This window comes from Nonomuraea antri, from assembly GCF_013283785.1.
Taxonomy (GTDB): domain Bacteria; phylum Actinomycetota; class Actinomycetes; order Streptosporangiales; family Streptosporangiaceae; genus Nonomuraea; species Nonomuraea antri.
On the sequence record NZ_JABCPZ010000052.1, the window covers coordinates 1 to 52,525 of the forward strand.

Annotated in this window: 35 protein-coding genes; 10 read left to right on the forward strand and 25 right to left on the reverse strand. The window is 65.6% G+C overall.

What is annotated here, in order from left to right; all coding sequences use genetic code 11:
- Positions 1-124: 124 nt before the first annotated feature.
- From HII36_RS19045 to HII36_RS19075, 7 genes are all read right to left on the reverse strand, one after another.
- The gene (locus HII36_RS19045) at positions 125-5,176 is read right to left on the reverse strand and encodes a hypothetical protein (RefSeq protein WP_173524557.1); all 5,052 of its coding nucleotides are present in this window, start codon (positions 5,174-5,176) and stop codon (positions 125-127) included.
- Entirely contained in the window at positions 5,173-8,100 is a 2,928-nt protein-coding gene (locus tag HII36_RS19050) for a DEAD/DEAH box helicase (protein WP_328807783.1), read from the reverse strand. The genes HII36_RS19045 and HII36_RS19050 overlap by 4 nt, the downstream gene beginning before the upstream one ends.
- 248 nt (positions 8,101-8,348) lie before the next feature.
- Positions 8,349-9,515: a serine/threonine-protein kinase gene (locus tag HII36_RS19055; protein WP_173524558.1), complete on the reverse strand. Its 1,167-nt coding sequence runs from the start codon at positions 9,513-9,515 to the stop codon at positions 8,349-8,351.
- Positions 9,516-9,842: 327 nt separating this feature from the next.
- Positions 9,843-11,882, reverse strand: a complete 2,040-nt coding sequence (locus HII36_RS19060) for a serine/threonine protein kinase (protein WP_173524559.1) — start codon at positions 11,880-11,882, stop codon at positions 9,843-9,845.
- Positions 11,879-13,549, reverse strand: coding sequence for a serine/threonine protein kinase (locus HII36_RS19065; protein WP_173524560.1), 1,671 nt, complete (start codon positions 13,547-13,549; stop codon positions 11,879-11,881). The genes HII36_RS19060 and HII36_RS19065 overlap by 4 nt, the downstream gene beginning before the upstream one ends.
- Positions 13,550-13,794: 245 nt before the next feature.
- Complete coding sequence (locus HII36_RS19070) at positions 13,795-14,922, reverse strand: hypothetical protein (protein ID WP_173524561.1); 1,128 nt, start codon at positions 14,920-14,922, stop codon at positions 13,795-13,797.
- Positions 14,923-15,431: 509 nt separating this feature from the next.
- Complete coding sequence (locus HII36_RS19075; protein WP_173524562.1) at positions 15,432-19,016, reverse strand: tetratricopeptide repeat protein; 3,585 nt, start codon at positions 19,014-19,016, stop codon at positions 15,432-15,434.
- A 1,014-nt stretch (positions 19,017-20,030) separates the two neighbouring features.
- Here HII36_RS19075 and HII36_RS19080 point away from each other — a divergent pair.
- The gene (locus HII36_RS19080; protein ID WP_328807784.1) at positions 20,031-21,770 is read left to right on the forward strand and encodes a serine/threonine-protein kinase; all 1,740 of its coding nucleotides are present in this window, start codon (positions 20,031-20,033) and stop codon (positions 21,768-21,770) included.
- Between the two features lie 51 nt (positions 21,771-21,821).
- On the opposite strand, the gene HII36_RS19085 is transcribed toward HII36_RS19080, so the two are convergent.
- The 11 genes from HII36_RS19085 to HII36_RS19135 all read right to left on the reverse strand — a co-directional run bounded on the left by HII36_RS19085 (position 21,822) and on the right by HII36_RS19135 (position 32,620).
- Entirely contained in the window at positions 21,822-22,424 is a 603-nt protein-coding gene (locus HII36_RS19085) for a YdcF family protein (RefSeq protein WP_173524564.1), read from the reverse strand.
- Entirely contained in the window at positions 22,421-23,806 is a 1,386-nt protein-coding gene (locus HII36_RS19090) for a helix-turn-helix domain-containing protein (protein WP_173524565.1), read from the reverse strand. The genes HII36_RS19085 and HII36_RS19090 overlap by 4 nt, the downstream gene beginning before the upstream one ends.
- A gap of 1,192 nt (positions 23,807-24,998) precedes the next feature.
- Entirely contained in the window at positions 24,999-25,826 is an 828-nt protein-coding gene (locus HII36_RS19095; protein WP_217369689.1) for a phosphotransferase family protein, read from the reverse strand.
- A gap of 110 nt (positions 25,827-25,936) precedes the next feature.
- Complete coding sequence (locus HII36_RS19100) at positions 25,937-27,496, reverse strand: glycosyltransferase family 4 protein (protein ID WP_173524566.1); 1,560 nt, start codon at positions 27,494-27,496, stop codon at positions 25,937-25,939.
- Complete coding sequence (locus HII36_RS19105) at positions 27,493-28,542, reverse strand: Gfo/Idh/MocA family protein (RefSeq protein WP_173524567.1); 1,050 nt, start codon at positions 28,540-28,542, stop codon at positions 27,493-27,495. The genes HII36_RS19100 and HII36_RS19105 overlap by 4 nt, the downstream gene beginning before the upstream one ends.
- A 25-nt stretch (positions 28,543-28,567) precedes the next feature.
- Positions 28,568-29,620 carry an NAD-dependent epimerase/dehydratase family protein gene (locus tag HII36_RS19110; protein ID WP_217369690.1) on the reverse strand — a complete coding sequence of 351 codons (1,053 nt, stop codon included), beginning with the start codon at positions 29,618-29,620 and terminating at the stop codon, positions 28,568-28,570.
- A 13-nt stretch (positions 29,621-29,633) separates the two neighbouring features.
- Positions 29,634-30,533 (reverse strand): class I SAM-dependent methyltransferase, encoded by a 900-nt coding sequence (locus HII36_RS19115; protein ID WP_173524568.1) that lies wholly within the window; start codon positions 30,531-30,533, stop codon positions 29,634-29,636.
- An 11-nt stretch (positions 30,534-30,544) separates the two neighbouring features.
- The gene (locus HII36_RS19120) at positions 30,545-31,003 is read right to left on the reverse strand and encodes a cytidine/deoxycytidylate deaminase family protein (protein ID WP_173524569.1); all 459 of its coding nucleotides are present in this window, start codon (positions 31,001-31,003) and stop codon (positions 30,545-30,547) included.
- Entirely contained in the window at positions 31,000-31,533 is a 534-nt protein-coding gene (locus HII36_RS19125) for a dCTP deaminase (RefSeq protein WP_217369691.1), read from the reverse strand. The genes HII36_RS19120 and HII36_RS19125 overlap by 4 nt, the downstream gene beginning before the upstream one ends.
- A 2-nt stretch (positions 31,534-31,535) precedes the next feature.
- The gene (locus HII36_RS19130) at positions 31,536-32,072 is read right to left on the reverse strand and encodes a dCTP deaminase (RefSeq protein ID WP_173524571.1); all 537 of its coding nucleotides are present in this window, start codon (positions 32,070-32,072) and stop codon (positions 31,536-31,538) included.
- Positions 32,069-32,620 carry an AAA family ATPase gene (locus tag HII36_RS19135; RefSeq protein WP_173524572.1) on the reverse strand — a complete coding sequence of 184 codons (552 nt, stop codon included), beginning with the start codon at positions 32,618-32,620 and terminating at the stop codon, positions 32,069-32,071. Before HII36_RS19135 ends, HII36_RS19130 begins: the two co-directional genes overlap by 4 nt.
- A gap of 326 nt (positions 32,621-32,946) precedes the next feature.
- On the opposite strand from HII36_RS19135, the gene HII36_RS19140 reads away from it, so the two are divergent.
- From HII36_RS19140 to HII36_RS19150, 3 genes are all read left to right on the forward strand, one after another.
- Entirely contained in the window at positions 32,947-34,248 is a 1,302-nt protein-coding gene (locus tag HII36_RS19140; protein ID WP_173524573.1) for a transcriptional regulator, read from the forward strand.
- A gap of 237 nt (positions 34,249-34,485) precedes the next feature.
- The gene (locus HII36_RS59210; protein WP_407940812.1) at positions 34,486-34,767 is read left to right on the forward strand and encodes an SSI family serine proteinase inhibitor; all 282 of its coding nucleotides are present in this window, start codon (positions 34,486-34,488) and stop codon (positions 34,765-34,767) included.
- Between the two features lie 854 nt (positions 34,768-35,621).
- Complete coding sequence (locus HII36_RS19150; RefSeq protein WP_173524575.1) at positions 35,622-36,656, forward strand: AfsR/SARP family transcriptional regulator; 1,035 nt, start codon at positions 35,622-35,624, stop codon at positions 36,654-36,656.
- Between the two features lie 33 nt (positions 36,657-36,689).
- Here the strand turns inward: HII36_RS19150 and HII36_RS19155 are convergent, their stop codons facing one another.
- On the reverse strand, positions 36,690-37,082 hold the full coding sequence (locus HII36_RS19155) for a hypothetical protein (RefSeq protein ID WP_173524576.1): 393 nt from the start codon (positions 37,080-37,082) through the stop codon (positions 36,690-36,692).
- A gap of 242 nt (positions 37,083-37,324) precedes the next feature.
- Here HII36_RS19155 and HII36_RS19160 point away from each other — a divergent pair, with 242 nt between their 5' ends.
- The 6 genes from HII36_RS19160 (at position 37,325) to HII36_RS58680 (ending at position 44,139) form a co-directional block, all read left to right on the forward strand.
- Positions 37,325-38,161 carry an ATP-binding protein gene (locus HII36_RS19160; protein ID WP_173524577.1) on the forward strand — a complete coding sequence of 279 codons (837 nt, stop codon included), beginning with the start codon at positions 37,325-37,327 and terminating at the stop codon, positions 38,159-38,161.
- A 1,792-nt stretch (positions 38,162-39,953) separates the two neighbouring features.
- Positions 39,954-41,069 (forward strand): hypothetical protein, encoded by a 1,116-nt coding sequence (locus tag HII36_RS19165; protein ID WP_173524578.1) that lies wholly within the window; start codon positions 39,954-39,956, stop codon positions 41,067-41,069.
- A 150-nt stretch (positions 41,070-41,219) separates the two neighbouring features.
- A complete protein-coding gene (locus tag HII36_RS19170) occupies positions 41,220-42,224 on the forward strand; it encodes a DUF932 domain-containing protein (protein ID WP_173524579.1) in 1,005 nt (334 codons plus the stop codon).
- Between the two features lie 82 nt (positions 42,225-42,306).
- A complete protein-coding gene (locus tag HII36_RS19175; RefSeq protein ID WP_173524580.1) occupies positions 42,307-42,705 on the forward strand; it encodes a hypothetical protein in 399 nt (132 codons plus the stop codon).
- A gap of 22 nt (positions 42,706-42,727) precedes the next feature.
- Positions 42,728-43,261, forward strand: a complete 534-nt coding sequence (locus tag HII36_RS19180) for a hypothetical protein (protein WP_173524581.1) — start codon at positions 42,728-42,730, stop codon at positions 43,259-43,261.
- The gene (locus tag HII36_RS58680; RefSeq protein ID WP_173524582.1) at positions 43,258-44,139 is read left to right on the forward strand and encodes a ParB N-terminal domain-containing protein; all 882 of its coding nucleotides are present in this window, start codon (positions 43,258-43,260) and stop codon (positions 44,137-44,139) included. Before HII36_RS19180 ends, HII36_RS58680 begins: the two co-directional genes overlap by 4 nt.
- Positions 44,140-44,246: 107 nt before the next feature.
- Here HII36_RS58680 and HII36_RS58685 read toward each other — a convergent pair whose 3' ends face one another.
- The 6 genes from HII36_RS58685 to HII36_RS19215 all read right to left on the reverse strand — a co-directional run bounded on the left by HII36_RS58685 (position 44,247) and on the right by HII36_RS19215 (position 52,457).
- On the reverse strand, positions 44,247-45,191 hold the full coding sequence (locus tag HII36_RS58685; RefSeq protein WP_173524583.1) for a restriction system modified-DNA reader domain-containing protein: 945 nt from the start codon (positions 45,189-45,191) through the stop codon (positions 44,247-44,249).
- Positions 45,192-45,304: 113 nt separating this feature from the next.
- The gene (locus HII36_RS56675) at positions 45,305-46,258 is read right to left on the reverse strand and encodes a C40 family peptidase (protein ID WP_328807785.1); all 954 of its coding nucleotides are present in this window, start codon (positions 46,256-46,258) and stop codon (positions 45,305-45,307) included.
- Positions 46,259-46,297: 39 nt separating this feature from the next.
- Positions 46,298-47,176: a replication-relaxation family protein gene (locus HII36_RS19200; protein ID WP_173524584.1), complete on the reverse strand. Its 879-nt coding sequence runs from the start codon at positions 47,174-47,176 to the stop codon at positions 46,298-46,300.
- 33 nt (positions 47,177-47,209) lie between these two features.
- Positions 47,210-49,699, reverse strand: coding sequence for a type IV secretory system conjugative DNA transfer family protein (locus HII36_RS19205; RefSeq protein WP_173524585.1), 2,490 nt, complete (start codon positions 49,697-49,699; stop codon positions 47,210-47,212).
- On the reverse strand, positions 49,696-51,510 hold the full coding sequence (locus HII36_RS19210) for a VirB4 family type IV secretion system protein (protein WP_173524586.1): 1,815 nt from the start codon (positions 51,508-51,510) through the stop codon (positions 49,696-49,698). Before HII36_RS19210 ends, HII36_RS19205 begins: the two co-directional genes overlap by 4 nt.
- A complete protein-coding gene (locus tag HII36_RS19215) occupies positions 51,507-52,457 on the reverse strand; it encodes a PrgI family protein (protein WP_173524587.1) in 951 nt (316 codons plus the stop codon). The genes HII36_RS19210 and HII36_RS19215 overlap by 4 nt, the downstream gene beginning before the upstream one ends.
- Positions 52,458-52,525 lie beyond the last annotated feature (68 nt).

Genomic DNA, 52,525 nt, shown 5'->3' on the forward strand with positions numbered 1-52,525 from the left:
CTGGTGGTGACGGTGTTGATTGTGGTGATCCACCCGTCTACCAGGGGTTCTTTGCGTCTTCAGGCGAACGCCGGACTCGCGATCATGCTGTGATCAGCAGATGCCCGCCGAGGATGAAAACAGCTCAGTGGCGAGCCCATGGTTCGTGACTGCTCCAAGCATGATCGTAGAGATCCTCCCAGAGGTTGGCATGGGCGGTGGTGAGGCAGTTCAGACGCAGGATGCGGAGAAGAAGAGCAGGGGCGAGAGGATGAGCGAGTTGTGGAACTGGCATTGAGTGCGCTCCTGCAACCCGAAGATCGTCTCGGCCAGTTGTGCGCAGGAAATAGTCCAGCGGAAGTGACGCCCAGAAACCAGCCAATAGCGCGGTCTCTCTTGGAGTAGGCATTGTCAAGCTATGGACACTGTCAACATGAGTTGGACCCGGAGGGATAATTGCTGCAAACAGGGCGCGCTCAGTGTCAGGGGCAATCTTTCGCCGCCAGGCCAAGCGGTAAAACTCTGTGTACGGTCTCGTTGCTATTCTGGCAAAGGACTCCTCCATTTTTTCGCTTGTGATCTCCTTCTCTGGACAGTTTAGCTGTTCTGCCAATATCGACCGAATTGCGGAGATCTTCTGCGGTGAGGTGCGCAGCTCCTCTAGTCGTACCCGATCCAGCCATCGATCTTGTGCGGCACGATACGTAGCTTCGTCTGCCGCGGGACGATACTCGGATTCAGGTACAGCATTCGATGGGATTTCCTCATGATTGAGTCCGCGCACTTCGCCAGCACCTTGGCTAGGCTGCTTGAAAAGTGGATTTGCCACCCCGAGTTGCGGACCCTTGAGAATGACTTCATCCCATGAATCAGCCTGGTAGTCCTTACGGCTCTCTCGGTTCCTGTTGTAGTCGATGAGCGGAGCGTCTTTGTCTGGGCCATATTTAGACTTCTTTGCGCCACTCTCGTCGTAGCCACGACTGATTGGTGGATCGATTGCACCAAGTCGTATTGAGTACGCTGCTAGTGCGTCGATCGCGGGGTCTTCCGCCGTGCTTACCGGTGTGAGTAAGGGAGCTTGCTCTACCGGCACATCCTGTTCGCCTGACATCTGCTGCCACCGGGCCAAGGTGTGCGGTGTGACATGGATGATGCGCTGCTTGTGCGGGCGTTCGTCCCAGGTGCCCTGGAACTTGACACCGGGTGCGTCGCCGCTGCCATCGTGGGCGGCCGATAGGCGTAGTGAGTCAATGGAGAAGATCCAAGACAGATGGCTGAAGGAGATCTCGCCGCTCCCCCCGTAGATATGGACACCGAAGTGGCTGGATCGACCGACAGGGGGCGGGAAGAAGCGGTTGCCGGCGTTGACGAAGTCCGCATGCACGCGGAGCCGTCGATACGCTGCTTCTCTGAGGGCGGCCTCCTTTTCGCCGTTGAAGTGTGTGTCCGGGTGGATGAGCCCGACGCTCCCATGGGGTGCGGTATGATCCCACGTCTGGCACATGAAGGCACGATAGAGGTCTGGTTGGCTGCCTGCGATGAGTGGATACACGTGGGGAGCCGATAGATAGTCGGCGTTGGTGATAGTCGACGTCATCTCAGCCAACAAGTAGGAAGCCACTTCAGGCTTCGCGAGCTCGGCGTTGCGCCGCCGTTTTTTCTCTGCAGCCGATGGCTTTTCGGTGAGCATGAACCATGGCTCGTACTCGGCGAGGACTGAGTCCTCCTTCCACTCTGGCCTCACCCAGGGCGGGTTTCCCACCTGGAGGTCGAAGCCGCCGTTACGTGCGAAGACGAGGGCGAACTCCAGCTCCCAATGTAGGAAGCCCTGCTCTTCCGCGATGTCACGCACCGTCCGGAGCCATGGGAATCGGTCCTCCGGGTTCCCAAGGTCCATTCCCATGAAGTGGGGAAGTGCCTCTTCGAACTCCTTCAGTTCATCGAGGCTCTTGGAGGTGTCGAGGAGGGTGCCTTCCGGCACATCGGAAGTGCCCAGCATGGCTTCCAGGAACTCAAGCCAGTCGTCTAGGCCCTTGAGCGGCACTATCCGTCGTCTTGGCGGCGCCTTCGGTCTCATCGCTTTCTTCGTCGCCGTCGATCCAACCTTTTTCAACTCCACAACCGCGTCGGCATCCGCGGTGGATTCCAGATCCCAGATGGTAGATTGTTCAGGCCCCACTGCGAATAGGGCCATCGCCTCAACGAATTGCGGTGGGGGCGTCGGCGCCGGAATGGTCTGTGGCTCGGGAGTCTCCTCGACGTGTACTTTCTCCCCTGCTAAGGACATCCCACCGAGCGCATCGCGAAGAGCCTCCGCGTCACCTACCACTGTGCCTACCGCGTACTCGCTGTCGGTCCCGTCCAGCAGACCGGTTTTGTGGACTGGCCAGAACCACAGGGCACACCAGGCGTCCATGACCGTCTTTAGACGCCAGTACGGGGTGTCGACGGCGTTGAAGAGATCCTCCAGGACCTTTTCCTTTGGAACCACCTGGCTGGGGTACTGAAGGAACGCGTACTCGGGATCCGCAGGATTAGCCTGCCATACATCAATCCGGCGCGCGATTTCCTTCTCGGAGAGTTCCATGCGCTTGACGACAGCCGACCAGAGGAATTCGACCCGCCGGGCAGCGTCCCGAAACCGTGTGAACTGTGAGCGCGCTTCCTGCTTTGGCTGCTTGGTCTTGGCGTCAAGCTTGGGACTGCCGTCCTTGTTGAGGTGTGCAGTGCTGCGCTGGGGGCGATGGAGGATCCCCTTCTTCCAGGCGGCAAGTTGCTCCACGCCTTTCTTGGCGAATTCCTTTGCCTCCGTCGAGCCTGCGACCGCCGCCCACCCGGGGCTTGGCAGCAGAAACTGGTGCACGGCATTGTCTGGCACTTGCTGTGACTCGCCACCCTTGAGGAGGGGGAGTGGGGTTGGTGCGAGGGTGCCCTTGGACTTCAGCCAAGCCTTCTCGTTGCTCGCAACGTCGTCTCCCTCATAAACGGCGCGGCGCGCACCGATGAGCGAGTTGCCGCGGCGCAGGTGCAGACCAAACCAAGGAGCGCGCATGCCAGGGTGCATGGTGTTGAGCCACAGCGAAATCTCGGCCAACTCGACACCAGTTGCGTTGAGGTCGACGCCATAGGCGTTGTGCAAGGCGATGTACGCTTTGACCTTCTGCTTTTCAATGATTGCGTCGGTCGTCGAGATGGTGATGCCAAGCTCCTCCTGACGGCGACGCAGATACTCGTCAGCAACCTGATTGATGGCTTCGTTAAGGAATGCGCCGGAACCGAGCGCCGGTTCGCAGATCTTGTACTTCAGCAGCTCGGAAGCTCGTGTCCTGATAACGTCGCCGTTCTCGTCTCGCTCCTGGTCCAGGCGGTTCTTGAGGGTGAGCTCTACCGTGACCTTGGTCAGCGATTCGGGGGTGTAGTACGAGGCAGAGATTTGTCGGTCGCGGCCAGCAAGCCGGTAGACGAAGGAGTCCTTGTCGTACTTCCTAGGGCCGCGCAAGCCCTTGCGGGCGTCCTCTTCGCCGTAGTGGACGAGGGTCTTGTCGGGGTACTGGTCCTGGTGGTGCGATGGGATGAGCCAGGAACCCTTATCAGGGTCACCGCCCTTGGCCACCTCGCACAGCTCTTGGTCAGCGATGATGCCGGTATAGGACATCAACCCCTCGTAGACAGCGCCCAGCTGATTGATGCCAAGGTTCCGGTAGGAGACAAAGCCGCCGCGTTCGCCGCGCTTGCCCTTCTTCATGGTGAGCAGGCGCAGCACCTCGTGGAGGGCTTCATTGCGCAAGCGCAGGTCGAGCCAGCGCGGTTCGTTGTCCTCGTCGGAGTGCGGGTCCAGGAGGCTGGTGCCGATCAGCCGGATGGCGGTCGGCTCGAAGAGTTCGCTGCGGAGCGGTTCGAAACGCAGGCCGCGGTCGTCGCTGCGGCGGGCGGCCTTGGCCTGGCGGGTCTCCTCGTCATCACCGGGCTGATTGTCGTCGGGCTCCGAGCCGTACGGGCGGTGACCGAAGTTGACCTTGTTGAACAGGACATCGAGGGACGCGTATAGGTGGAAGCCGGTCTTGGCCTGCTCTTCGACTAGTACCTCATCACGCGCCACTAGCTCCCGCAGGCGGGCCATGGAGTAGCCAGCTTCGTACGATCCATCGTCGGCGGGGAGGATGCCCAGTTCGGGACGAGCTTCCGCGTACAGCAGGAACAGGATGCGGTACAGGTAGCGCAGCGCTTCGCGGGTGAGTTCCTTGGCGAAGGGAATCTTGGGGCTTTCGAGGTCGGCGGGGGTGACGTTGTTTCCCGGCTCTGCCATCCGCCGCAGGACTTCGTTGGCGATGATCTCAACTGAGCGCTGCAGGCCATAGCGCAGTTCGCCGGAGACGCCGACCGCGTTGTCGCCGGAGGCCTTGAGCAGGGCATCGATCCCGCGGCTTTGGTCGTTCTCGCCAGGGCGCAGCATGTCGAGGCTGAACAGGGCGGCAATGGTGGAAAGCTCGCCGAGTTGGCTGCGGTCGTTGCGTTCCAGCGCGCCGTCGAGGTTGACGGCGAGATAACGGCCTTCGTTCCAGGCATGACGGTCGGCGAGCAGGATCACTCCGCCGCACAGCAGCAGGATGAATCGCGGGTGCGGACCGCCTTCTTTCCCGAGCTCGCTCTGGAACAGCCACGAGGTCAGAGCCGCACCAGATGTGTACGAGTCGCCGGCGGAGACGTGCAGGGGTGACAGCAGGCGCCCGGCGCCGTCAGCGTCGAGGGCGGCATCGTTGTCAGCGGACCAGCCGCAGTCAAGGGCGATGATTCCGTGACCGTGATAGGCGGCGGTGAGGGTGTGCTTGCGGCCGGCACGGTGAACGGTGAGCTCGGTCGGGGAGGTTTCGTATCCGAGGGCTTGCAGGACCGTTTGGTGCCACTCGGCCAGCCGCTTTGACCACTCAGGGTTGTTGTAGGTGGCGGCGCGGGTTTCGTCTTCGGCGTCGGCCTCGCTGGCTTCGGCGAAGTAGCTTCGGAGCTTCTCTGTGAGATAGGGGGTGCGCAAGGTGCGCAGCAGCTCTCGCGGAGTCTTGTACGGGTAGTTCTTGTCGCCTTCGCGCGCTGCCCAGGTGGCGAACAAGCCCTTCTTCAGGTCGGCGCCGAGCTGCTCGGCGAAGTAGTGCGCGGAGAAGTACTCGCCGCGGTTGGTGAAGGAGTCGAAGTCGGTGCTCATCGTGCGGCGTCTCCTTCAGCGACGGTGTGGGGTTCGAGGACGGCGATCAGGCGCAGCATCGGTTCGCCTGCCGTCTCCAGTGACTTGACCAGCTTCAGCCTTCGTTCGGCGGTCTGGTCGAGTTCCGATTTCTTCGGGCGGTTGCTGGCGAATAGCGCCTCTTGCCGCCACTGGGAAACCCGCTTGCGGTAGGGGGCGAGTGTGTCGGCGATCTGCCGGTCGTATGTGTCTTTGAGGGAGATGAGATACCGCTGCGCGGCATCGATCGCCTCGGGCACAAGCGCATTGAGGCCGGGCAAATCTCGGGGCGTGGCGCGGCCGGGCATGTTCGGGCCGACGCCGTAGCGTTGCAGTACGTCGGCGGTCAGCGTCTCCACGATGGCGGCATCAGGAAGGTGGGAGACGGCCATCCATTCGACGATGGTGGGCTTGCCCAGCGCGTTGGAGTAGATGCCCTGCACGAGGTAGGTCGGGCTATCCACGTTGGCGGCGAGCACGGGGGCTTGGTGCCGGCCGATCTCGACTAGGACCTTGTCGGTGAGCCAGTCCAGGACGGGGTGCACGTCGGTGACATAGGAAACGTTCGGCCATTGGGAAGCGGTGGTTTCACGTGCCGCCTTCAAACGTTTGCCGGCCAGTTCCTTGGAAAAGGTGATGCGCACCCGCCCGGGGATGTCGGGCTTGCGGGGCATGATCTGCTGCTCGTCAAGGTAGGACTTGGGGAGCGCCTTGAGCCGATACAGCAGGTCCGATGGTGGCTGGAAGGCGATGGTTCCGTCGTCGTCGCGTCGTAGCTTCAGCACGTCCTCGGGATTGGGACGGAAGACCTGTCGTAGCGCCTCCTCGAAGTAGTCCTCGGTGGACCGGAAGAGCTTGGGCACCACGGCACGGGGCACTTCAGGATGTTCGTGAGTTGCGCCCACCTGGCCCAGCAGCCCTGCCAGGAAGGCCGTCCCGCCTTGCCTGGACTCCTTGATGGACTGCTCGACCGTACGGCCCGCGATCAGGTCCAAGGTGAGGCGGGTCTCTTCCTCCTTGGCCCGATATAGCCCGGTGACCGCCTCGGCAGATCCCTCGATCTTGTGAGCCTCCTCCTCTCGCTTGAGAAGCTTTTCGCCCACGAGACGGTCATCCAGAGTGCGCGGCTGCTCGGTCTCCTCGTCCGTGCGCCATGGGATGTCACTCGTGAGGATCAGCGCACGGAACTCAGGCGGCTGCTCCTGCCCGTAGCGGTCGATACGGCCATTGCGCTGCTCAATTCGGATCAGCGACCAGGGCAGGTCATAGTGCATCAGCAGGTGACACTGCTGATGCAGGTTGACGCCCTCGGAGGCGACGTCGCCGGTGAACAGAATCCGTACGGGATCGTCGCGGAGCCCGAACTTCTCGACTATGGCCTGCTGCTCCTGATCGGTGGACAGCTCGCCGTGCATGACCAGTACCGCTCCACCGAATGCCAGCCAGGGCTTCTTCTCGTCAGGGCTGGCGGTCCGGGGGAACCCCAGGGCGGCGGGTACGGTCTCAGCCAGCCACTTCGAGGTGGGGATGCTCTCCGAGAACACCACCACACGGGTGTCGGACCCCGGCCCGATCCCCATGCGGCGCAGTTCCTCCACCAGTGCTGCCAGCTTCGCCGAATCGTGGTCTTCGATTTGCTCGGCCAGGTGCTGCAACTCAACCAGTGCGGTCCGCTCTGCCTTTCGTGCCGCTTCGCGTGTCGCGTCGTACCGTAGTTGCCGCTTCTCACCGCTCGGTTTCATGCCGGGCGGGGAATCGAGGGTCCCAATGCGGGTCTTGATCGTCTCGAGCAGAGCCTTGTGTGAGGACAGGAACGACTTCAATAACCGGTACGGAACGAGTCGACTCTCGCTCACCGATGGGGTCAGCACATCAGCGGGTATCCAGCGCGTGGCCAGTTGCTCGAAGACCGCCTTCTCCTTCTCGGTGGCCGCCGCATAGATGGGCTTCGACGGACCACGATCAGCCCAGGCTCCATGGAGCGATTCCCGAACCTCGGAGGAGGTCTTCGTACGACGGATGTAGAGATGGCTGAGGTTTTCAACTTCGTACTGGCGTGGATCCGCGATGGCCGCCTCGTCCAGCATCCTGATCAGTTCTGCGAACGAGGGCGCGTCGCCGTTGTGCGGGGTTGCCGAAGCCAGCACGAGCGCGTCCGTCTTGCGTGCCAGCAGGCGGGCCAGCGCGTTGTTTTTCGTGCCCCGGTTGACGAGGTTGTGGGACTCGTCGATGACCACGACGTCCCACTCGGTGTGCTCCAAGTGGTGCGCGTACACGTCCCCCTTCAGCGTGTCCATGGAAATGATCACGCGCTTGAAATACGCGAACGGATTGCGCCCTGCGGGGATCTCCTGCTGCACCCGTTGAATACCGGTGGAGTCCAGGCGTACCAGTGGGATCCCGAACCTGGTCCACAGCTCACGCTGGAACTGCTCCAGCACATGCTGCGGAGTCACCACTAAGATTCGCTCGCCACGTCCCCGTCGGATTAGCTCCGCCAGGAGTACCCCGATCTCCAGGGTCTTGCCGAGGCCCACCACGTCGGCGATCAGGATGCGCGGCTGCGGGTTCTTCATCGAGAGCGCCAACTCCGCCGGCCGCAGCTGGTGCACCTGGTGGTCCATCAGGAAGTTGTCCGTCAGCGCCAGCCCGTGCTCGGTCTGTGGGAGGAACGTCTTCCTGATGATCGCTTCGAGGAAGAGCCGCGACCGGCGGTGATTCGGCGAGTCGTCAGGCACCAGCTTGGTCTCGCGAGGATCAAGCTCCTGGATGGCATCCAGTCGGTCGTAGAAGACCGCGTCCATGCCACGGACGAACGGTGAGATCCCCGAGACTTCGACCATCCACCCGTCGTGATCAGTGCCGGTGCATTGACGCACCAGCCACAATTCGTCACGAATCTGCACTTGAGTCCCCGGAGCGTATCCGCCCGTGGCAGGCAGCTTCGTCTCCGACGAGATTCCGTCAGGCTCTTTGGCATCTCCTGCCGCGCTCCGCCTGTCTACGGTTCCCGCCTCAATGCTCAACGCCTGCTCCGAATCCTTACCCACAGGGTCACGACACGCCGCTCGATGTCACCTGGCGTACGGACCGCTCCAAGCCCGTTTAATGCACTTTGTCTGTCAAATGCCCTATTTGGAACTACCGACGGCCGTTATAGTGCGGCATCCACGGCGTACTCCGCCCGCAATTCGCTCGCCACCCGCTTTGAGGCTGGTAGACGCCTATTTGTTGAGCCGGGTCTCGCGTTCGCTTTCGTGGAGACGGACGGCTCCGTGGTCTTAGGCGTCTGTTCGCTCTGCGCCACTTTTACCGCTTCCGGCTCATCAGCCTCAGTGGCTAGGCGAAGGCCATCGAGGGGCGAGCCGGGACCGGATCCAAAGGTCTTGCCCGGGTTGTCGAGGAGTTTCTCGAAAGATGGAGACAACGGCTCTCGCGCCGCGTCGGGCACTTCGCCGGCTGTCGTACGCGCGATGAGGGCGAGCCGTGCATCGGCTGGTCTCAATCCGGCTGACTTCAGCAACGCCTGGCATTCGGCGGCCACGGTGGCGAGCGGAGGTCGATGCTCTGGGGCATGGGCCAGCATGGAGGAAATCAACGGTTTGAGATCCTCTGGCACATCGTTCAGGTTGGGCCGGATGTCGGGATTCGTCACCTGCATGGCGATCGCTTCCCAGGCCGCGCCGTCATACGGATAGTGGCGGGTTGCCGCGTACAGCAGGACAGTGCCGAGCGCGTACACATCCGCTGCGGCCGTTACCTTCGGGTTGCCGCCCGCCTGCTCCGCCGGCATGCAGCGCACCGTTCCGATGATCATGCCGCTGTGTGACAGGGACTCGTGTGCGGCGTCCATGAAGGCGCTGAGGCCGAAGTCAATGATCATGGGACCCTCTTTGCCCATGATGATGTTCTGGGGTTTGAGGTCCCGATGCAGCAGCCCAGCGGCATGCACTGCGGCCAGTCCTTCGGTGAGCAGCACGCCAAGGCTGGCCACCAGCGGCGAGGGGAGGACACCGTCCTGGTTAACGCATGCCAGGAGCGTGCGCCCGGCCACGTACTCCATGGCCAGCCACGGTCTATCGGCGAACGGTTCGGCGTCCAGGAAGCGCGCCACCCTGTTCGTGCCGATCACGGTACGTGCGATCAGGGCTTCCTTCTCGAAGCGTGCCCTCGTGTGGGGATCGAGCTTGTCGCTACGGATGAGCTTCACTGCCACCGGATCGCCGCCGGGAGTGTACGCGAGGTAGACCTCTCCCATGCCTCCCGAGCCCAGTTCCTTGGCTACGGTGTATCGACCGATCCGCTCAGGTCTCCCCGTCATTCGCGACTCCGTGCTCCTCCTATGCCTGCGCGATCATGATGCGGGCAACCCGGCAAGCTTAACGGCTTTGATAGAAAGTTCATAGACTTCAGATCCTTCTAGGCTGAGCACCATTGACCATGAGCATGCTGTTCATGGGGGGTGGTGTAGGCATCTCATATATCGCGCTTCTCGTCGCTCAGCGTTACACCACTCAACGGTTTGAGTGACGCTCCTATTTGTCTGGTTTGATGATTTCCGTGCTGGTCTGCGCGTTATCTTTGCGCGTGATGTCATACAGGCCGGGAGCTCGATTTGGATGTGGCGCAGATTCTCCGAACAGGTGCTCTAAATCTTGCCTGCCGTGCGGGCCTTCAGGTCGTATTCGCGGGCGATGGAGTACCACATCTTGACGAAGGCCTTCTTGTGGCGGGTCGCCTCGTTGGAGTGGGCCAGGGCTGACCTGTAGGACGGTTCGGAGTTGTTGGTCTCCTGGCAGCCGGCATGGATATACCAGCGTGCCCACAGGGCGTAGTGGACACTGGCCGTGTACGAGGCGTTGAGTGCCTCGTAGAGGCGTAGGCGAAGCTCTTCGCCGTTCGGCAGCGCGTCGACCTCAAGGGGAGAGCCGCCAGCTGGGGCGACGAGCATGGATTCTGTTTGGCGTTCGTCGCTCGCTTCTTGCAGGGATTGGAACGACGCGTCGGCTTTCTTGCAGCTGGAGATCCGGTTGACGGAGGTACTGACCTTCTTACGAGTCTTCTCGCTCGCGTCCAGCAACTCGTCGATGGCCAGGGCCTGCCGGTACCCGGGTGAGTCCTCCACGGTGTCGGCTGGAGTATCTGGTGGGGCGAAGGAGCCGATGGCCGCGTCCACGTCTTTCTTGGGCACGTTGAACGCCCTGATCAGGTGGTCGGCGTCGGGGAAGTAGGCGACGAAGACAGTGAATTCCGGTTGGTGCGCGCACGTGACGCGGAAGCTCCGGTACTCATACTTGTATGCCGCGTTCTGCCGCAGCTCACGTTCGTCCATGCCCGCATACGCGCCTTCCTCGGCGGGGCAGAACCAGCGAACGACGAGGTTGGTGTCATCGAGGCTGAAGTGCTCGTCTGGTTCGACTCCGTAGGAGATGCGGATCCCGCCGGACTCGCAGCCCTTGGAGTCGGCGGGGAACGCACAGGTCTCGCCGCCGGATGCGCCAAACTCGTTGGTGGTCTTCCAGTCACTGGGGAGGCGAAAGGCGTAACCTTCTCCGGTTTGCGCCAGTTTCTCGGTGACGGATCGTTCGGGCGTCAGTGCGGCGGTAGCGGGTGTGACGGCGACCGTAGGACTGACGCTGGAGAACGGGGCGGCTTCGGGTAAAGATCCGTTTCGTACGCCGACCGGTGTTTGGGCCGCGCTTACCACTATGGCGCCGCCTGCGATCACCAAGGCCAGGACGACGCTGACGACGGCGGGCACAAGGAGGCGGCGGGTGTGAGGTGGTGCAGGCACAACCCACTGAGGCTCCACTGGGTTAGGCATGATCCAGGTGCGTTCTAGGAGACGGGTGACCTCCTCTGTGACGATGTCCTTGTCTGTGCCTGTTTTGGTTAGTTCACGCAGAATGGCGGCGACTTGCGGGCGTTCATCGGGGTTCTTGCTGAGTGCCTGTGTGACCAGGCCGCGTAAGAACTTGGGAAGGCCCTGAAGGTGGGCGGGGTCCTCGGAGAGGACTCGAAAGGCCAGTACCTCCGGCCGTCCGGTGCCGTAGGGGAGGCGACCGGTGGCGGCATGCAGGACGAGCAGCCCCCAGCCGTAGACATCGGTGGCCGGGCCGAGCCGTTCGCCTCGGAATTCGTCGGGACTAATCCAGCCTGGAGAGCCGACCACCACACCGGTGCGGGTGACACTGGTCTCATCCAACGCCCGCGCGATGCCCATGTCGATCAACTGAGGGCCGGTCGGGGACAGGATGACGTTAGAGGGCTTCAGATCCCGATGCACCACGTTGACGGCGTGCAGTGCACGCAACGCCTCGGCCAGTCCCGCGGCCAGCCCCATGAGCTCCTGCTCAGGCAGTGACCCAGTGTCGGCGATGTGCTGTGCCAAGGTGGGGCCAGGCACGTATTCGGTGGCCGCCCAGGGCTGAGCGGCATGCGGGTCGGTGGCCAGTAGTCGGGCCGTGAAGGCGCCGTCCACCCGGTCGAGCATGGCGATCTCGCGAGCGAACCGGGCGCGGAACTCCGGATCTTGCGCGAGTTCACGGTGGATCAGTTTGACGGCGACGCGCCGTCCCCGTTCGTCGAGGGCGCCGTACACCGTCCCCATACCGCCGGCGCCCAGCCGATACACGAGGCGGTAGGGGCCGATGGCCTGCGGGTCGTCAGCTCGGAGAGGCTCGATCATGACTTGCCAGGAAAGGTGAAGGAGCGCAGGATGCCCTCGACCTGCGCGCGGCGCTGGGCAGAGAGTTTGTCGATGACGATGGTCAGACCAGTTACCGGCAGATGCAGGTACTCCGTTTCCACTCTGGTGCCGTCCCTGCAGTAGCTACGTGCCTTGCGATGGTGGGCCCGGAGGCTGCCGATGTTATGCAGCCCGTTGGCGAGCATCTTGCCCTTCCGGCTCAGGCCGACGTCGCCGCACGGCGGCTCCCCATCGGAGGCTCGGTTGAGCTCGTCCGGATCGGCCCACTCGCGGGGATCGAAGCTTCCATCGGGCTGCTCCCAGGGCAGGATGGACATTCCGAACTGGTGGCAGTACCAGTAGTCGGCTTTCTCCTTGTCTCGCGGACGGAGGCACATGTTGTCGGGGTTGACCGTGGGATCGGGGAAGTACAGCCACTCGGCGGGCAGGACGAAGGAGAAGCCGGTCGTCATCGTGACACGTCTCCCCTTCTGCGTGCGTTTGGGCTGTGACGCGCTGGGCGTAGTCGCCGGCTGCTCAGAGGGCGCGGCTGAAGGCGTGGCTGGCGCGGCCGCTGGGGCCGTCGCAATGGTAGTGGCCCGAACAGGGGCGTTTGGGGGCGAGGGCTGGAGAAGTTTCGGTGCGACGATCGCGGTCCCGACGGCGACTGCTGTCAGGCAGAGACCCGCGATCAGCAACGGCGCGACACGGAGCCGACGGGCCGACGACGTCCATGGTTCATCGTCGCTGGGCATGAGCCAGGTCCGCTCCAGGAGCCAAGTGACCTCCTCCGCCAGCCCGGTCTCCTTACCGTTCGTCTCGATCAGCGCGCACAGGATGGCCTCAGGCCGGGGGCGTTCGCCTGCCATCTTGGCCACCGCTTGCGTGACCAGACCTCGCAGCGGCTCAGAAAGTTCGGCGAGGCCGGCCGGATCCTCGGACAAGATGCGATGAGCCAGTACCTCAGGTCGTCCGTTGCCGTAAGGCAAGCGACCGGTCGCGGCGTGCAGAATGAGTACCCCCCAGCCGTGAACATCGGCGGCCGGTCCGATCTCTTCCCCCCGATACTCTTCCGGGCTGATCCAGCCGGCCGAACCGATGACCATGCCGGTGCGGGTGATGCTGGTCTCGCCCAGCGCGCGGGCGATGCCCATGTCGACGAGCTTGGGGCCGGCCGGCGACAGGATGACATTGGAGGGCTTCAGGTCTCGATGCACGACGTTCACCGCATGCAGGACACGTAATGCTTCGGCCAGCCCGGCGGCCAGTCCGAGCAGGTCATCTCCTGCCAGTGGACCGTTGTCCGCCAGGCGCTGGGCCAGCGTCGGGCCCGGCGCATATTCGGTGGCGAGCCATGGCCGGGTCGCGTCCGCATCCGCTGCCAGTACCCGTACTGTGCAGCGCCCGTTCACTCTGCGCAGCAGGGTGATCTCGCGCGCGAATCGGCTACGGAAATCTGGGTCATGCGCCAATTCCCGATGGACCACCTTGACCGCAGCGCGCTGTCCCGAAGGGTCGACGCCTGCGTAGACCACGCCCATGCCACCGGCGCCGAGACGATGGGCCAGTCGATATGGGCCGATCCGACGAGGATCATCGGGCTTCAGCGGATCGCCGGGCGGGCTCATCTGACTCTGGAACGTTCCCGCTCTCTTCTGTGCAGGCATGAAAACCCCTGAAGTCTGGCCCTGATACAAGCACCCCGATGATTTGCGATCGTCCTTGTTGGCACGGGAAACATCTAGGTTGGCGTGAAATTAGCAGATCATGTTCGTTTGTTGCGAGACCTGACCGGCGCTGAAGATTTGAGCATCGCGAGTGTGGCTGCCCTCGGCCATGCCTTACGCGACACGGGCATCCGCCCTCAACGACCAACCAGCAGGTCGTGACGGAGGTGAGGGCGCTCGTGGTGCTACAGCAGGCGCTCGCGCTCGCTGGCTGCTGCTTCCCGGACTTCCGCGAAGAACGATGCGGTGCGGCGCTTCTGCCATTCCTCATCCTCGAGGTCTTCCGCCTGGTCGAGTTCGGCCGCGTACTCGACGTAGAGCAGCCAGCAACCACGGATCCCGCTGAGAAGGTCCTCCAGAAGGTCGAGGGCTGGACGGGCGGGGGCCAGCGGTGTGATTCGCAGGCCGAGATCGTCCAGGCTCGACTCGGGCTGGCCCTCACACCGGTCGCCGAGCAGCCGCTCAGCGGCAGCAAGGCGCTGCTGGAGAGCTGCGATGTGCGGAATCTCGCCTTCCGCGACCCGTAGAGCATCACGGATCAAGGACATCACCGCCTGACGAGGTGAGGCGCCCTCGGCCATCAACTCCAGCACGAGGGTGGGTGTTTCGTGGGGGAGCGCCTCGATGTTGTCGGCTTCGACCACGATCTGCGTGGCGGGTAGCCCGGCGTACTCGGCGGTGATGGTGGCGGCTGCGCCCAGCCAGTGTGCGGCGGCGACGGCGGCCGCGGCTGGGTCGATCTCGGTGAAGAGCGCTTCTGAGCCGAAGGGGTGCTCGTGCAGCATGTTGTTGGCTTGGGCAACCTGGACTGGTGAGGCGTCTTCGCGGGTGAGGGCAACCGCCTGGCGGGAGCGCTCGGAAAGGTTGCCAAGCTCGGCCTGCTCGATGGCGGCCAGTTCAGCGGAGACGTCGAGGGCGACGGCCGTGGTCAACCCCGAAGCGTTGAGCGTATGCAGGGTGCGACCGACCTGATGGGCGGCTTCTTCGACCCGGATGAAGGACTGGATCATGTAGCCGTCGGAGGGCAGATTGGGGCTAGTCAACGCCGTGAGGACGTTGGTGAAGGCGTCGCGTTCTTCCTGCCGGCGCGAGCCTTCGGAATTGGGCTTGTGGCTGTCGGCGGCGCTGGCCGGATGGGTGTAGCAGCGCCAGCAGGCTTCGGAGAGCTGGGTCAGCGCCTTGGCGAGATGCAGGGGATCATGGCTGGAGATCCAGGTAGGGAAATCGGCCACGTCCACCGCGGTGTCCCCCGACCCGGTGCTCCAGGAGGCGATCAGGGTGTTACGACGCTGATCGACGGCGTACCGGGTCAAGAGGGCTCCTATCGGATGAGGGAGAGCGCTGGACACGCTCAGCATGCAGCAGCAGGGTCGCGCGCACGGATGTGTCAGAGACCTGAGCTTGGACCGCAAGGACGTCTGAGAAACCTGGGGGATTGACCACCTGCGGCAGGCCCTGCGCGAGGATGAGGAGATCTGCAACGAACATCCGGCCCATCAGGGATGGCCCGGAGACGGCTCCCACTATGCGCCACCCACGGGTCGATCATAGATCCAACCAGGATCGTTGACCTGAACGTTGGCTGACGAGACCGGCTCGGCGGATTCTTCCGCATGAGTACTCACATGCGGCTTGAACTGCATGGATCTGATTTCGTGGCAACGCCACGCCGTTGATCTTTGCTGGAGAGTGGGACTGATTTGCCCCAATTCCAGCGGCGGTCCATGTCTTGTATTCCTTGATACCGAGGTTGCACCTGGTCCCGGACTAGCGTTCACATTCCTTCAAGTCCTGCTCGTGTAGCCAAGTGCTCGCTGAGTCTTCATTTGACACGCTCCGGAGAAGCAGGGGCGCTCGACGGGTCACCCCCACGTAGAACTTCGTGTGACGGCTCGATGTCTTGGCTGATCCAGCTAGTGAAGGTTCTGCCCGTGAGTACCTCGAAGGCATGGTCGACAGCCTGGGTCCGCGCCCGATGCGCTGCTGACAGGAAAGCGACAACGGAACGGAGAAGACCGTGCGCATGAGCTGGTAGGCATTGCCTCAGGTCTAGCGCTTCGACGAGAGGAATCACTGCTTCCTCATGCCGGCGTGCGCAGCTCAACGTCTGCCCGTGGACCGTAAGCGCGTGAGCAAAGCCGAGCAGATGAGCGTCGCGATCAAGCTGCAGCAGTTCTCTGTGAAGCTGGACTCCTTCCGTAGCAGAAGTCACCGCATCGCCCGCCCGCCCATTGTTCACCAGCAGGGTTGCGTTTCGAATCAGCGCGATTGCCAGGCCAGGCAGGTGGACATTGCGGTTGTGCTTCACGAGTTCCCGATGTCGGAGGAGAACCTGTCCGGAGAGATCGACAGATTCGGCCCACTTTCCGATCTCTGCCAGCACGAAGGTCCGCTGGTGCAGCGACTCCAATAGTTCTGGCATGTGCGCATCGGGGTTGCGATCAGCGAGTTTGCGTCGTATCCGGATAGCTTCGTCGTTGAGTACAAGGGCCTCACCCCAGCGCCCTACCTGTCCTCGGAGGACTGCGTGGCCGTGCAGCGACTTCGCCAGATCGGGCAGGTAAGCGTCTCGTATGACCTTGACCAGTTCTCGGCGGGCGCGGAGGGCCTCTGCAGAAGCCTTCATCGCCCCGGCCACGCTGCCCAGCGTCCTGAGTAGAGCGGCATGGTTGGCCAGAGAATCGGCGAGATCGGATAGGTGCGCATCGCGGTGCAGGGTGGTTAACTCCCGGCGAAGCCGGAGAGCCTCCTCGGAGGGCTCGACCGCTTCGGCTGGCCTCCCTACTTCCATTAATCGGAGGGCATGATTGTTCAACGAGGTAGCCAGACGCGGCAGGAACGCATCCCGGTACGATTCAGTCAGTTCGCGGTATAGCCGTAGGGTCTCCTCCGAGATGGGCACCGCCTCAGACGGTTTTCCGATCCGAGCCAGCCGGGCAGCATACGTCCCGAGGGAAGCAGCCAGCTCAGGCGCATGAGCTTCGAAATCGACTGAGGCCATCTCCCGGTATAGCTGAACGGCCTCAGCTGAGGCGAATACCGCCTTCTCGAGCCGCCCCACGTCTGCGAGCGTGGTGGCGTGGTTCGACAAGGATCCGGCCAAGGCGCGGAGGTGCGCGTCACGGTTTGCCTCCGCCAGCTCACGCCGTAGGTCGACGGCTCGCTCGGAGACATCAATCGCCTCGTCCCTCAGTCCTACCTTCTGCAAGCGAACGGCATGGTTGGCCAGCGCCAAGGCCAGATCCGGCAAATGAGCGTCGCGGTTATCGTCGGCCATCTCCTGATAGAGACAAAGGGCTTCGTCGGAGAATTCGACGGCTTCGGCTCGCCGGCCTATGTCCGCCAGTCGGCTGGCATGATTGGAGAGGGCTCTGGCCAGATCCGGCCTGTGGCTGTCGCGGTTTCGGGAGACCAAATGCCGGGCAACCTGAAGGGCCTCGGTGGAGATCTCGATAGCGTCGGCTCGCTGGCCTATGTCCGCTAGGCGGTTGGCGTGATTGGTCAGAGCCAAGGCTAGGAGGGAGAGGTGGGTGTCTTGGGTTGGTTGAGCCACCTCCCGAAGAAGTTCGACTGCCTGCCCGGAGATGAGTAGAGCATCCGTCCGCCGACCTACCTCCGCCAGCCGTACGGCGTGGTTGTTCAGAGATCCGACTAAGAACGGCAGATGGGCATCCCGGTCAACTCGCACCAGATCACCGCACAGGTCGACAGCCTGCTGGCTCACTTCTAGCGCGGCTTGATACTGGCCGGCGTTGCCGAGACGGAAAGCATGTTCAAGGAGAACGGCGGCCTTATGGGCGGGCTCGGCGGCGCCTTCCATGCGATGAGGAAGCAAACGGCTAGAGAGCGCGGCCAGGCCCGGGTCCAGATCGAAGTGGCGTTCAGAGGGCAGCTTGGCTTCGACTGCTTTCAGTACTTCGACGTCGATGTGCGGCAAGTCGGCCAGGCGTATCAGGGCGCTACGCCCGGCGTGCAGCATCAAGTCGGGATGTGCGGTGAGAAGGGGAGCGAGTTGGTTGGTGGTCACATGGGGCCACCGGTGGGCCGCGTCGATCAGGACGGTCAGGACTGAGCGAGTCCACGGAGGTGGGTCCTGCTGGCCGCCGGTAGCCGCTACGAGGGGGAGCAGTGCAGTTTCCGACCAGGCATCTACCGCGCTGTTGTCGGTGCTGAAAGTCGGATTGCCGGGGGTGAATAGGGCGACGAAGTCCTCGCCGAGCCGATCGGGGTAAAGCGGTTCTAGGACGGCTGCTGCGTCCATGGACGGATAATTACGCTGATGATCGGCGAGGATCCGGCTGACGTTCTCGGGAAGAACGGCGATCCCGGTTCGTTCGAGCACCGCGCTTGCGTCGGCGTAGCGCAAAGGCCCGGCCAAAGTCGCCACCCATGCAACCCGTGCCATCACCTCCGGCGGCGTAGAAAGCCGGTCCTCCGAGCGGCCGTGCCACTGCTGCCAATGCGCGCGTTCACGCTTCAGCAGGTAAGCCGATATCCGCTGCGGATCTGTCGGTGCATCTTGATCGTGTTGACGGGCATCGACGGCGGCAAGTGCAGCCATCTGCACGGTTAGCACTTGGTCGAATCGCTGGTCATCGAGTCCATCTGGCGGGCCGATACTTTGACAGTCGGCGACACTCAACAAGGCAGAAAATCGGTCGCGGGCCGAATTGAACAGTTCGAGGCGGTCTACTTCGCCGCCCAGCGGGAGCAGGGGTATGTCTTCGGCCGGCACGTCGAGCTCGGCATCCAGCCAATGGTGAAGTCCTTGCCACCACCCTCCAGTCGAGCGCGCCAGCAGGAGCACACGCACCGGCAGAGCCGCAGGCAACTGCATGGCCATCGTGTGTAGATCGCTGAGCAGAGCCTGCAGGTCCCTGAACGCCCACTGGTCCGCATAGTCCACCAGAACCAGTACTCCTGCAACGGTGGTCAGCAGCCTCAGCCGGAATGGGGAGGTAGCAGACGGCAGTGGCTGCTGCGCTTGCCACACCTGCCACGCTCGCTCCGCGCTGGCGTGCTCGCGGGCCAGCTGATTGGCCAGCCGCGTTTTGCCCTGCCCGCCCGATCCGTGTACGAGTCGCACTGACACCAGCACGCTCGGGTCGCTTAACCAATCGGCCAGCTCTTGCAGCAGCCCCGCGCGACCAACGAACGGCACCACCTCATAGCGAGCCATGAGCAGTCGAGAAGGGTGCGCTCGCGCCTGCTCCGGCCCGGGCCAGCTCCGCGCCGCGGGGAAAGTCTTCATCCGGTACGCGGGTCGGCTCAGGTTGATGGTCACGTTGCCGCCTACATCGCGGACCTGTACTACCTCTCCGAGCACCACGCTGTGGTTCACCATCTGGCCCATGTCTCGCTGGTCTTGCGCCCAGAGCCTCCCGGCAAGCGGGTCAATGCCGGTCATCCGTCGATCTCAACGTCGCCGCCAACTTCGCTGACCTGTACTACGCGGTCGCCGACCTGGGAGTGGGCCACTGACTGCGCGCTCTCCGGTGGCGAAGGCACGGCCTCTGATACTGCGGCAACTGGGCTTACTGAAGCGGGCTCCGATGTGGATAGGTGAGGTACGGAGGGCGAAGGCGCTCCCAGACGTAGGTTGCCTTGAACCCCTTTGACCTGAGTAACGTCCGAACCAACGGTGGAGTCGGTGACCAACTGATCCACGAGCGATGCCGGTCGAGGCGCTTGCGGTTTGAGGGTCAGAACGTGGGTGACCCAAACGCAAGCTGCTGACAAGGCGATCGCGATTGGCGCCCACCACCAGGTCCACTCGCCGTCATTGAGGATCTGATTCCCGGCTACCGCACCCCCTACTGGCAGCACCACTGACGCTGCCAGTAACAGTGGCCTACGCACCGGGGTCCCTGTTCGTGCCATGGAGCAACTATGAACGAAAAGCTACTCACAGGCCCAACTAACGCAGCGCACAGCTGAGCTTCCCCGAGATCTCGGAACACTGGACTGCGTACGCGCGGAGCCGGTTGCCAGACTGCTGGGCTCCGTGGTCTGCTGACCGCAGCCGAGTTGGTCAACGGCAAGATCTTGCCGAGGCCCAGTGAAACCTTCGCCGGGATCTCCTTCTCGTGCGGTGGCTGGGCCTTGTCGCGCGGCTGTCATCTGTGGGCGAAGTCGGCGGAGATGAGCTCGGCAGTCCCGTTGGCGTGTTCCTGGGCGTCCGCGGCTCGGGGACGTTCCTCGATCATTCAAATTCACAATTATCTCTGCTCGCGCCCTTTTGTTTCCCTCTCGACATCATCAGCTGAGTGGGATAGAACCACCTCTGTACTTTCCGCATCATGGCCGGTATCCGCCATGCTTCGCCCTCGAACGGAGACCGGTGGCCTCTCACGTCCAGCCCACCCCAGCGCTGCTTCCGCTCACGGGGGAAGACCCACACCAGATCGGCCCCTATCGTCTCGTGGGCCGCCTTGGGGTTGGCGGAATGGGAATCGTGTTCGCCGGGGTCGACTCCCGTGGAATTCGTACTGCAGTCAAATTAGTACATCCATCGCTCTCTTCTGACACGGAGTTCCGGACAAGATTCGCGCGGGAGATTTCGGTTTTGCGTCGAGTCGGAGGAGCGTGCGTTGCACGAATTCTCGCCTCGGATGCGAGCGCCGCGCAACCGTGGCTGGCTGCCGAGTACGTGCCCGGTCCGACGTTGGAGAGTCGCGTCAGGTCATACGGCCCCCTTCAGGGTGACGAACTGTACGGCTTAGCCGCCGGCCTGGCCGAGGCACTAGTCGCTGTGCACGCCCAGGGAGTCGTTCATCGTGATGTCAAACCTTCGAATGTGATTCTTTCGCCGACAGGCCCGAAGCTGGTCGACTTCGGGATCGCCCGTGCGCTCGATGCGACTGTCATGACTCGGACGGGAACTTTCGTCGGCTCGCCCGGCTGGGTAAGCCCCGAGGAGTACTCCGATGTTCCGGCGGGACCGGCTGCCGACGTTTACGGCTGGGGGCTGCTTGTTGTTTACGCGGCAACGGGGCTTCCGCCTTATGGCGTCGCCCGACCGGAAGTCCTTGCGCTCAAGGTTCTCCGCGATGATGTGAACACTTCGGCGGTACAGGGTCTGCTGCGTGGAATTGTCGACAGGGCGCTGGCGAAATCTCCCCCTCGGCGGCCATCCGCTCAGGAGGTGATGAGCGCAGTGGCCGCGGCATGGCGGAGCCAGCACGGAGAAGCGCCGACCCCACAAGCCGACGCAGCTGCCGATATCACTGCCCGGCTGGACAGAACGTGGGTGATGAACGCGTGGGATACGCCTTGGCCGACCGACCATGGCCCTGCTATCGCAGGCCGCAGCCGTAGGAAGATCATCGCGGCCATTGCCGTGACCGCTGTCGTAGGAGCCGGAACTGCGGTCGCGCTCAACCTTGTCCCCGCAAGGACTGATCCGTCCGTTCACGGGCTGAACCCGGTCACCACACCCACACATGCAGCGATGTCGGCGAAAGCGGCCGCGAGCCCGACTGCCGATCAGAGCGCAACTCCGCGGCCCGCTTCCTCACCCGCACAAGCACCACCGGCCACGAGCGCAGAGCTTGCCGCGGCTCTCGACTTGGCGCTTGCCAATACCCCCGCGGCAGCGTTCACGTTCGAAGGCGGGTTCACCCAGAGCAGTTCGGGCAGCAGGACGAGCGGGCGACTTCTCAATCACGAGAGTCAGGATGACTTCGACATGAGGGTCCGGCCCTACGACAGCCCTGAGGCACGCTACATCGTCTTGCGCAGTTCGTCCCTCTACCGGAACAAACCCCACGCCAACGCTGAAGATCTGCTGACGGTACAGCCGAGCGACCTCAATTGGTACCCCCTCATGGTCGCGGCTACGGCCGGACCGTCGATCGTTCGGGAAGTGGTCGCGCACGGTACGCGTATGAAGCGGAAGGGCCGTACCTACACCGGAACTCTCGCCGTTGAGAACACCAATGGGCTCCTGCGCTCTCTCTTTAGCTCATGGCTGGGCGGCGATGTCGCCGATGTGAGTCCCGATTCGTATATTACGTACAAGCTGACCATTGATCGTAATGATCGACCGATGAAGTTCAGTGTCGCATGGTCCGTGCCCGTGGGAAACGGTGGGATTTACAAGTCGGAATTCACCACTCTGTATCGGGACTGGACCTCGAGGGGAGCAATATCTAGGCCTTAAGGAATTCGGTCGTCCTGCGCTTGGGGCTAGAGCTGAGGCGAAGGCCGTTCCTCAATGCCAGGTTCCTTGAATGAGGCGTGCATCCTGGAAGCTGCCATCGGCGACGCGGCGTGAGACCTCCTCCCATTCGCGGATCACTCGCCGCTTGCCATCGGGGATGGTCGGCCAGTCTTCGCGAGTCACGGGCTTCCCGGCGTAGAGGGGGTCCCAGGTGATGGCGTGGAATGCCCCGATCTCCGGTACGAGGGTCTTCAGTACGTGGATCGTGCGGCGGTGGTACCACTTGCCCACGGCAGTGATGGTCAAGCCGGCTTTCAGGGCTTCGTGGAGGAACGGCAAGGAGAACTCGACGTTCTGCCAGGTGTTGGCAGACCGATCCTCGCACCGGATCGCGTCGTCGGGAACGCCTCGCTCGAGGAGGAGGCGGCGGAAGGTGCTTCCTTCGACGATGCCGTTGTGACGGTTGACGCCACCAGTGGCGATGATCAGCGGGGCGAGCCCACGGTGGTATTGCTCGGCTGCGATGTCTACGGGCGGGACCTGGTTGGTGCCGAAGAGGATGAGCGCGGTCGGCTGGTCCTGCGGTGGAGGGGCTGCGATGTCGACGAATGCGGTGATGGTGGCGATGTGGTCGGGGCTGAGATCGTCGGTCATCCATGGTCCTCAACGACGACGGGTCCGGGCAGTTGCGTGCGAGGCTCTCGCACAGCGGCGAGGGCTTGCAGGTAGCGCGTGTGATAGTCCGCTGCTTGGCGGGCGTGTGCGAAGTGCTGTGTGAGTGCCTGGTCGAGCTTGCCTGCGAGCACCATGGTCGGCCATGCGGGACGGGTTCCGGCCAGGGCGGCGTGGGCGGCGGCGGTCGATTCGTCCAGGTGTCCGAGCGCGGCCTGGGCGAGGGCGAGGATGAGCAGGGAGCGGGCGTAGCCGGACGGGTGTTCACCGCGGTGGCGTGCTTCTGGCTGGTAGACAGATTGGATGACGCGCTTGGTCGCGGTCACCGCTTCGCGGTGATGGCCGAGGAACAGCAGGGATGTGGCGGTGTAGGGCGGGTCTTCGGCCAAGGCGATCGAGAAGGCGCCGACCTCGGGGGTCCGCGGGGGAAGCGTTGCGATGGCCTGGCCTGCTTCACGTCGGGCGGCGGCCATGCCGGTGGCGTCGCCGGCCGTCGCTGCCGCACGCATCTCTTGTGAGGCCAGCTTGGCGTGGATGACGGTCCCTCGGGGTGCGCTCTGCCGGCCTTTCGCGGCGAGCACGGCTGACTGGCGTGGCTGCCCCTGGTACCAGGCGATCATGGCCTTGGTGAGGGCGGCCCACGCAGCCAGTTCGGGTTGTCCTGCTTCTTGGCCGCGGTGCTCGGCGTCGCAGCACCAGACGCGGGCGGCTGCGTGCTCGCCCAGGTCGCAGGCCGCTACGGACAGCAGGTGGGAGAGCCAGCCGTTCGCGATGACGAGCTCTGTGCGCAGCGGTGCGGAGCCGGCGGTGTCGAGGATGGCGCTGGCGTAGGTCCTGACCGTGAGGAGTTCGTCATAGACGTCCGCCGGAGGCTGGGAGCAGATCGTCAGCGCGTAATGGTCGATCAGTTCGCCGAGGCTGTCCACCACACTGCTGAGACGGTCATTGCCGATCACGTTGAGCGCTTGGACGACGCGGTGGTTCGCGTGCTGGTTCAAGGCGGGCATGGCGGCGGCCGCTGTGAGGCCATGTCTCAGGAGGGTCCGGCGTAGCACGTCGCTCACCTGCTCTGCGTCGTCTCTCGACGAGCCAGTGTAGGGAGCGGGAGGGAGCTTCTTCCTGTCCGGCGCGTTCTTCAGCGTCGTCACGTCCACGTGGAGGACGTCCGCCAGCGCGGGGAGCCATGAGGTCGGCCTGACGCGGCCTTGTTCCCATCGGCCGATCTCGTGCCGGGTGAGGGTGAATGTGCCGGTGATGGCGCACAACCCGTCCGCGACCTGCTGCTGCGTCATTCCGGCGGACTTGCGCAGGTGTTTGAGCAGGTCCGGAAGTGGGAGGTTCAGAGCTTCCACCTGGTGGTCCATTCCGGTCGGCGTGTGGGCATGGTGTGGGCACGCATCGTGTGCCCCTCCATCGTCTCCTCAGCCGGGGGGATGCTGCACAAGGATCGCCACGGCGAGCCCGAGCATCGGGTTCCGGGCAACGGAGACACCGCACCTATTGGACTAATTGAGGTACACGCCGATGAACGCCGTCACCGTTTCGCCGGGTAACGCCCTCGCCTCTATGGAGGGCATGTCATCGCTGATCGATGTTGGACGAGCCACCGTCCGGGACGTGTCGGGATTTCGTCTCGTCGAGAAGCAGTCTCCTCGAGGCCATATGCATCGCGTGGCAGTGACTTGCTCTGGTATGGCCCGTTCGTCCATGCGCAGCGCTGCCGCGCGATACGCGGTCGGCCCGGTGTCCGCTCCCCGCCGAACCGCATCAATGGGCGCAGGCCGGGCGCACCTGCTCGCGTTCGGCCTGCGCCCGCTGATGGCTGACGACTTCTTCCAAGGCAGTCCCCGGCGGGTTCGGGTGAGACGCGGCTTCTCATGGGCTGTTCTGCCCTCTACGCATTCGCCGACTGAGATCGCCCCGCCCTGAAGTTCAACCATCCGCATGCTGGCTCGCCGCTTCTGACCACCCTTTGCAAGGCCCGGGCGCCTTGCATCTCGCGCAAAGGTCATGCCGATGGATTCCGGGATCGTTCTCGCGCTCCTACAGGTCACCAAGATCCAAACAGGGTTCGTCCGCGGGTCGACGGGCGTCGCTTGCGGACCCGTTCCAGCTCCCCGCACGGTCTCCCGCCAGCAACCGCAGTGGGAAGGAGTCACCGATGACGAAAACCCGCCGCAGCTCGCGGCCGGCTGAGCTCGCGTCGATGTTCGAGTGGGAACCGCATGAGGGGTGGCGCGGGAGCGGCAGAGTGAGAGTCGTCGCCACCTCTTGCTGCGGGGTGTATGAGTTGGCGTCGCAAGGCGGGGAGTACTTCGTGCTGCGCCAGGACGGTAGGGGCGGCTACGAGGAGACCGGCCGGGGCCGCCACAGCCAGGCGGCAGCCGTCTACCGGAGCATGGTGCAGGAACATCGCCGAACCCATCATCCAGGGGAAACGCCAGAGTATGACCCCCTTGTGGACCACTAAGGCGTGGCCACGTGAACGAGAGGGTCAAGCTCAACGAGGTCCCTCGCCTTCCACGGCAGGCATAGGGCGATCAGGTGGATGGGACGCTATGCATCAAGGAGCGCGAGGACGCGGTCGGCCTGTCGCTGGAGTGCACCAGGTGGGTTGCGGGAGGCGAAGGGGCCGTCCGGGCCGAGCATGAGAAACCATCCGAGTGCGAGCAGCCGGCGGAAGTCGCGTACACGGATGGCTTCGAGCGGTGCCAGGCCAAGGAGGGCCAGGAGGTTGTCACTGTCGAAGTGGCCATCGATGTGGGAGATGTGCTCCGCTACTTCGGCCAGCTCGAAGGCGCGATCACTGCTTCCCGAGTCCTCCCAGTCGATGATGCGGACCTGGTCTGTGGCCGCATCCCAGAGGTAATTGGCGAGGTTCCCGTCCGCCAAACCGAGAACCGGGGGGAGCGGGTTGGTGATGAGTTCGTCGGGAGCGGTCGTGGCCAGCCACGCAGTTCCGCGGGCGAAGGCTTCCGACACGCGAGGGTCCTTGCCGAGGTCGGGCTTCTTGTCGGCCCACATGCGGACCTTGGCCACCGCGGCGGCGGGATGCCACGCGGCGGCCGGGAGCGCTTCGACGGCGTGGAAGGGGATGGCTTGGTGCAGGCGGGTCAGGGCGGTTGCCATCGCGGCGAGGTGCTCGGTCTTGGCACGCCGGCCCCGGAGCGGGACGCCGGGCAGGCGGCTCATCACGATGGTGGGTGGATCGGCCGTGAGGGCGGCCTGAACCGGTGTGGGGGCGAGGCCGGGGGCGTGTTCGGCCAGCAGCGTCAGTGCCGCCCACTCGCGTTCGGGCTCACGCCTGTCCCACGATCGGTATCGCTTGATGACGGTGTCGTCGCGCATGTCGATGTGGTGCGTGGTGGACTGCCCGACGCTCACACGATCGCCCCTTCTGCCGGCGTCTGTTTCATCCTGCCTGGTCGACCGGCGGGAATGGGGTCGAGGTTAGCGCAGGTCATGACCGGCGTCGCACGGGTTGGAACAACGGGTCATCGGTCTCGATGTGCCTCTTGGTACACGTCCTCGTAGCGGTCGGCGACCCGGGACCAGGCATATCGCTGACGGACGAGCTGGAGGGCGTTGGCCGCCCTGCGGGTGCGCTCGTCGCGGTGGGTGAGTGCGGTGAGGAGAGTCTGGGCGAGATCCTGGACGTCGTCCGGCTTGACCAGCCACCCGTTCGCCTGGGGTCCCTGGGCAGTGATCAGAGTCGCCGGTCCACCGGCCGCAGCGGCGATGGGGGCAACCCCGCAGGCGGCTGCTTCGATGTAGACCATGCCGAAGCTTTCGTTGACCGCGGGCGCTGCCATGAGGTCGGCGCAGTTGAGGCCGGTGGGGAGCTCGTCGTGCCCGCGCCAGCCGAGCAGGTAGACGTGCCGGTCCAAGCCGAGCCTGCGCACCGTGTCGTAGGGATGTTCGCCTTCGGCCTCGCCGGGGTACCCGCCCCACAGCAGCAGGGCAGGAGCTGGAGAGGTCTCCTTGATCACTGCGGCAAACGCTTCAAGCAGCAGAGGCAGCCGTTTGACCTGCTGGTAGCGGCCGACCCAGAGCACAAGAGGCCGCAGCCGGCCTTCGGTGGTGAGCAGGCTGCCGAGGTCTTCGTCGGTGTAGCGGATGCTGCCTGGCGGCTGTCCCGGTGTCCACCCTTGCGGATCTTCGACGAGCCAGTGGCGTAGCAGCGCCAGGCGTTGTCCCTCGGTGAGGTGCTGTGGGACGAAGCGGGTGATGTCCACGCCGTTCGGGATGACGGTGATGTCGTCGGCGGGAATGTCGAGAAGCCGGCTCGCCTCGCTGCGGTCGCTGGCGGAGACCACGACGAGACGGCCCGTCTGACGGGCATAGGCCTGCATGCACGCGGCCCAGACGTCGGCGTATGCCCAATGCCGCCAGTCCACTGCGTGAATCTTCGCGCCGAGTTCGGGATCGGCTGATGCGGGGAGCAGGACGGCGAGGGCGTCGTGGCGGGCAGTCGGGTCGGGGTGGCGGCAGGCCTGAGCCAGCGTGGCGAGCGGCACCTGTAGTTCGGCGGCCAGCCGGGCGTGCTGTTGTGCCTGGTCGAGCAGTTTGAGATCGGTGCCGTGCAGGGTGGTCACGCGGGCAGCGCTGGAGTAGGCACGCGTGACCACGGCCTGCAGTTGGCTGAGATGGTGGATGTGGACGACGTCCGCTCGCGAGCTTCGATGCGCGGTCAGATGCCTGGTCCAGGCACGGATCAGGTGTTGTGTCGTGTGCGGAGAGATGGCGGTGAACATGCGATCAGGGGCGTGCGGGCCTCGATCCTCGTAGGAGGGGTGGAAGGGAGAGGCCTGTCCGTCCATGCCGCTGCCGCCTTGAGCGTAGGTGGTGGCTGCGGGCGTGTAGTCCATGGCCGCCACGTCCAGCCCCTGATAGAAGCTGGCGGCGTGGCTGAGTTCGCCTGGTTGACCGAGGGAGCCGCATAGAACGCGACAGTTGTGCGCGCGGCGCACGAGTTCTCCGTTGAGGTAGCGGATCACTTGGGCTGAGCCGCCTCGGGGGAAGAACTGGACGACGGTGTCGATGGTGAATGTCACGAGCTGGTCCTTTCGGCGATGAGGAAGGCGGCGAGTCCGTGATCCCTGCCGGGCCAGGACACCGTGGCGCTGGTCCCGGTCCGGGCGGAGCTGAGGATCGCCTCGGTGGCGGCGACTGCAGCAACGCCTTCGCGCAAGGTGACCAACTGGGCGGGCAGCCCCAGAAGTGCGTCGCGAAAGGCGAGGTTCTGGACGTGAAACGGCTCGAGACCGGATACCTGGAATCGGGTGATGGAGCCGGCGTCCATGCCGGGGAAGCCGTTCCGCAGACCTCGGTCGCTGCCGAGGGCGGCATTGGTGGTGTGGTCGACCGTGCGTGTGATCGCGTCCACGGTGACGCAGCCGGCGCTGGTGAAGAGAGTGATGGTGCGCTCCTTGAACGGCGCGATCCTGCTCAGCTGGAGGGTGGCGAGCACGCCGTTGTCCAGCACGCAGGTGGCAGTGGCGAAGTCTTCATGGGGCCCGCCGCTGATGTGCGCGATGTGTGCCGTGACGGATCGGATGCGACGCCCGGTGAGCCAGGTGACCAGGTCGACGTCATGGATACCGATGTCGGTGACCACGCCGACGTCTCGGATCCGGTCGGGGAACGGGCTGTGCCGGCGCGTGGCGATGGCGTAGATGGAGCCGTAGTCTCCTGCGTGCAGGCGTCCTGCCAGGTCCCGGATGGCAGGATTGCGCCGTTCGGTGTGGCCGACGCAGGCCATGAGACCTTCATGGTCGAAGGCGTCGGCAAGGCGTACTGCGGCCGCCAGGTTGGAGGCGAGCGGCTTTTCGATGAGGGCGTTGATTCCGGCAGCAGCCAGCATCAGTCCGATCTCTTCGTGGGTCTCTGTCGGCGTGGCGACCACGCAGTAGTCCAGGCCGAGGTGGAGGAGCTGCTCCATGTGGGTGGCCTGGTGCAGGGACGGATAGCGCGCGAGCTGCTCAGGGTCGGAATCGGCGACCGCGACCAGGTCGATCCCTTCCATTCGGCTCAAGACGCGGGCATGGACGGTCCCGGCCCAGCCGAGGCCGATGACCGCAGTGCGAAGCGTTCTCTTCATCAGAGCGGATCACCTGTCCAGGGTGTTATCGAGCCGACTTCCAGGTGGCGACGCGGTCGCGCTCGCCGGGCAACCACGCGGGGATGGCGCCGGGAGTCGCGTGCAACCAGGACAGGTAACGGGTGACGCCTTCGGAGACCGTGATCGTGGGCTGCCAGCCCAGCGTCTCGGTCATGCGGGTGATATCGGCTCGGCCTCCGAGCGGGTCGTGAAGAGGCCGGGGGGCGGCTTCGAACTCCGTCCTTGGTAGGTGGTCGCGGACCAGCTCGGCGACGTGGCGGACACTGGTGGTCAGGCCGGTGCCGATGTTGAACGTGGCGCCGCTCGCTGCGGGGGCGACCAGTGCCAGGCAGATGCCGTGGGCCGCGTCGTCGACGTGGACGAAGTCACGCACCTGGCGGCCGCTGTTGTTGAGCGGCAGCCGTTGCCCGAGCGTGGCGTACATGCAGAATTGCGCCACCACCCATGACCAGGCGCCTGGTTTGGGGATCTGTCGTTCACCGTAGACGGAGAAGGGGCGGACGATGCTGTAGTCCGTGCCGGCTGCCTCCAGCAGGTGCCTGGTGTGGTACTCGCCCCACAACTTCGCCGATGCGTACGGATTGAGCGGGCTCATCGGCTGGTCTTCGACGAAGGTCTGCACTTGGTCGAGGCCCTCCGTGCCGTGGCCGTAGACCTGAGCTGAGGAAATGAAGACGAGTCGGCGGACGTTGCCCGCCGCGGCGGCTTGCAGGACGTGGTGGGTTCCGGCGGTGTTGGCGCGGAACGCGGCGTCAGGATCGCGGCTGCAGCCGGCCACGGTTGAATGGGCGGCGGCGTGGACGATGAAGTCGCTTCCCCGGGCGAGCCGCCGCAGAAGGGGCATATCGTTGATATCGCCAAGCGTCAGGCCGGGGCTGGTGGGGCTGATGCCCAAGGTGGCGTAGGTGGCCGGGTCGTAGCCGGACAGGTTGTCCAGCACGATGGCGATGGCTCCCAACGACTGCAGCTGACGAGCGATGGCCGCGCCGATCAGCCCCGCTCCACCGGTGATCAGAACTCGGGCGTCCCTGAGTCCGACCAGCATGGACGTGCTCATGTTCGGACCTCCCTTACTGGCAGACGAAGGAGCCGGTGAACTTGGTGACAGCGAAATAGCCGTCCCTGTCGATCGCCTGCTGGACGTATTCGCCAGCCCGTTCACGCAGTTCGGTGAAGAAGCCGGGCTCGAGGCCGTCGCCCGGCCGGGAGGCGGCGCAGCAGTAGTTGTGGGCGGCGTAGAAGTCGAGGAAGGGACCGACGGCGGTGAACCGCAGCTGGTCCTGCCAGGTGACGAGCTCGACGGTGGCGAAGTACGGAGCGAGCTGTTCGCGGCCGTTGTCCAGGGAGATCCGCGCCTTCGGCGTGGCCTTGAACAGATGAGCGGGCGCATCCATCTGCTTCATGGCAGCGAAGTGGACCCCGAACATCTCCACCATCGAGTCAGGTCGGTCGGTGGTGACGACGAACCGCCCGCCGGTGGCGAGAACTCGTCTCACTTCGCGGAAACAGGCGGCGATGTCGGGGACGTAATGCATCATGTAGATCGCTGTCACCCGATCGAACACGTTGTCGCTGAACATCGACAGGTCGTCGGCGCTGCCTTCGATCCAGTCGCACGGGGTGGCGACGCCGGCGAGACGCTGCCGGGCCGCGTCGAGTACGCCGGGGGCGATGTCGAGGCCGACGACCTGGCCCTGGGGCAGGTGCGGGCGGATCTGCTCGGCGATGAAGCCGTTACCGCAGCCGAGATCCAGCCACCGCTCGTTGCCCGTCAGAGCGAGCTGGTCGAGCAGATGGTCGACCAGGGTGCGCGGATTGGTGCGGAACCTGTTGTGGGCCAGCTGCTTGCCGTCGAGCATCCGGGTGTCGGCGAAGTATCGGTCGCGTGCGTCTTCCGCCGACAGTTCGAAGTACGCCTGGGGGACTGTCTCGGCGGCGAGCTTGTCCAGTTCGGGGGTACGAAAGTCCATCTCTCTTCCCTTCAGGAGCGCACGTGCGATGAGGCCCACTTGGACCCGACGTATTTGTGCGGAAGCAGGTGGGCCAGGGGCATGACCGAGCCGCCGCGCGGTCCGGGGACGACCACGGTCAAGTCGGGGGCATGGTCGAGCAGCAGTTCCCGGCACAGTCCGCAGGGCGGGACGAGCCGGGCGGGTGCCGTCTCGCTGGGCTTGGGGTGGCGTACCGCGGCGACCATGACGAGCGGCGCATTGGTGGCCATACGGGCGACGCCGAGAGCGACGGCTTCGGCGCAAACGGCTGCTCGTCCGACCATCGCGTCCAGGTGCAGGCCGACGTGGACGCCGCCGTCACGGTCGAGGATGGCGGCGCCGATCTGATGGCGTTCGACGATGTAGCGCGCGGCGATCAGCTTCCAGGCAGCGGAGATGACCTGGCGGCCCTGTCCGTCATCACATGTCAGGGCAGCGTTGAGTGTCATGCGGGCGCCGCCGTCGCGGAGAGGAAGTCGCGGTGGATCTCCGACTCTCGCGGACCCCGCGCGCCTTGGTATTTGCCGCTGTAGAGAGTGATGTCCCCTCGGGCGGCCCAGAACGTCACCTGCCCGATGAGCAGGCCGGGATAGATGCGGACCGGCTGTACGGCGTGCAGTTGGAGCGTCCATTGGTTGTGCGAGCCGATGTCGATCAGATCGGCGGTGACGTGCACGAACAGCCCGAGCCGGGCGATGCCGGAGCGGGCCCTGATGATCGGCACGTAATGGTCACTGCCCATCACTTCCAGGGTGTGGCCGAGGTAGATCCGGTCGGGTTCCAATACCAGTCCGGTGGAGGCGAGCTGTATTTCGGTGACCGCATTGGGCTCAGCGACGTTCAGCACCGGGTCGGTGTAGGTCTTGATGGTCGAGCCGAGGCGGAAGTTGTAGCTGTTCGGATTGACCTGATCGGGGGTGAACGGATCGATGGTGATCCGTCCGTCCCGGTGCTGGCGGACGATCTCCGCGCCAGTCAAGATCATCGAAAGCCTCCGGAGGACGAGGTCAGCAGGCGTGGCGGTGGAGTCACCGCGGTGGAGAAGGAGCCGAAGTGGCCGTCGTAAGGGCGGATCGGGCCGGCGGGAACCCAGAACGACACCTGGCCGACGATCATCCCCGGGTACACCCGGATCGGCTGGACGACGACGATCTCCAAGGTCCAGCGATGAACGGCGCCGAGATTCCCCAGATCGGCCGAGACCTGCAGGAACACGCCGAGCCTGCCCAAGGAGGAGCGGCCGATCAGAGAGGGCACGAAGTGTTCGCTGCCGATCCGTTCCAGCGTGGTTCCCAGATAGACCCGGTGAGGATGGAGCACGATCCCGGTCTCGGGGATGGCGATCTCGTGCGTGGGATGGTCCCCGAGTGGGTCGATCACCCGGCTGCGGTGCAGGCGCAGCGTCGGCCCGAGCCGGTAGTTGACGCTGTTGGGATTGACCAGTTCGGGCTCGAACGGCTCGATGACGATGCGGCCTGCGGCTTGTTCGGCGGTGATTGCCTGGCCGGTGAGGATCATCCCTTGTCCAGCCTCTTGATGAGGGTGGCCGCCTCATGCCGCAAGGCGGTGAGCGTGCTGTCGTTGGCCACTCGGTAGTGCGGCGTTCGATCGATCGGAGCCTCACTGGGATGATCCTCTCGCCCAGGAGTGAGGTCCCCGCGCCCCTGCTTGCGGGCTTGACGTACCGCTTCAGGCGCCTGCACCTCCACCAGGATGAATCCGAGCCGCTCCACGGCAGCCACGTCGGGCGCGCGCAAGTCGTCGCACACCAACCCCGTGCCGGGAGCGGCCGACGTCACCCGGGCGGCGAACAGGTCGGTCAGCGAGGCCGAGTTGATGCGGCGAAGATGACCGGCCAGGTCGTTGAGGAGCAGTCCATCCTGTTGCGAGGCAGACAGCATCGGCCGCCCGGCGAGGGTGTGAATCAGTGACTGGAGTTCATAGAGCGGTGCGCCGATCTTCACGATCGCCGCCGAAATCCCTGCCTTCTCGAATTCCTCGACCAGCAAAGTGGCAAAGGTGGACTTGCCGGCTCCAGGCAAGCCGAACAGGGCGATTCTGTGCATGCGAGACAGACTCCTCCGCGGGAGTAGGACGGGACGGCCCGCACTGAGACGTGCGGTGCGGCCGCTCTCAAGGAATGGAGGGCAGTGCCGCCGAAGCAGAAAGTCGTGCTGTGGCTATGAAAACCGGCTGCCAGGGCACTTGCCAGAGATCACGTGTAGTCTCTCGCTCGCTGGTTGTAGTCTCTCGCGCCAGGTGTCTGGGCGCCTTGATGAGAGCGCGAGAAGGTGAGAGTGCTGGAACGCACGCCCACCCCCTCGGGAGCAGCGTTATGACAGGAGCGGTCACGAAGCCGCACCCATTGACGGTCTTGCGCAATGAGCTCGGCGTGTCCATGGCCGAGTACGCATGTTTGCTGGATGCCAAGCATCGGTCGCTGGGTTTCGGGGCACTGGCCCATCAGCGGCAGAAGATCTACCGCTGGGAATCTGGCCGCGCCTCGCCTGAGCCTTCGGCTCAAATGGCCATCGCGGAGCTGCATGGGGTCCCAACCGCGCTGGTGAAGACGGTTAAGTGGCCAGACTGGCTGGCCGCCGCACTCAGCAGGACAAATAGGACTCCCAGCTTCGGGGATCAGACAGTTACGGTGGAAGTGCTGACTGATCTCGCAGGGGGAGGCCCGGTGGACCGGCGGAAGTTCCTGATCATGTCGTCGGCTGCTCTCGGAGTCTCCATCGCCGGCTGGCAGGATGCTGTAGCCGCGATGACCAGCCCGGTCTCGACCGGTCGCCGGCAGATCACGCCGCACATGATGGACCATCTCGAGGTCCGCCTCGATCACCTTCGCCACCTGGATGACGCGCTCGGCAGCGCCCAGTTGCGCGGGTTGGCCATGGCAGAGTTCGGGTTCATCGTGGGCCTCGTGCAGGAGGCGCGCTTCGACGAGCACACCGGCCGCCGCTTGTACTCCGCCGCCGCCGAAGCCGCACGCTGCTGCGCCTGGGTGCACTTCGACGACGGCTATCACGCTCAAGCTGAGCGCTACTTCGACGCTTCGCTGCGCGCCTCCGCAACCGCCGGAGATCCGCTGGTAGGCGCCTATGCATTGTCATTTCGTGCGATTCAGCACTACACCGCGGGTGATCCGCGCGATGCGGTCGCCCTCGTCGAGGCCGCTCGCGCGCAGACCAAGCGCAAAGCGACTCCCCGGTTTCGCGCCATGCTCGCCGCCCGTGCGGCACGCTCCTACTCCAAGGCGGGCGACAGGCGAGCCTGCGCTCGCGCTCTCGACGATGCGCGCGATCTGCTTGACGCCGGCCCCCATGATGACGACCCGAGCTACCTCTACTGGGTCGACCGGGGAGAGGTCGAGATGATCGCCGGGTCGTCCGCGCTGGAACTGGGCGATCATCGAGAGGCCCTTCGTGGTTTCGACGCCGCGATCGATGCCAACTACGCGGGGGACGAGCAGTATCCCCGGACCCACGCCATTTACCTGGCACGGGCCGCCGATGCTCACCTGGCGCTGGGCGACTTCGACCAGGCGGTCACCGTCGCCGAGCACGCGGTGCGCTGCCTCGGCGGAGTCGACTCGGCTCGCTCCACCGCCACGATGGATGATCTACGCGGCAAACTCACGGAGCACAGGCACGTTCGGGTGGTCGGCGAGTTCCTGGAGCTGACGGCCTGAGTCGCCGCGCGTGCCTCGCCTGCGGAAAGTGGGCTTCGCCAGGTCGCCAAGGGCTTACCGTGCAGACACCAGACGGAGTTTGATAACTGAGAGTAGTCTTGTTGAGACTCAAAGTTGTCACCAACTTCTGGAGAAGTCATGCGTCGATCTCTTTTCGTGGTCTGTGCTGCCATCGCATGTGTCCTGCCGTCCGCCTCTCCCGTCCATGCTGCGCCGAAGGAAAACGGACTCTTTCTGATGGTTTCTGGCAAGCAGGGGACCTGGCTCAGAGCGATCGGTATCTACTGCCCGGGCCGAGCCGATCAGCATCCGTACGGAAGCGTCGTTTGCGATCTGCTGGCGGACGTCAATGGCGACTTCGATCGACTCCCGGGGGATGCCCACCTCTGTACCAATGAGAAGGACCCGGTCACTGCGACTGCGACGGGTACATGGGGGAACCGGCGCATATCCTGGAAAAAGACCTTCTCAAACGCCTGTTTGCTCGACGAGGCAACTGCGCCCGTTTTTCGGTTCTGACGGGTTTCGGTACGTGTGAAGACTTTATAGAGACCGATGAAAGTCTTGGCGTGGCCGGCTTCATATCCATGATCAAGAAGGGGTAGGGAGGCTGATAGACAGGTGGTGATCTAAACGTCTCTTGTGGAGGGTGCCCGATGACTCGGCAGAATTCTCCCACGAGAGATAAAAGTGGATATGTGCGTTCCCTGGCCTATTGCCCTCTTTTGGCTGCCGTTGCAGCTGGCGTCTTCCTAGGTAGTGGGTCGCAGGCGAGTACGGTCGTTGGGCGGCAATGCGCGGAAGTTCAAGGGCCCGGCCGAGAGATGTTCGACATCGATAAATGGTGCGCCGCGATCACCGATGACTTCCTGAGCGGGCGACCGATGGATGTGGTGGGTCGCTTGGAGGAGGCTCGTCGGCCCTCTGCTTCCTCAGCACGTCCACGCATCCGGACGAACACCTCACCTGTCAGACCTGACATTGCCGGCACCAGGACGGCACCGGCGCAGGAATCGCGACCGCAGGCGAGAGCAGGAGCGCGCAGGGGAGAGAGAGTGCGCCCGTCAAGCCGGCGGGAGGGGGACGCGGGGGCAGGCGACCGGAGGCAGGTCACACAGCCGCGACCCGGCCGGATCAGGGAGGCAGAGGGGAGCCGCCGGCACCGGCTCAAGGGGTACCGGCTTGCACTCGGGCGCTTGCTCCAACCGACCCCATCGGCGTCTTCCCCGACGGTCGTACGCTCGGTACTGCCGCCTGCCAAGCCGACCGGCGCCGTCGGTCTCCGGCCCAGCGCACCAGGCATGCATCCCACCGGGGAGCAAGCGGCTCATGGAGCCTGGCCGGCCCTGGGGGGAGCCGCAGTCTTCGCTCTGATGGTGATGCTGTTCACCGGACTGCTGATCCGCTGGGTGCGGGTGCGCATGGCGAGAAACAAGTCAGGTGCTGCCAGTTCTTCGGCCAGTACTGGTTTGCCTGGGGAGGCCGTGTTGACGGAGGCGTCGGTTGCCGCGGCGCCGGCTGGCTCGATCCGTGGGGATTCCGGCATGTGTGAGAAGGCAGGGGCGCTTTCGGTAGTCCTCGATTCGGACTGCGGGATCCGTCCCGAATCCATGGTGACGTCCCCTGTGTCCATTCGGCCCGAGCCATCCGTGCCGGCAGTGACAACGTCCTCACCGGGCTTGGCGAAGGTTCAAGTACTGGGGGCCATGCGGGTGACTGTGGCAGGCCAGGAGGTGTCGTTCGGTCGGTCGGAGGGGCGTGCCCTGTTCGCCTTGCTGGCCACGTCGCGGGAGGGGGAGCCGTCGAGCGCTGTGATCGATCGGCTGTGGCCGGGAGAGGAAGAGCGTGGTGCTCGCCGGTTGGAGACGGCGGTGCGGGATATCAACGGCTCCATGCGTCAGGCGACCGGGCTTGGGGCAGATGTGAAGTTCGTGGTGAAGGCGGGGCAGCGACGGCGGTTGCCGGCGGCCTACTTCGATGTCGACTGGTGGCGGTTCGAAGAAGCGTACGACCACGCCAACCGCGTCAGCGATGAAGCAGGCCGACGGGAGGCGCTGCGGCAGATGCTCGATCTGTATCGAGGCCCTCTTCTCGCCGACCGCGACGAGGAATGGTGTCTCCAACTGCGTCAGGCTGCTGTTACCCAAGCGGCGCGGGCGGCGGCACGGCTGGCTGAGTTGGAGCGCAAAGATGATCCCGACCGCGCTCTGCAGACTCTGACATGGGCAGTGGAACGCGTCGATCCCTACAACGAGCTGTTGTGGTGCCAGATGATGACCATCCAAGGCGAGCTGGGAAAGCTGCCCGCGGTGGAGTGGACGTTCCGACAGCTCACCGAGCAGCTGGCGGAGATCGACGCGAAACCTGGCCCCCAGGCGCGCCGTACGTACCAGTCCTTTCTGGGGTGACTGCGAAGAATCCGGGAGTCTGATCGGGCCTCGTCAACGCTGTCCCCGAAGGAGAAGGCGCTGACTCGGCGGTGGATAGGTGCCCAGCGTCTCAGAGGAGATGAGGCGTACGGGGGCAGTGCCGTAGATGGCAGCAAGCAGGATCAGGGCGTGGGCCGGCGGGCGTCGTCCGGCCTTTGGCCAGTTCTCGTAGTCGTAGAGACGTGCCTCGCGCAGGGTGGCGGTGTTGGTCGGGTCGAGGGCGGCGTAGGCGGCGATGACCTGACCGGCGGTGAGCCCGGCGACGTAGCGGTAGAGCCGTAGTGGGCTGGCCGGATGGTCGAGGCTGAGGATGACGGCGATCTGGTCGACGGTGAAGCCGTGTCCGCGCAGCAGGCGGCTGCGTCGGCGGCAGTCCAGGAGGGCTTGGTAGCCGGTGCCCGACATGGTGTTCTCCGTTCGGCACGTGGGCGTTGGGTGGGTGGAAGGTAGGGCCCCTCGGATGAGGGGCTCAAGCTGCTGGTTGGGGTGATCGACAAGGCCGGGCGGGATGACGTAGCGGGGTTATCGCAGGTCGTCAGCGCTGGCGGGGGCGAGGGGCGGTGGGGATGTGATTCGGGCACGGAGGTGGGTGATGGTGCTGGCCGCTCCTGGATGGACCAGGGCTGTGTCGCGGAGGTGACCGGCGGATGAATCAGCACCACAAGCAGCAGGCGCAGGATCAGCAGGTGTACGGCGGAAGCGATCGCGGTCTCTCCGCGTATGGGCAAGTGGGCGAGGAAGGCGGCGGTTGGCGTCGAGCGGAAGGCTTTCCTGAGCTTCAGCCGGGCCCTGTGCTGGCTGCTGCTCGCCGCGGGCAGGGGTGGGAGGGGATGTGGCGGCGGGCGTTCATCGGCCGAGCGGATCAGGCGGCTCCCGCCCGTCGTCTGGTGAGGTTGCTGCTGGACGACACGGGGTGCGCGGAGGACGCCGAGTGGGTGGCGGCGGAACTCATCAGCAACGCGCTGCTGCACAGCCGTTCGGGTGAGGCCGGGGGCCTGTTCGTGGTGGAGGTGGCGCGTACGGCGGAGCGGGTGCGGCTGTCCGTCTACGACCTGGGCGGTGGGGTGGTGCCGGACTTCGGCCGGGCGATCGAGGCGGCCCGGGAGCGCCCGGGACAACGGGAGGGCGGATATGGGCTGCTGGGCGTGGCCGAGCTGGCGGCTCGGGTAGGGGTGAGCGGGGACCGGATCAACGGGCACGCGGTGTGGGCGGAGTTCCATCTTGTGCCAACCGGCCCGGGATCCCTTTCGCAGCTGAGCGAGCAGAAGGCGCTACCGGCTCGCACGGCCGTCGGCCCTGCGCACCATGAGCAGAGCGTGCTCCGGTTGGGGGCCGATGAGTCGTCGGACGGGTCGCGAGATGAGTTGCCCGAGGCTGCGACCAAATGGCTGCCCCAGGATGTCGCGCGCGCCCGCTGGGGGCAGGACGGAGGGCAGGACGGAGGTGGTCTGGACCCTTCGCTGCCGGCGCAGGAGGCGTCGTGAGTGAGGGAGCGGACCAGGTGTCCGCGTTCGGCTGGGAGCCGTGGGCCCGGAGGGAACTTCAGCGACTGCGCCAGGACTTCCCGGGTTGGGGATTTCTGGTGCTGCACTACCGGTGGACGGCTCTGCGCGGCAAGCAGACGCTCGTCACCGCATCCGGGCCCGACGCGTTGCGGACGGCCTTGCCCGCTCCTGCCAGCGGAGGGAAACGGTCCGAACGCGTCAGCACCGTGGTAAGGCCGAGCGTTGATCAGAGGCAGGTGTCGATGGAGGCTCCCAGGTCGGCCGACGTGGGCCCGAGCGGCCCTGTTGCGGCCGATACGGGCGGGGCACGGCTGTTGCCCGCGTGCCGGACGGGGACCGGCACGCGGGCCATTGATGGCGTCCCGGTGAGGGATGCGGGCTGGTGGCCGCTGCGCTTGCTGTGGTCGCGACGTCATCCCCATGCACCCGGCGAGCGCCTCCATGGGCGCCACCAGCAACGAAGGCGTGCCCGGCTCCGCTAAGGAACCGCCGTCGCCGTCGCTGCCCATTGTTCAGCTGATAGGGGTGTTGCGCTCGCTGAGCAAGGTCAGCAGATGGGGCGTGAATCGGTGTTGCGCTCGCTATTTCCTTTTCCTGTCGCAGCCGGTGTTGCTGCTGAGGGCGACTCGCCGAGCGATCCTCGTTTTTGCAGGTCAGGCCGGTATCGATCGATGCGGTGGCCGCCCCGACTCGCCTAAGGGCGAGACATGAATATGGGGGCGGCCCCGTGGGCAGGCGCTGGGAGTTGCCTTGCCGTTTCGCGGTGTCTGCTCGTCATGCTCCGGGAGCCGACCGGGTTGTCGGTTCTTGGTCAGCCGGATGCCGGCTTTGCCGACCCCGCTCGTGATGGCTGAGCAGAATGTTCGTCTGGAGCGGGTGGTCAGTGGTGGCGGCATGTGCGGCCCCGGCCGCCTGGTAGACGAGCCGGGGTCCGACGGCGGTGCGGCGTGTCAGCTGACAGCGGGGGCGCGGGCCGGATGGTCATGGTGTACGTGTCGCGGCGTCCGTGCCGCGCTGCCCCGCGCGTGCGCGGCTATCAGGGCCGCCACGGCGGCGGGCGGGGTGTGCGCGGGCATCGGGGCACGCGGGGCGCTGTCGGTGGCGTGAGGGCCGTCAGGGGTAAGCAGTCCCTTCGATGATCAGGGTGACCGTGGGTGGACCGGTAGGGCCGGCTGAACGCTTGCCTGTCGGTCGCATGGCCCTGGGCCATCAGTGGAAACCGTGTTTGGTCAGGGGGGTGAGTGATCACGGCGTCGGTTCCGTTCAGGGACTATCTGGGGCTGTAGGCCGACACCCCGTATGTGTGGTCAGCGGTCATGAGGATGTCGTCGTTCTCGGTAATCACGAGTCGTATCAGAAGGGCTTCCTTTCGTTGTGATTTCCGGGTGGCGTCGCCCTTGTCCAGTAGGGAGATGTCTATTAACCAGAAGCTTCCACCTGTGAAATGGACGTCGCGGCATCGTTTGCCGTCGTTCGGATGAATATTGGGCGACCCGCATTTTCGCCGCTTGTCAAGGGCTGGCGGCGACCTGCTTGCGAGATGTTTTCCCAGCTAGTTCGAGGCGTCGCTAGGTTAGCCTCTCCAGCCGTTGCGGTGAGGAAAAATATTCCGCGTTCGCTTGCGATGGCCAACAATGCGAGACATGGTCGAGCTCCAAACGAAACACCGGCCCGAATGTGAGGTCGGAACACGCGGAAAGGGAGCGCGTCAATGGCCATTCAATCACTCGAAATTCCCGCCACGGAACCTAACTCCGATGGTGTTTCAGACGTGAGGGGAATCGAACGCCACACGGGCCTGGACGTCCCCGACGGACCGTCCACGGGTGAGGCCATGGCCGACGGGTCGAACGCCCGCCAGGAGGCGGTGTGGGCGGCGCTGGCGGTGAACGCAGGGGCGTCCGCCACGGTGATCGGTACGGCGGCGGGAATGAGCCGCGTGGCGGCGAGCAAGATCCTCAACCAGCTCGAAGCAGAGGGCCGGGCCAGGCGCGAGGCGGGCGGCCGTGACGGTCAGGGGCGCGGGCGGACCCCTGACCAGTGGTACCCCGTCACCGCTGACCCGGTAGACGCGGATGACACGGACAGCCTGCCCGTCTCGGCCTCGGACCAGGCGCCGGACGTCACCGGTCTTCCCGAGACGGACAGGGACGGCGATTCGGCCGCCTCTGACGAGCCGGTGGAGGAGATGGGAGACGGCATTGCCGGACTAGACAAGGAGCCGGACGGGGAGGTGGCTCTCGCGCAGATCGCATCGCCGGACGGGGAGAGCTCCGACGCCGGGCCTTCGAGTTCTGACGCGCCCAGCCAGGCCGCAGAGGAACCCGAGGTCGACTCCTCCCCGACCGTTGTGGGCAATGCCGACGAGAAGACGGGCGACGAGAGCGCGGGCGAGCCGGACGCGGAGCCGGTGGTCGTACCCGAAGCGGATTCAGCACGTGCTCAGGCACGGGCCGAGCTGATCGAGCTCGCGGATCTGATCATGGGAGCTGCTTCCGCAATGGACGGCGACGAGGACGCGGTGCTGGCCCTGGGCCGGTTGGAGATGGCCATGGCCAAGGCACCTCAAGCACACCGCACTGCCCGCGCTGTCCTGACCGGCATCGACCCCGCGCCCGCCCGGAGCGGATCGGGTCGCACCGGCACCCGTAGCGGAGGAACCGCCGGGGCGGTGCGGCACGGCGGCCTGCGGGATCGGGTGCTGAACCACCTGACCGAGCACCCGGGAAAGGACTTCACCCCGTACGAGATCGGGCGGGTACTGGACGCCTCGTCTGGGGCGGTGGCCAACGCCCTCGACCGCCTGGTCAGCCTCGGTCAGGCCGAGCTGACTTGCGAGCGCCCCCGCCGTTTCGCTCTCGCCGACAGCGCGACTTCCGGCGACTGAGCCCCTGGTGTGGGTGGGGCGCTTCTCCGGCCCCGCCCACACCAGCCGGGGCGGTCACCACTACGGGTCGTGCGTCTCGCGCGAGCTTGCCCCGCCCCATCACCCGTTCCTTCACACCCGTTTCACCACCTGCCTTGGGAGGCACCTGTCATGGCTCACGAGATCGAGATCTTCAACGACGGTTCTGCGGGGTTCGCCGCCGCCGGACGGCCCGGCTGGCACCGGCTCGGCTACACCGCGCCAGGCCCGATGACGGCCGAGGAATTGCTCACCAACGCCCAGCTCGCCGGGTGGAACGTCCGCAAGGTCCCGGTCGGCACCGTCACCGACCCCGACACCGGCCAGCCCATCACCTCCGACGAGGACTTCATGATCGTGCGTACCAATCCGGTCTCCGGTCAGCCCGAACGTCTCGGCATGGTGGGCAAGGACTACAAGATCGTGCAGAACGAGGAGGTCGCCGACTTCCTGCAGACCCTGGTCGACGAGTCCGGTGCGATCTTCGACACCGGCGGCTCGCTGAACGGCGGGCGACGGGTGTTCGTCACCATGCGCCTGCCCGAGCCGCTCATGGTGGGCGGTCACGACCGGCTCGACCTGTATCTGGCGGCATTCTCCCGGCATGACGGATGGGGCGCGTTCACCACGGTCGCAACTCCGGTGCGGGTGGTGTGTGCGAACACCGAACGCGCCGCGCTGCGCAACCACGCCTCCATGTTCAAGGTCCGCCACACCGGCCATATCGCGGGACGGATCACAGAGGCGCGCGAGGCGCTGCGGCTGACCTGGCGGCATGGCGAGGCGTTCGCCGCCGAGGCCGAGAAGTTGCTGGCGATGCCGATGGACGTCAAGGAGTTCCGCCAGTTCGCCCACACCCTGCACCCGCTGGCCCCGGAGGCCAAGGAGCTCACCCGCAAAACACACGACCTGGCGATGCGCGAGCTGGAGTGGCTTTTCACCACCGCGCCCACCCAGGAGCCCATCCGAAACACCCGCTGGGCCGCCTACAACGCCGTCACCGAGCGGCTCGACCACCGCAGCCCGGTGATCGGCAAGCGCGAGGCCGCCGTAGTACGGGCCGAGCGCGCCCTTCTCAGCGACCACGACAACACCAAGACCAAGATCCGCGCGTTCAAGCTGCTCGCCACCGCCTGAACCACCGCCGACACAGGTACGGCCCGCACCTCAGGGCCGTACCGTGCCTGGCATCTCCACCTCGTTCACGAAGGAGAAGACCATGGGACAGCTCGAAACGCTGGCCACCACCCACCACACACGAGCAGTACTCGAGTGGTGCGAGGCGGCCGACACCCTCGCCAATGGCGCAGAAAACTGTACGGCGGCGCACTCCGAAGACCTCGCCCGCCTCGCCGTCGCCCAGGCCGTCTACGGCTGGTGGCAGCAGGTCATGGACCTGATCAACGGCGACGACCTCGATGGCGGCGAGGCCATCATGCGCATCCGTCGCCAGGCCGAGCGGCGGCTGGTCACCGGCAGCCCGGTGTTGTACGGAGACCTGTTCGGCCAGGCCATGCTCCAGGCCCGCCGCCAGGCCGCCCAGCAGTTCCTACTGGACACCCAATCCCTGGCCGACGCGCTGAACCTCTGCCCTGATCGCAGGCAAGTGCAGCCCTGACCCCACCACGGAAAGGATCACGATGGACATCTCAACCTGCCACCACAACGCACCCGATCCGAGCCACCACGGGGCAACCACACAGGCCGCCTCCGGGCCAGCGCACCCCCGCCCGGCCGATGAGCTGCACGGGCGAACCCTCAAGGCTCTGATCGCCGCCCAGGACGCCGCCGAGGCAGCGGCAGCCGAGGCCGGGTACCTGCTTCAACTCGGACAGCGACTGACCGGCGAGCCGCTGTACGAAGCCACCTTCACGCAGGCGGTACGAACCTGGTGGGAACTGGTCGGCGAGCAGATCTGCCAGCGGCAACTTCACGCTGATCACGCCTTGCGCCGGGTGCGCTCGTGGGCGCGGACCTATCTCACCGGCGAACCTCCTGCCCGGGGGGCTGGCTCGTTGTTCGACCACGCCCTCGCACATGCCTCCCGAGCAGCCGCTCGCCGTTTCCTGGCGGCCAGCGGCGAACTGCTCGTGGAGCACGCCGTCCAGCTCAGCAGCGCCGCAGGCGGACTGGAAGACGCCATCAACGGCACGGGTACGGGGAGGGCGTCGTGATCGGCCCGCACGCCTCGACCGGCCCAAGCTGGAGCGAGCCCGAAGGCCACCTCGGCAAGGCCGTGCAGCACCATCGCGCCACGGCTGAGACCGCCGTGGCAAGCCTGGCCATGCGACTCCACGACGGCCAGCGACTGTGCGCCGAGCACCTCTACGAGGGACTCCACGCCCATCTCTCGCGAAGCTGGTGGAGGCGCCTCGCCCAGTACGGAGAGCAGCATCTGGGCATCGCCCGGGCCATGGCCAAGTTCAGCTTCTGGGTCGGCAGCTACCTCACCCACGACTCGCCAGCCATCACGCTGGAGGACGCGGCTTCCGAGAGGGCCCTGGCGCTGGCCCACCTGGACTACGCGCTGGCACTCATCCGATGCACCGCTGCCCGCGACTTTCTCCACCTGGCTGAGAAGGCCGCAGAAGACGCCGGCCTTTGTCAGAAGCAGAACCCGAAACGGAGCGGGGCGGGTGAACGCGCAGCCGTTCTCGCCTACAAGAACACGACTCAAAGGAGCCACGAGATGAATCCCACCGCGAAGCCTACGATCGAGACATTCCAGATGCTGGCGTGGAAGTGGAACGTCACCGCCGCCAAGCAACTGACGGCCGACCGCGCGCCCACGGGTGAGCTCGACCCGGAGAACTGGGCGGGCATGCTGCACCTCATCCGCATCGACCACGCCCACGCGGCGACAGTAGACCTGACCCAACCGCTGATCGCGGCGCCGATCCCTGACACCGGCTACCTGATCATCGACGGCTGGCACCGCATCCACAAGGCGCTCACCCTCGAGATGAACAGGCTCCCGGTCATCGTACTGACCGCTGAAGAGGAACTGGCCTGCCGGATCCACGGCGGCGAGAAGGGGCAAGGCTGGCGGTAGCCCGGTCCGGTGGCGCAGGTGGTCTGCCCCGGTCACGCACCTCGAGTGCGGGGCCGGGGCACACCTCCTGCACCACCGGGCCCGGCCTCGAGGCCGGCCTGTGAGCCTCACAGCTCATAGGCAGGTCGCGCCTTCCGCCGTTGCTCAAGCTCGGCCCGCACCGACGCAAGACTCCGTATGCCCTTGCTGGTTTCGATCTCCCAGAAGGTCCAGCCGTTGACGTCGTACTCGGTCACTGCCTTACCTGCGCCTGAGAGATACTCGTACGCCTTTCCGTCGTACTGGATAGATCCGTCCGAGTTGAGAGTGGCCTCAGCTGGATGAGGGGTGGCAGTGGAATAGAGCCTGGCTCCTGGTTGGAGCAGCCCCGCCTGGATGAGGTCGAGCATGGTGGTCTTATGGCGGGCCTTGGTGCTCTGGGCTGGGCGACGATCTTCGCCATCTCCCGTCGCCCGTGTGGTCTCCGACATGAGCAGCTCGTAGGGCGGGACATGGTCTCTGTTCTTGGCGCGAGTCGAGCGGGAGGGACGTACGGGGGCTGGAAGGCTGAGGTTGTGGCCGATGAGATGCAAGGCGCTGAAGATCGGGCGGAGGTAGTCGGTCATGCCGGCTTGATCGTCCAGATGCAGGGTGCGATCCTGGGGCCGGTTGCCGTTGTGCAGGTGGACGAGGTCGGCGCGGACGAGGATGTCGTAGAGGCAGCCTTCGAGCCAGCCGACCTGGCTGGTGTGAAAGGGATCTTCGGTGACGCGCCGGACCAGCAGAGCGCGGTACCAGTGGTCGCGGCGGCGCAGGTGCGTGCGCAGGCGGTTGCTCAGGGTGCCGGGAGCCGCCTTGCCGACGTACGCGCCCCATGCCCCTGTGCCGTCCGGACGATCCAGGAGAACGTAGACACCGGTCACGTCCCAGATGTCGTGGAGGTTCTTGGCGTAAGCCCGTTCGACCACGGCAAGTCGCAAGACCGAGTCGTCGGTGCGGAGTTCCAGGAGCCCGTTCAGCGCATGGGGAATGGTCACTCTGAACGGTGATGCCTTGGCAGCTCGCGCATCCACTCCGAGTCTCCTTCGGTCCTGAGCCGTTTCGAGATCTTCCCGGAGAGTATCGGAACCATACCGGAGCGTGACCAGCGGTTGATGAAAGGGCGCTGCTCACCCTTTGAGAACCACTACCGGGCATGAAGACCGGCCTTTGCCGGAGCGGCGGGCCTGGTGAATCCGATCAGGTCTCCGCGCTGGTAGGTGCTGATCTTCACGACCTCGCGCCGGTTGGGGGCGTGGATCATCTGGCCGCCGCCGATGACGAGACCGACATGCCCTGGCCCGTCGGCTTGCATGTTGAAGAAGACCAAGTCGCCGGGTTGCTCCTGGCCATGCCGGATCGATGGGCCATGACGCCACTGGTCGGCAGCCACACGCGGGATGGTGATTCCGGCGGCTTGGAAAGCTCGCATGGTCAGGCCTGAGCAGTCGAAGGAGATCGGCCCTTCGGCTCCCCAGAGGTAGGGCTTGCCCAGCTGGGCCTGGGCGTAGGCGATGACGGCGGCCACTTGCTCGCCCGGGATCACCGGTACGCAGGAGCCCGTCAGGGCGTCAACGGTGCGCTGGGCGAGGGCCTCCCAGATGGCGTAGGCGTTGGGGAAGGCGGATCGCTGGACGGCCTGGGCGGCTTTGGTCAGGGGGAGTCGCTCCCATCGGCGGACCTTGACGAGCCGGTCGTAGAACTGGCGCGCGGCGTACTGCGGGGTGAGGATCTGGGCCCGGCTGCCCCAGCCTTGTGAGGGACGCTGCTGGAACAGGCCGAGCGAGTCCAGATGCCCGTGGGGCAGATTGCGCAGCCCCGATTCCTGCAGCGCGGTGGCTATCGCGATCACTGCGGCCCGTGTCGGCAGGCCCAGCTGCAGGCCGGTCTCGATGATGACGGCCGCGTTGCCACGTTGCTCCGCGTCCAGATCCGGCACGGCCGGCTGGGGTGTCGTCGCGCTCGCCTGGCTTCCTGTTGCAGCGACGAGGCAGCCAGTGCCTCCAGGTCCTCCGGAGGAGGTCAGCACGCCGGCGGCTGCGGAGACGAAGGCCATGACAAGGAGGAGCAGGAGGGCGGCGCCGACCGCGGCTATCTTCACCTCTTGCCTTCTTTCGGAGAGAAACCGGTGGTTACTGGGTCAGGCGCCGAGATCGTTCTGGGCGGGGTGGCTGAGATGTGGCCAGGCGTGGGCGAGTTCGGCCAGGCGCAGGCGAGGCCCGTCTGTGTCGGCCGGTAGCCAGACAGGTCCGGCGGGGCCGTCGTCGAGGCAGGTGCGGACGGCGGTGGCGACCGGTACTTCGGCTGCGGCGAGCAGCTTGCGCAAGTTGGCTTCCCTCGCCTGGCTGGGGAGCCAGAACAGGACCGGTGTCGTGATGCTGGTGGCTTCGGCGAGGTTGGCGTAGCCGTGCAGCTTGGCGGTGACCCTGGAGAGGGGTTCGGAACCGGTGTCGTGTTCGAGGAAGAAGTCGATCCCTCGGCCGTTCTCGATCCAGTGTCCGTAGGCGTCAGGGCGTGCGAGGTCGCCCCAGAGCTTGGCGCAGCGTCGTTCCGACCACCACTCCTTCACCTTCGCCGTGGTGAGGGGCCGGCGGGCCAGATGGTGCAGGTGGACGAAGAAGTCGTTGACGCCGATCTGGTGGTTGGCCTTGGGCGAGACCGACACCGCCATGGCGAGGTCGGGATGGTAGCCCAGCTCCTTGACGGTGATCCCGTCACGCAGGGCGAGCAGTTCGGCGCCGTTCCGGCCGAGGATCCAGTGATGGGGTGCTGAGCCGCCGTATGGGGTCCACGGGCGGTAACGGGTGACGACGTGGAAGCGGTGCAGGATGCCGAGTCGGCGACGAGTCGGCTGAGGCAGGGTGAAGAACAGACGCTGGATCTGGTGGGTCGTGAGAACGCGGTGCTGATGCAGATGGTTGAGGATGTCGTAGTCACGCGGCGTGAGCCGGGCGGCGAGCTCGACCATCATGCTGGCGTCGAAGCGGGGCTGACCGATCGGAAGACGAGTGGTGGCCATGTGACTCCTTCTGAGGTGCTGCGGGCAATGCGTCTAGTGATCTGCTGGCGCAGGAGGTGTCCGATGAGAAGGGCGCGGGTCCCGTTCGTGCCGGATCTTGATCTGCTGGTTGAGCGGGGCTGAGGACTGCTGATCAGCGGGCCGCGAGCTGCTGAACCGTTCCCTGGACGCTTCTCGGATGGCCTGCTCACGGCCTGCCGTCACCGGCGGGAGGGGACGCGTGCGCAGGGTGAACGCCGGTGCCTGCTGGCCGTCGACGATGAGTCGAGCAGCGCACTGGTAGGCGCCGAGGTGAGTGAGGTCGTGCGGGGTGATCAGCGGAGCGGTATGAGCCTTGAGCTCGTTGGCGTCCTTGGGGGAGGCGGTGAAGTAGATCTTGTTCCTGGCATCGGCGGACAGGGCTTCGCTCAGGTCGGTGGGGAGTTGGTCGAGGTGCTGGTGGGCCAGGACGAGGGAGAGGCGGTAGCCGCGTGCTTCGGCCAGCACGTCGTTGATGTGGCCGGGCAGGTTGAGGAAGTTGTGGCATTCGTCGATGTAGAGGGCGGCGTCGGGGCGGGCGCTCTCGTGGTATTGGGCGCGGCGGGTGGCGGCTTGCCAGGTGTGGGCGAGCAGGATTGAGCCGAACAGGCGGGCGGCGTCGTCGCCGAGGATGCCCTTCGGCAGCCGGGCCAAGATCAGACCGCCGTCATCGAGCAGTTGGTCGATGGGGACCGTGGTGGCGGGGTGGGTGAGAGCTTGGCGGATGAAGGGGCGCAGCAGGACGGCACGCAGCTTGTTCATCACCGGACCGATCACGGTGGCTTGGCCTGCGGGAGTGAGGGCCTGGTAGGAGTCCCAGAACCCGGTCAGAAGTTCGTCGTCCAGGCGGGCGGTGATGCGGGCTCGGAAGGCCGCGTCGGTCAGGAGCCGGGGAACGTCTGCGAGGGTGGCGTGGCGGCCCACCACCTTGGTCAGCGTCAGGCAGGTGGAACGCAGCAGGTCGTCGACCCGAGGTCCCCAGGCGGAGCGGAAGCAGCGGTGGAAGATGGTGACGACCGAGTCGACGGCGAAGGCCGGGTTGGGCCCGGCGAGCACGTTGATCGTCGGTGGCGGGGCCGGATCCTGCGGGTCGAACAGCACCGTCTTCCCGATGGCGCGCTCGGGTAGGCGGGCCAGGATGTCGGTGATGAGGTCGCCTTTGGGGTCGATGACCAGTGCTCCTCGGCCTGAGTGGGCGTCGGCGAGGACCAGGTTGGCCAGCAGGGTGGATTTGCCGACGCCGGTGCCGCCCAGGATGTGGGTGTGGTGGCGGGCATCGGCCACGGGTAGGGCTACCGGCCGCTGTGGGCCGCTGTCGCCGTCGCCCAGCACCCGTACCGGCCCGTCGGCGGCGTCGCGGGGGACGGCCGGTGGTGGGGCGATGGGGCGGGCTCCGGCGCGGGTGACGCCGGGGGCGTCGATGTCCCAGGGCAGGTGGGCCAGCGCGGCCAGTTCGCTGACAGACAGCAGGTAATCCGTATCGAGGCGGCGTGAGCCGATGGCCGCGTGGGGGCGGAAGAGGCGCCGGCGGCGCAGGTACTGGTGGCCTGAGGTGAACAGGGCGAAGACACCGGCCAAGGTGTGGGCGTGGCCGCGAAGTCTTCTGCGGGCGGACTCGTCGTCGGTGGCGGAGGTGACGGCGTAGCGGATGGCGACCTGGTAGCGGGGCTGGCCTGCCTTGGCCAAGATGGCACGGATCTGCTCGGCCCGCTCGGGGAACATGCGAGCCAGCTGGCCCGGCTGGATGTGGCCGGTCATGGGGGCGAGTTCGTCCAACGCCTGGCCGAGCGGACTGTTGGAGTGGGCGCCACGCAGGTGCGCGGCGGCCCGGTGGGCGCGGCGTAGGCGCCGTCCGGTGGTGGGACGGGCCAGGATCTGGACCACGGCGTGCTCGCCAGTACGGAGTCCGTTCATGGCGGTGAGCAGGGCGCGGACAGGGTCGCTGGTGTGGTCGGTCTTGAGCGGGAAATGCTCGGCGCGGCCCAGGACGAGTCGTCCGCCGACGGTTCGGGCCTGAGAGGGAAGGGGGTTGGTGGCGGGCCGGGTGGTGGTGATGGCGCCGGGCCAGGCGGCTTGAACGGCCTTCTCCACGACGCCGGGCGGGATGACGCCGGGGACCCACAAGCGGATGCGGACATGAGAGTCGTCGCCGTGGTACTCCCAGACCAGGTGCGGCTGACCTGTGAGGAGGCGTTTCCAAGCGGGACGGAGTAGGCCGATGAGCTGGCTCCACAGCACAGCCGCGCCATGAAGGTCGCTCTGAGGCGGGCAGGAGATCTGGATCAGCCGGGCGTCGGTCTTCAACCCTTGATGACGGATCCTGCCGAGAAGGCGACGGACCAGCGTGAGCACTCCCAGCAGGGCACCGAGCGCGGCACTGAGCTGCCAGGCATGGGCAGGGGCGAGCTCGGCCAGCCGCGTGGGCAGCTCACGGAAGAACCGCAGGATGTCCTGCACGTCTCGGTCGTCGATGTCGCACAACAGACACGCGTCGAGTGTGGTCATAGCGGGTCGGCCTCCTCGTCCAGCTCGTCGTAGGCGGCATCTGAGATCAGCGGTGGCGGCGGGGTTGATTCATGGCGTTGTTCCAGCTCGGCGAGTTCGGCCGGATCCGTGGTGATCAGCTCGGCCTCGGAAGGGGAGGCCACGACAGTCAGGGCGACCCGGCTGGCCGGCCCGGCGACCATGAGGGCCTGGCCGCGTTCGGCGGCGAGCAGGAACTGCCGCTCGCCCTCGGACAGATCGAACGCCTCTCCGACCGCGCTGATGGCTTGCGGGGCCTGGCGGAGCAGGATCTGGCTGGCCGCGTTGGCGACGATGGCTTGGCCGAGTTCGGTGCTGAGCAGGTCGGCGGCGTCTTGGGTGATGACGGCCAGTCCGGCCCAGTGCTTGCGTGCCGCTTTGGCCATGCGGAACAGGAAGCGGGCGCCTTCGGCCTCCTTCATGAGCAGCCAGGCCTCGTCCACCACGACCAGGCGTTTGCGGCGGTCGCGGGGGTTGGCCACGCGCCGCCAGATGGCGTCCAGGGCGAGGAGGGTGCCGACCGCTTTCACCTCGTCGGGCAGGTCGCGCAGGGAGAAGACGATCAGGTGGCCGGTGGGTGTGGTGGTGGTCGGGCCGTCGAACAGTTCCCGGTAGGAGCCGGACACATATGGGGTGAGCTGTGCCGCCAGCTCGGCGCCCGGTTTCCTGCGCTTCAAAGTGGAGACGAGGTCGGCCAGGAGTGGGGCGGGCCGGGCCCAGGTGGCCGGGTCACGGGTAATGCCGGCTGCCGTGTAGGTGTCGGTGATGGCGGCGTCCAGGGCGGCGCGGGCGTTGGCGGTGAGCGGGGTGGCGAGCATGGTGGTGATGAGGGTCTGCAGGAACAGGGCCCGCCGGGTCAGCACGTCGTCGTGCGGGCCGTGGGCGGCGGGCAGGTCGAGAGGGTTCCACCGGACGCCGGTCGCGCCCAGGCGCAGGTAGGTGCCGCCGACCGCGCGGGCCAGGCGGGCGTATTCGTCTTCGGGGTCGACGACGGCGACCTCGACGCCGTGGTAGAGCAGGCGCAGCGCTTCGAGCTTGGTGAAGAAGCTCTTGCCGGCGCCGGAGCGGGCCAGAGTGACGGAGTTGTGGTTGTCCTGGGCGAAGCGATCCCACACCACCACGCCGGAGCTGGAGGTGCTCAGCCCGTACAGCACCGAGGTGTCGCCGGTGGCTGCGGTCAGATCGGGGGAGGTGAAGGGGAAGGCGGCGGCCAGCGCGGCGGTGTCGAAGGTGCGACTCAGCTGCATCGCGTCGAGGCCGAGGGGGAGGCTGGTGGTCCAGCCTTGCAGAGCGCGGAAGGTGGTCGGCTGGGCGTCCAACAGCAGCGAGGCGGCCAGCGTGTGCACGCGTTCCAGCTCGACTTCCAAGTCGGGCGCGGTCGCGGCGTGCACGGTCAGGTAGAGGCCGACCTTGAATAGCCGGCCGTGGCCTCGGGCGAGGCTGTTGGCCAGGTCGGTGGCGTCATCGGCGGCGGCCTCTGTCGCGAAGTCGCGGAGGCGGCCGTGCTGAGCGTCGGAGTGGCTGGCCGATTCCAGCCGGGCGAGCTGGCGACGCAGCCGCATCGCGGCGACCGCCTGCGGGATCGGCTCGACATGAATGGAGACGTCCAGACGGCCGGGGTAGGTGAGCAAAGGTTCGAGCCAGCCCGCGCCGACCTCACGCGGGTAGCCGACCACCGCGAACGAGGCGGCGACGCCGTTCGGAAAGGTGAGAGTCCGTGCTCCAATCTGAAGGGCGCCTGGTTGCACCAGCTTTGTGCGCTCGCAAGCATCGCTCTTGCGCGGTCGTCTCATCGTTCCTCCACAGCGGTACTGATCACCTCGTCGGGCAAGGCGGCGGGTTGGGGGTGCCAGCCGCCGGGATCCAGGCACTCGGTCAGTGCGCGGTGAGCGGCCGTGGCGTCCAAGACGGTGGCGCAGACGCCGAGCGCGGCCAGCGTCCGCGCGCTTTCCTCAGCGCGGCGCAGCACTACGGCTGCTGCGGCATCTCGTCGCACTGAGCGGCGCCCGCGTGCGGGGGTGTGGTCGCGCAGCACGACGAGGACCTGGCGGGCCAGCAGGTCGCGGGAGGCGTTCAACTGCTGAAGGAATGCCATGTGCTCGCCTGCGCTACGGGCCAGCGACGGATGCGGGAGCCGGCCGATACGTCGGTCGAGCGCGTCGACGAGATCGCCGAGGTCGACCTGCCGGGCGCGGACGAGAATCTGCACTGGGGCCTCCAGCGAGTTGAGCCAGGCGCCGAAGGCGCCCACCAGTCCGGCTTGCTCGCTGATGGTGCGCAGATGGAAGGACAGGGTGCTGGTCTCCACCAGCACCGCGACCCCGCCCTCGGCCAGCTCCAGAGCGCCGTCGGTGCGGATGGCCCGAACCGGCAACCGTAGCGGCGCGGGCAACGCGCCGCGCAACCGGCACCAGGCAGGCGGCGCGACGACACCGTCCGGGGCGGCGACCAGCCGCTTGGGCGTACGGGCGAACAACACGGCGGCGAGCGCGAACCGGTCGAAGGTCAACCCCTCGCGCCGGCCGAGCGCGATCACCAGCCCGACCGCGAGCAGAGGCAACAGCAGCCCGGCCAGCACCACGATCGGCAGCATCTGGTGGAACAGGCAGTAGATGAGCGCGGCCAGCGCCCCGGTGACGGTGACGATGATGATCTGGCGCAGAGTGAGCCCGTAGGCGATCTTGTCGGGTTGGGCGATGTCGGCCGGGATGCGCGCGACCAGCGGTTCTGGCTCATTCATCAGCCGCGCCTCCTCGGCTGGCGGCGGGGTGGAGGGTCCAGGTGCAGGTGCAGCTGGCGGGGCCGGGA

Bases quoted from the DNA above. Each gene is read 5' to 3' on its own strand.
- HII36_RS19045 (WP_173524557.1), bottom strand. From the start codon at position 5,176: ATGAGCACCGACTTCGACTCCTTCACCAACCGCGGCGAGTACTTCTCC.
- HII36_RS19055 (WP_173524558.1), bottom strand. From the start codon at position 9,515: ATGACGGGGAGACCTGAGCGGATCGGTCGATACACCGTAGCCAAGGAA.
- HII36_RS19060 (WP_173524559.1), bottom strand. From the start codon at position 11,882: ATGATCGAGCCTCTCCGAGCTGACGACCCGCAGGCCATCGGCCCCTAC.
- HII36_RS19065 (WP_173524560.1), bottom strand. From the start codon at position 13,549: ATGCCTGCACAGAAGAGAGCGGGAACGTTCCAGAGTCAGATGAGCCCG.
- HII36_RS19075 (WP_173524562.1), bottom strand. From the start codon at position 19,016: ATGACCGGCATTGACCCGCTTGCCGGGAGGCTCTGGGCGCAAGACCAG.
- HII36_RS19085 (WP_173524564.1), bottom strand. From the start codon at position 22,424: ATGACCGACGATCTCAGCCCCGACCACATCGCCACCATCACCGCATTC.
- HII36_RS19090 (WP_173524565.1), bottom strand. From the start codon at position 23,806: ATGGACCACCAGGTGGAAGCTCTGAACCTCCCACTTCCGGACCTGCTC.
- HII36_RS19105 (WP_173524567.1), bottom strand. From the start codon at position 28,542: ATGAAGAGAACGCTTCGCACTGCGGTCATCGGCCTCGGCTGGGCCGGG.
- HII36_RS19110 (WP_217369690.1), bottom strand. From the start codon at position 29,620: ATGAGCACGTCCATGCTGGTCGGACTCAGGGACGCCCGAGTTCTGATC.
- HII36_RS19115 (WP_173524568.1), bottom strand. From the start codon at position 30,533: ATGGACTTTCGTACCCCCGAACTGGACAAGCTCGCCGCCGAGACAGTC.
- HII36_RS19120 (WP_173524569.1), bottom strand. From the start codon at position 31,003: ATGACACTCAACGCTGCCCTGACATGTGATGACGGACAGGGCCGCCAG.
- HII36_RS19130 (WP_173524571.1), bottom strand. From the start codon at position 32,072: ATGATCCTCACCGGCCAGGCAATCACCGCCGAACAAGCCGCAGGCCGC.
- HII36_RS19135 (WP_173524572.1), bottom strand. From the start codon at position 32,620: ATGCACAGAATCGCCCTGTTCGGCTTGCCTGGAGCCGGCAAGTCCACC.
- HII36_RS59210 (WP_407940812.1), top strand. From the start codon at position 34,486: ATGGTTTCTGGCAAGCAGGGGACCTGGCTCAGAGCGATCGGTATCTAC.
- HII36_RS19150 (WP_173524575.1), top strand. From the start codon at position 35,622: ATGGTGATGCTGTTCACCGGACTGCTGATCCGCTGGGTGCGGGTGCGC.
- HII36_RS19155 (WP_173524576.1), bottom strand. From the start codon at position 37,082: ATGTCGGGCACCGGCTACCAAGCCCTCCTGGACTGCCGCCGACGCAGC.
- HII36_RS19160 (WP_173524577.1), top strand. From the start codon at position 37,325: ATGAATCAGCACCACAAGCAGCAGGCGCAGGATCAGCAGGTGTACGGC.
- HII36_RS19170 (WP_173524579.1), top strand. From the start codon at position 41,220: ATGGCTCACGAGATCGAGATCTTCAACGACGGTTCTGCGGGGTTCGCC.
- HII36_RS19175 (WP_173524580.1), top strand. From the start codon at position 42,307: ATGGGACAGCTCGAAACGCTGGCCACCACCCACCACACACGAGCAGTA.
- HII36_RS19180 (WP_173524581.1), top strand. From the start codon at position 42,728: ATGGACATCTCAACCTGCCACCACAACGCACCCGATCCGAGCCACCAC.
- HII36_RS19200 (WP_173524584.1), bottom strand. From the start codon at position 47,176: ATGGCCACCACTCGTCTTCCGATCGGTCAGCCCCGCTTCGACGCCAGC.
- HII36_RS19205 (WP_173524585.1), bottom strand. From the start codon at position 49,699: ATGACCACACTCGACGCGTGTCTGTTGTGCGACATCGACGACCGAGAC.
- HII36_RS19210 (WP_173524586.1), bottom strand. From the start codon at position 51,510: ATGAGACGACCGCGCAAGAGCGATGCTTGCGAGCGCACAAAGCTGGTG.
- HII36_RS19215 (WP_173524587.1), bottom strand. From the start codon at position 52,457: ATGAATGAGCCAGAACCGCTGGTCGCGCGCATCCCGGCCGACATCGCC.